The organism is Streptococcus sp. HMSC056C01 (assembly GCF_001811305.1).
Lineage (GTDB): Bacteria > Bacillota > Bacilli > Lactobacillales > Streptococcaceae > Streptococcus.
On sequence record NZ_KV804201.1, the window covers coordinates 1 to 40,967 of the forward strand.

The following is a 40,967-nucleotide window of genomic DNA, read 5'->3' on the forward strand; positions in this document are numbered from 1 at the left end:
AGAGTTTCTTTTCTTCTTCCACTAGTTCTGGATGGACCTCAAGCAGTTCATGGAGACAGATCATTCCTTCTTGGTCCCAATCCTCTTTCTCCCACAGGTGGAGATAATAATCTTTTCTACATTTATGAACAATTCCTTTTACCTTCTCATAGTACTTCTCAAGCATTTGCTTTCCCCCTTTCTCTGCTTGTAGTATAGCAGAGAAAGGGGGAAAGAGGGGCTTTGGTTTCTGTCTTGTGTTTTTTCAAGTCCAAAGTGTATCAGGAAGTATGAATACTGACATGTGAGAGTAAAAAGGCAAAGATTTGAATCCTTGTCTTTTAGCTTATAAATGTATTAGCGAAAGAGATCTACAATGGTATCCCATACAGTCTGAGCCTTTTCTTTAATTTTAGCATCTGAAATAGCTTTTCCTGCTTCATCGACCAGATTTTGTGCTCGTCCACGAATATCTGCTAATATATCATCCGACTGCGTACTAGTATCACTTGTAGTTTGTTTAGGTGTATTTTCTGGTGCAATACCATTCATTTTATAAGCATTTTCAACTGTAAAGGTGCTACCTGACGTATATGGTAGGATTGTTTCCGCCATACTTCTAAAAATGTGAGCAGCACCATTCGAAGTCGAACCTGCTAGATAATGATTTTCATCGGTAGTAGGGAAACCAAGCCAATGGCTAATCACTAAATCAGGGGTATAGCCAATCACCCATTGATCACTGGTATATTCTGGGTTAAAGGCTGCCTCTGTTGTTCCTGTTTTTCCAGCCATGACATAATCATCTGGAGACGAACTGACCCCTGTACCATTTGTAAAAGTACCTAACATCATACTGGTCATTTTATCAGCTACCGATTTGTCAACCACTCGTTTTTGAGTATTTTTATGACTAGCAATCACTTGACCACTAGCATTTTCAATACGGGTGATAAAGTGAGCATCCGGCATGAGTCCTTCATTTGCAAACACTGCGTAGGCTTGGGCCATCTGAAGAGGGTTAGTTTCTACGCCACCACCTAAAGCTACTCCAAGCACACGATCTACATCGCTCATGTTGAGACCAAACTTTTCACCCGCTTCAAAGGCTTTATCAATTCCAAGTTCTTTAACAGTAGCTACTGCAGGTAAATTTAGAGATTTAGCCAAAGCTTGATACATGGGTACTTCTCGTGATGTCTTGATTCCTGCGTAGTTGTCTACTTTATAATCACCATATTGCATGGTATGATTATCCAACTCCTTATTAAGAGACCAACCCGCTTCAACCGCTGGCGTGTACACTATCAAGGGTTTAATAGTCGACCCTGGACTTCTTTTTGATTGGGTTGCATAGTTAAAATTCCTGAAACCTGTCTTATCATCCCCTGCCACTCGACCAACAACTCCTCGAACTCCACCCGTTTTTGGCTCCAAAGCGACACTACCAGACTCTGCATGTGTCCCATCTTCAGCTGTCGGAAAGAGCGAAGTATTTTGATAGATAACCTGCATATTTGCTTGGTAATTTTGATCTAGCTCCGTATAAATTCGATAACCGTTATTAACGATTTCTTCCTCTGTTAGATTATACTTTTCAATAGCTTCATTAACAACTGCATCAAAATAAGAAGGATAACGGTAGTCTGATATTTTCCCTTCATAACTATCTTTCAATTGAGAAGCCATATCAACACTTGCTGCTTCTGCTTCCTTATTTTTATCAAGGTAGCCGGCAGCCACCATATTTTGTAAGACAGTATCTCTTCGATTAGTTGAATGCTCAATGAAATTCAGAGGATTGTACAATTCTGGGCCTTTAAGCATGCCTGCTAAAGTGGCAGCTTCATCAAGAGTTAATTCCGATGCCGAAACTCCAAAGTACTTTTTACTAGCATCCTCAACACCCCAAACTCCATTACCGAAGTAGGCATTGTTCAAATACATGGTTAGAATTTCTTTTTTACTGTATTTTTTGGTTAATTCTAAAGCAAGAAAGAATTCTTTAGCCTTTCTCTGAACAGTTTGGTCTTGTGAAAGATAAGCATTTTTCGCTAACTGTTGAGTAATTGTAGAACCACCACCCGAGCGACCAGCTGTTAGGATAGCCAGGAAAAAGCGACCATAGTTAATTCCACTATTTTTATAGAAGCTTCTATCTTCTGTCGCAATAACAGCATTCTGCAAATCTTCACTAATTTCCGAAAGTTCAACATAGGTCCCTTTTTGGCCTGACAAGGCACCAGCCTCATTCTCTTCTCTGTCAAAAATTACCGTTCGTGTTTTCAAAGCATTCTGCAAGTCTGTAACATTTGTCGATTTAGCCAAGGCAAATAGATAGACCCCAACAAACAAGCTTGCACTTAGTCCAAGAATTAGAAAGATTTTGGTCAAATGATAGCGACGCCAAAATTTTCGAATGGGTCCGACTTGCCCAACTTTCTTTCGCCCACCTCTTGACCGTCTTAAATTAGTCGTGGTATTTTCTTCATTATTAACTTCATCGATTTCTATTTCTTCCATTTCAGCTTCTTCTTTTTTAAATAAAGAAAGAAATTTTTCAAATAATGTATCTAATTTCATGCGTTTATTTTATCATCTTCCCCATAGGATGACAAGAATTTAGCTAGTTTCTCTATCCAAATAATCTTTTTTTTGTTACAATATCTGTATGAAATTTACCTTTGTTATTCCTGACTCTCTTCCTGAAATGACTGTCAAAGTCTTCTTGGAAGAACAACTACTCATTCCGAGAAAAATACGGCATTTCTTGAGAATTAAAAAGCACATTCTCATCAATCAAGAAGAAGTCCACTGGCATCAAACTGTCAAATCCGGAGATGAATGTCAACTGATCTTCGACGAGGAGGATTATCCTACAAAAGAAATTGTTTGGGGGAATTCTAATCTTGTCCAAGAAGTCTACCAAGATCAACATTTGATTATCGTTAACAAACCTGAAGGTATGAAAACTCACGGGAATCAACCAGATGAGATTGCTCTTCTCAACCATGTCACCGCCTATGTAGGCCAGACTTGCTATGTCGTTCATAGACTAGACAAAGAAACAAGTGGACTCGTACTATTTGCTAAAAATCCATTTATATTGCCCATCCTCAATCGATTATTGGAGAAAAAAGAAATCTCCCGCGAATACTGGGCTCTGGTTGAGGGAAAAATAGGAACTAAAGAGCTTGTTTTTCGAGACAAAATCGGTCGCGATCGTCACGATCGTAGAAAAAGAGTTGTGGATCAAAAAAATGGTCAATACGCCGAAACCCAAGTAACTCGATTGAAACAATTTCAAAACAAAACTAGCCTCATTCGTTGTCGATTAAAAACAGGACGTACTCATCAGATTCGAGTTCATCTATCTCACCACGGTCATCCAATCCTTGGAGACCCTCTCTACAATCCACATTCAAAAACTAAAAGACTAATGCTTCATGCATTTAAACTTTCCTTTGTCCATCCTCTGACCTTAAACAAATTAAGCTTTACTGCGCTATCAGACACATTTGAAAGAGAATTAAACCAAAATGGATGACACTATCATCCATTTTTTCTTATAGATACCAAAAAAAGCAAGACCAGTTGGCCTTGCTTTTATCGACTCAAGAATTATTTAGCGATTTTAGCGAAGTATTCAAGAGTACGTACAAGTTGTGCAGTGTATGACATTTCGTTGTCGTACCATGAAACAACTTTAACCAATTGTTTACCGTCAACATCAAGAACTTTAGTTTGAGTTGCGTCAAACAATGAACCGTAAGACATACCTACAACATCTGAAGATACGATTGGATCTTCTGTGTAACCGTATGATTCATTGGCTACTGCTTTCATAGCTGCATTCACTTCATCAACAGTTACATTCTTTTCAAGAACAACTACCAATTCAGTTACTGAACCAGTTGGTGTAGGAACGCGTTGTGCAGCTCCGTCAAGTTTACCGTTCAATTCTGGGATTACAAGACCAATAGCTTTAGCAGCACCAGTTGAGTTAGGTACGATGTTAGCAGCACCAGCGCGAGCACGACGGAGGTCACCTTTACGGTGTGGTCCGTCAAGAATCATTTGGTCACCAGTGTAAGCGTGGATAGTAGTCATCAATCCTTCAACAACACCGAAGTTATCTTGAAGAGCTTTAGCCATTGGAGCCAAGCAGTTTGTAGTACATGAAGCACCTGAGATAACTGTTTCAGTACCGTCAAGAACGTCGTGGTTAGTGTTAAATACAACTGTTTTAACATCTGATCCACCAGGAGCAGTGATAACAACTTTTTTAGCTCCACCTGGGTGCAAGTGTTTTTCAGCAGCTGCTTTAGTAGCAAAGAAACCAGTTGCTTCAAGAACGATTTCTACACCGTCGTTAGCCCAGTCAATTTGTTCTGGATCACGTTCAGCAGAAACTTTAACGAATTTACCGTTAACTTCAAATCCACCTTCTTTAACTTCCACAGTTCCGTCGAAACGACCTTGAGTTGTGTCGTATTTCAACAAGTGTGCAAGCATAACTGGATCTGTAAGGTCGTTGATGCGAGTAACTTCAACACCTTCTACGTTTTGGATACGGCGGAAAGCAAGACGACCGATACGTCCGAAACCGTTAATACCAACTTTAACTACCATTAGTGATTTCCTCCTTATGAAAATCATGAAAATTTTATTGTGAAAAGAGTAACTTGAATCACTACAAATCACCTTTCAACATACCTATTATATAACTATTTGAGTTTAATTGCAAGCGCTGGCCTTGTTTTTCTGATAAGCTTTGGCAATATTTTCATTTCTTTACTTAGCCTTGCAGCCTACTCCAATTCTATGCATTTCTTAATAAAAACATATTCTCTAAGCATAAAAAACCGAGGTTTACCCTCGGTTTGGCTGATAATCAATTATTTACGGCGTCCTGGTCTTTCTTTGTAACCATAGTAAGCATCTTCGATGATTTCTTGCATATGGTCAACCATTGGAAGACGTGGGTTTGCAGGTGAACATTGGTCTTCATAAGCAAGGAAGGCCAACTCACGTGAATGTTCTTTCCATTCTTTTTCGTCAACACCTTGTGCTTTGAAGTTCATTTGGATACCTACGCGCTCACCGAGTTCGTAAACAGCTTTTGCAAAAGATTCAACCCCTTCTTCTGGTGTAGAAGCTGGAAGTCCAAGCATACGAGCGATATCTTGATATTTCTCGTCTGCACGGTAGTAGTTGTACTTAGGCCATGTAGCTGTCTTAGCTGGGCGAGTACCGTTGTAACGGATAACGTATGGAAGCAAGATTGCATTTGTACGACCATGGATTGTGTGGAATTGCGCACCAATCTTATGGGCCATTGAGTGAGAAATACCTAGGAAGGCATTGGCAAAGGCCATACCAGCGATTGTTGAAGCGTTATGCATTTTCTCACGTGAGTGGAAGTCTGCATTCTTAACTGAGCTTTCAAGGTTTTCGAATACAAGTTTGATGGCTTGAAGAGCAAGTCCGTCAGTATAGTCGCTAGCCATTTGCGATACGTATGCTTCAGTTGCGTGAGTCAATACGTCCATACCAGTATCAGCAGCAACAAATCCAGGCACTGTCAATACCAAGGCAGGGTCTACGATTGCCACAGTTGGTGTCAATGAGTAGTCAGCGATTGGGTATTTACGGTTGTTTGCTTTATCAGAGATAACGGCAAATGGAGTTACTTCAGATCCTGTCCCAGATGTAGTTGGGATAGCGATGAATTTAGTCTTCTTACCAAGCAATGGGAATTTGAAAGCACGTTTACGGATATCCATGAATTTTTGGACAAGGTCACGGAAGTCCACTTCTGGTTGCTCATAGAAGAGCCACATTACTTTAGCAGCATCCATTGGTGAACCACCACCAAGAGCGATGATTGTATCTGGTTTGAAAGCACGCATGATCTCAGTACCACGTTCAACTGTAGTGATATCTGGATCTGGTTCTACATCTGCAAAGATTTGGTAAACAACCTTATTGCGACGAAGGTCAAGTTGTTCGATGATACGATCAAGGAAGCCAAGCTCTACCATAGCGTGGTCAGTAACGATCATGACACGCTCAACATCACGACATTTTTGAAGGTATTGAATTGAATCACGTTCAAAGTATGTTTTTGAAGGAAGTTTCATCCATTGCATGTTATTTCTCCGTCTTCCGACTTTTTTGATATTCAAGAGGTTAATGGCGCTAACGTTATCCCCAACTGAGTTACGTCCGTAAGAACCACATCCGAGTGTCAATGATGGCAAGAAGGCATTATAAACATCCCCGATACCACCGAAAGTAGAAGGTGAGTTACAGATAACACGAATAGCTTTAACAGCTTTACCAAATTCTTTAGTCAATTCTTCATCAGCTGTATGGATGGCTGCTGAGTGTCCAAGACCGTTAAATTCAACCATTTGACGAGCTTTAGCAATACCATCTTCACGGCTTTCAGATTTCAAAACTGCGATAACTGGCGACAATTTTTCACGAGTCAATGGCTCGTTTTCACCAACTTCTTTACATTCTGCGGCAAGAATGTTTGTTCCTTCAGGAACAGTAAATCCTGCTTGTTCTGCAATCCAAGTTGCTGGTTTCCCAACGATGTCAGCGTTCAATTTTGCACCAGCACAGTTTTTGCTGTTTGCTTTCACGCCGAAGCAGAACTCTTCAAGAAGAGCTTTTTCTTTTTTGTTTACAAAGTAAGTGTGATAAGATTTGAACTCTGCTACAAATTCATCGTAAATTTCTTTATCAATGATAACAGCTTGTTCAGATGCACAGACCATACCATTGTCAAATGATTTAGACATTACGATATCGTGAGCAGCTTGGCGGATGTTAGCTGATTTTTCAACATAAGCTGGAACGTTTCCGGCACCTACCCCAAGAGCTGGTTTACCACATGAGTATGCAGCTTTAACCATGGCATTACCACCTGTTGCAAGGATTGTTGCAATACCTTCGTGGTTCATCAATGCACTAGTTGCTTCCATAGATGGTTCAGTAATCCACTGTACACAGTTTTCAGGAGCACCTGCTTTAATCGCTGCATCACGAACGATTTGAGCTGCGTGAGCTGATGATTCTTGAGCTGATGGGTGGAATGCAAAGACAATAGGATTACGAGTCTTCAATGAAATCAACGCTTTAAAGATTGCTGTTGAAGTTGGGTTAGTTGTTGGAGTGATACCACAAACAACACCAACTGGTTCAGCGATAAGAGTCAATCCTGTTACATCATCTTCTTCGATAACACCAACTGTTTTAGTGTGGCGCATGTTATTTACCACGTGCTCACAAGCAAATAGGTTTTTAGTTGCTTTATCTTCAAATACTCCACGTCCTGTTTCTTCAAAGGCATGTAAAGCCAATTCTCCGTGAGCATCAAGTGCAGCAACTGAAGCTTTTGCTACGATATAATCGACTTGATCTTGATCAAGTTTACGCATTTCTTCAAGGGCAACTAAAGCTTTTTGCACCAAACCATCGACATGCTTTTCGGCAGCGAGTTTCTTTTCTTCTGGTGTTACAGTTTTTTTATCAGCCATATTTTCCTCCATAGCTTTCAAGGATCACAAGTCCTTTGTTAATTTTTTCACAAGTTTATTATAACTCTTTTTTAAACGTTTGTAAACAGTTTCATAGACATTTCACAAACTTTTTTTATTTGTTTGTGAAAACAATTTCAAATATACCCACACATGCACTTTTTCACTTAAAGTTTGTGAATTATTCCATAAAAGTTTTATTTTTCACAAACTTAGTTGCAAAACAGTCTTGTAAGCCGTTTTTATTTCCATGTAAGCGCTTTCTGATATTCTGGAAGAATACCTCCTTCTAGGAGGAGGTTATTGTGCTTGTTGAAATAAACCTTGTTTGAAGTCCCCTTCATAGACTACTTCTTGTTCGGTAGTCAGTTTTCCTTTTCCTTCAGCTTGGCCATTTACAAAGTCTCCCTCATATACCCAACCTGCTTTAGCTTGGTAGGTACCTTTACCATTGAAGGCGCCATTGCTAAATTCTCCAGTATAGGTATCACCGTTCGAGAAGGTAACAGTGCCCTGACCATTCATCTTACCACGAACTAGGCTCCCGTCATAAATAATAGCATCGTTATCAAGCTTAAGAACGCCCTGTTTTGGAAGATTGGTCAGAAATACAAGACCTGCACAGACAACAATGACGATAACTGTCGCAATTTCTAAACGGGGACGTGTTAAATAGACACTATATTTTTCATAGAGTTTTTTTAAATTTTCCATGTTCACTCTCATTTTCTAAGCGACTTAACCAAGCCTGGCAACCAGCTAAAACTCGGTCATAAGTTTCTTCAAAATCACCTGTATACCAGGGATCTGGAACGCTTTCAGATGCAAAAGGCTGTATCTTGTATTGTTGATCCTGTGGACACATCTGATGCAAATCAGCGAGATTAGACTCATCCATCCCAATGATATAGTCAAAATACTCAAAATCTTTTTTAGAAATTTGTTGGGAAGTTTTTGAAGTATCATAAGGAACGCCATGACTTCGAAAGATTCCTTGCGTTCCTTTGTGGATTGGATTACCGTGTTCCCAGGAAGAAGTCGCTCGACTTTGAATCTCATATTTATCGGTCAGGGATTTCATCACAAATTCCGCCATAGGGCTACGGCAAATATTACCAAGACAGACAAAGACAACTTTTTTCATCATTGTTCCTCTCATTTATAGAAAAACGGGAATGCATTCCACCCCGTTTTATTCTTCAATAGCACTGCCTTCTTCGATAACTGCACCTTCAGGTGTGACAGCTTCTTTGACTGGCAAAACTGTTCTAATTGCACCTAATTCGAAAGTCAAGTATACTCCGTCTACATCAAGTACAATCGTTTTGTTTTCAGTATCAACTTCGTCGACTGTACCGTAGAGACCACCGATAGTGATTACTTCGTAGCCTTTTTGAAGTTTGTTGAGGCTCTCCATACGTTTTTCAGCTTGTTTTTTTTGAGAACGTTGCATGAAGAACATCAAGCCGAACATCAAAACAAGCATAATCAAGAATGTTAAATTCCCACCCATTATTTTTTCTCCTTTGTAATTCAGATAAAACTACTATATCAAATTTCACTTGTTTTTACAAGATTGCACCTTGATTTTAGGTCAATAAAAAACCAGAGCAAATGCCCTGATTTTTCTTATTTCAAGTTGTTTACAAGTTCTACTAAGTTTTCAACTGTAAATCCATATTCTGCTAAAACTTTTGGTGCTGGGGCAGACGCTCCAAAGGTATCAATACCGAGAACCGCTCCATCAAGACCAACGTATTTGTACCAGTTTTGAGTTGCTCCCATTTCAACTGCTACACGGCGACGAACTGCATTTGGTAAAATCTCTTCTTTATATGCTGCATCTTGTGCATCAAATACATCTGTAGATGGCATGCTGACTACGCGAACTTTTCCACCTTGACTTGCCAATTCTTTAGCAGCTGCAACAGCCAGATTAACCTCTGAACCAGTCGCAATCAAAATTGTATCAAAGTCTGCTGCATTTTCATATACAACATAAGCACCTTTCGCAACCTTGTCAAAGTCTGTTCCTTCTTCAACAGTCAAGTTTTGACGAGTCAAGACAAGAACAGTTGGTGTTTTCTCGCTCTTCACTGCTTGATACCAAGCTGCTTGAGTTTCACGCGCATCTGCTGGGCGGAAAACATTAAGGTTTGGAATCGCACGAAGACCTGCCAGGTGCTCAATCGGTTCATGAGTTGGTCCATCTTCACCAACTGCGATTGAATCGTGAGTGAAGACATAAGTCACTGGAAGACCTTGTAAGGCTGACAAACGAACTGCTGCTTTAAGATAGTCTGAGAATACGAAGAAAGTTCCACCATAAACTCGAAGTCCACCGTGAAGAGCCATTCCGTTCAAGACAGTACCCATTGCAAATTCACGAACACCAAACTGAATGTTACGATTTAAGCGATTTGCATCATCTTGAAGTCCGTCAGTTTTGATGTAAGTCATGTTTGAATGAGCGAGGTCTGCTGATCCACCAAGGAAGGTTGGCAATTTAGCAGCTACTACATTCAAAGCATCCTGACTTGAGTTACGAGTTGCTTGAGAGAAGCCATTTTCTAAAGCTGGGAAGTCTTCTGGAGTCAATTCAACTGGATCGCGCCCTTCGATAATTGCTTCCACTTCTGCAGCCAGTTCTGGGTGAGCTTCTTTATAATCTGCGACTAGTTTTGTCCAGGCTTCATAAGCTGATACACCACGGTCTGCAACATTTTCTTTGAAATCAGCATAAACTTCTGCTGGGATTTCAAACGGTTCGTAGTTCCAACCAAGGGCTTGACGAGTTGCTGCAGTTTCGTCTGCACCAAGAGGAGCACCGTGTACCGCATTAGTCCCTTGTTTGTTTGGAGAACCATATCCAATAACAGTTTTCACTTCGATCAAAGATGGTTTGCCTGAAGCCTTAGCTTCTTCAATAGCAGCATGAATAGCTTCTAAATCTGTTCCATCTTCTACCAAGGCTGTATGCCAACCGTAGGCATTGTAACGATCGCGAACACTTTCTGTGAATGAATCTTTTGTCTCACCATCCAAGTTGATATCATTTGAATCATAAAGAACAACCAACTTGTCAAGCTTTTGCAAGCCTGCATAAGAAGCAGCTTCGCTTGAGACACCTTCCATCAAGTCACCATCTCCACAGATAACGTAAGTGTAGTGATCAAAGATGTTATAACCTTCACGGTTGTACTTAGCTGCAAGGAAACGTTCTGCTTGTGCAAAACCTGTCGCAGTCGCAATCCCTTGTCCTAGAGGACCTGTTGTTGCATCAACCCCTGCAGTATGCCCAAATTCTGGGTGACCTGGAGTTTTAGAGCCCCACTGACGGAAGTTCTTTACTTCATCCATGCTCACATCTTCAAAACCAGAAAGGTGGAGAAGGGCGTAGAGGAGCATTGACCCGTGACCAGCTGAAAGAATAAAACGGTCGCGGTTAATCCAGTTTGGTTGAGCTGGATTGATACGAAGTTCTTTAGTGAATAGGCTGTAGGCCATCGGTGCAGCTCCCATAACCACCCCTGGGTGACCTGAGTTCGCTTTATTGATAGCGTCAATACCTAGAAAACGAATCGCATTAACAGATAGATTTGACATAGAATTTCCTTTCTCTTTGAGGTGATAGGTCTATCACATATTCTATTTGTACTATTATATGAAAATTATCCGTATCGTGCAACATACGGATAACCTCCAGAAAAAATTTTTATATTAAAGCAAGGCTTTGAATTGGATATTTGAGTCTTGTTCGAAGCAGTCGTCAAAACCACGTGGGTGATGGTATTCTATTAAGTGTTGGTCTTGAGGATAAGTGTATTTACCACCAACTTCCCAGATAAATGGATGGAAATCGTATTGCAAGCGATCTTTTCTCATTTTCCAAAGTTCTAGGATTTCATTCGTAGAAGCCATGAAGTTAGACCAGATATCATAGTGAACTGGGATAATGACTTTTGCACGAAGATTTTCTGCCATGCGAAGAAGGTCGATAGAAGTCATTTTATCTTGGATACCTACTGGGTTTTCACCATAGTTATTCAAAGCAACATCAATTTTGAAGTCTTTACCATGTTTCGCAAAGTAGTTTGAGAAGTGAGAATCCGCACCATGATAGATGGTTCCACCTGGTGTTTCAAAGACATAGTTAACAGCCTTTTGAGCCATTTCTTCATCTGTAACAGCCAACCCAGCAAGTTCACCACCTGTTTCGTCAGCTCCATTTACCGGTAGAGTTACCAAGCAAGTACGGTCAAATGATTCTACTGCATGAATCTTCATGTCTTTTAGTTCGATAGTATCACCTGGCTTCACAACGATGATTCGTTCTTTTGGAACACCCCAGCCTTCCCAGATTCGACCACAATGGTAAGGACCGATAAACTTAACATGCTCTAACTTAGGATTGTTGAGAATCGCTGCAGCTGTGTATGGGTCGATATGGTCACTGTGGAAGTGTGAAACCAAGTAGTAATCTAGTTCGTTAATTGCAAATGGATCGATAACCATTGGCTGAACACGTAAGTTTGGTTGCAATTTACGAACACCTGCCATATTTGCCATTTGGTGCCCACGAACCATATCTTTCACTTTTTTGGTTGATTTTCCACGGTTTGACCAAAGGTCCATGACAACGTTAGCACCACCTGGTGTCTTAATCCAAGTACCACAGTTGCCTAGCCACCACATGGCAAAGTTGCCTTCAGGAACGACTTCTTCTTCGATTTCTTCGTTCAACCATGTTCCCCACTCTGGGAAAGTAGCTAAAATCCATGATTCTCTTGTAATTTCTTTTACGTTTGGCATTTGAAATCCTCCATATTTTGTTCAAGTATTTATTTCATACTTAGTATAACACCGACCGATATATTAAAAAAGACCAAGAAAAACACAGGCTTGTGTTCATCATTGGACTGTGATGTTTATGATTCATCTAAAAAAGCTTGGATGACTAATTCTTGGTTGATTAAAAGTTGAATTTCTTCTTGTAATTTTGCCGCTGCATGTTTATCAGATATATAGGTGCCGATAATGGTTGATAGATTTTCCTTGAAGGTTCGACCGTCTTTTCTGAGGACCTTATTCTTCATAAAGTCTGTTATGCGTAAAATATCTTCTGCCTCAAGTATAGGATTTACCTTTAAAACCGGGAAATGACTCTCAAGTTCATCGTTGGTTGTGATTAGTAAATCAACCTGAGTAATATCCTCTACGCTTTTGAACTGCTCAGTTGTAAAGACTGCCCCTATCTGTTCATTTGGAAGATAGAATCGACATTGTTTAAGTAAGAGTTTAGAAACGCCCACTCCCTCATCACATACAATATAAATCTTCTTGGTATTGTTTTGAATCGATGGAGTATACTTTAAAAAACCTCCAACATGAATGGTCAAATAGGCAATCTCATCATCCGTCAATCGAATCTGCCAAGCCTCTTCTAACACTTCTGCACATTTTTTTGTAATTACGAAAAGTTCACTATACTTAGAACGAATCTGACGCGTTAAGGGATTTTTTGAGAAAATACCATAGTTCTTTCTGAATAATAGCGCCTTACAATGAATCACAAGATTCCTCAACAAGTCTTCTTTCTGTTCAATTTCCATTCTGGTTTGGGATTCAAAATACCAAATAAACTCTTCTAAAGCCATCCTCAGATGTTGAAAATCTTTACTTTCTGCATGGATGTCTCGATCTTTTCGATAGGATAACAAAAGAATGGCCAACAGAGATCTATCTAATTCTGAAAACGAGATTCCAAATGTTTCAAACAAGCGTTCTCCTAGTTTCTTGGATACCTGGTATTCTATTCTCTTTCGAATCAATGAAAACTCTTGCTCAATTTCTTGGTGTTTGTCCTGATTACGAGTAACGGTATCACATCCAAGTAGAAGATAGGGGAGGACCTGTAACATAAAAGTGACTTCGTGATGGTTTATTTTTTTCCCCAAATCCTGCTCAACCAATGGAACCTGTTTTTTGAGAAATTGATTGACCTCATCGGAAAGAAGCATCTCACCGTCTAATCGTTCCTTGATTTTTTCCTCTAAAATAGCAACAAAGGCTGGATTTTCCTCCATAAAGATATGATAGAGAAGGGATTGAAGATACTGGATTTTATTAAGAGGATGTGCATTTAGATAGTAACCTCGAGATTTACTAACTTGAAGCGTTACTTGATACTGCTCTAGTGTCAGCTGGTAACGAATAGTATTTAAATCATTTAGGACCGTATTTCGAGAGACTTCTGTTAATTCCATGAGTTTTTCAAGCGTGATTCTCTCTTTAGAAATACCAATCAGAAGGAGCATCAGCTGCATCCGCTCGTTTGCACTCATGATGTAATCATAAGAATCAACCTCGTCTAATAATTGACGACATGCTTCTCTTTGTTCATCGGTCAAGTAAATACCAATCCGAGGCAGACTGATGATATGCAAATTCTCATCGTCCAAAGCATCATTGATTTTATCAATGTGATAGTAGATTTTTCTTCGAGATTGAGCTAGATCTTTTGAAATCGTCATAATCGTTTTGGACGTTTCTTGATCCATCAAATATTGAAGCAAGTCACAGCTCGCCTTATCTAATACCATAATTCATACTCCTCTATTTGTCAATCGCTTCCAAAACAACTTTATAATGGTATCACATTCGTACAGACTTTGCAATTATATGCTGTAAACTCTTAACAGTGGATACTTACAACTACAAAAGCGAGGCTTGGATCGAAAGGTCCTAGCCTCTTTTCAATTCAATTTCTTATTTCTTTTGACCGTAATAAGCATTTGGTCCATGTTTACGTTGGTAGTGTTTTTCTAGGATGTACTGAGGAGCAGGTTCAACCCTTGGATTGATTTGCTCTGTGAAGCGATTCATCTTAGATACTTCCTCTAGTACAACAGAGTGATAGACAGCATTCTCTGGATTTTTGCCCCAGGTGAATGGACCGTGATTACGTACGATAATCCCTGGTACTTCAACAGGGTTGAGACCACGACGTTCAAACTCTTCTACGATAACCAGGCCAGTATCTTTTTCATAGGCAACTTCTACTTCATCCTTAGTCAAACTACGAGCGCAAGGGATTGAACCGTAGAAATAATCCGCATGGGTTGTTCCATAGAAAGGAATATCACGACCTGCCTGAGCCCAACCAACGGCTTCAGTCGAATGGGTATGGACCACACTAGCAATCTCTGGCCAAGCCTTATATAACTGCACATGAGTTGGAAGATCAGAAGATGGTCTTAAATCTCCTTCTAGAACCTTGCCATCCAGGTCAGTTACCACCATATTTTCAGGTGTCAATTCGTCATAATCTACACCTGATGGTTTGATAACAATGACACCGAGTTCGCGATTGACTTCCGATACATTGCCCCAGGTAAATTTAACAAGTCCATGTTTTGGCAATGATTGATTGGCATCACAGACTCGTTTACGCATATCATTGATTACTTGATTCATCTTACATCAGACCTGCTTTCTTAATAAGTGGGTAGAGAAAGGCTTGGGCCTCTTGAATGGCTGCGCGTGTTTCTTCTACAGTTTCACAATTTTCAGACCACATTTCGATTAGGAAAGGTCCATTATAATTGGTTTGCTTTAAAATATCGAAAGCTTCTTCCCATTTGACACAACCTTGCCCAAAAGGTACATCTCGAAATTGGCCCTTTGAACTTTCTGTCACTGCATAAGTATCCTTGAGATGGAGAGCTGCAATAGCATGGTGGCCGAGATAAAATTCACTGTAGACATCATTATGCCAGGCAGACACATTCCCAATATCTGGATAGACAAAGAGGTAGGGAGAGTCAATTTCTTTCTCTATAGCCAAGTATTTTTCGATGCTATTGATGAAAGGATCATCCATAATTTCGATGGCAAGTACCACCTGAGCTTCTTCTGCCCAGTCACAAGCTTTTCTCAAATTTTTAATAAAACGTTGGCGTGTCTGGGGTGACTTTTCCTCATAGTAAACGTCGTAACCAGCTAATTGAATCGTACGAACTCCCAAATCTTGAGCTAATTCGATACATTTTTTCATGAGTTCCAGAGATTTTTCCTCTAGAACTGGATTATTTGATCCCAATGGGTAACGACGATGGCCTGAAAAACAGATAGAGGGAATACGAACACCAGTTTCATAGATCGCTTTGACAACTTCCAAGCGTTCTTCCTTGCTCCAGTCAAGTCTTGCTAAGCGCTCATCACGTTCGTCAATAGACATCTCGACAAAATCAAAGCCTAACTCCTTGGCAAAATTTAAACGTTCTAGCCAGGTAAAGTGAGTCGGGGTTGCCTTTTCATAAATTCCAATTGGACGTGCCATGGCTTACCCCCAAATTCGTTTGATTTCATCCTTGAAGGCACGCGCTGCTCCTGCTGGATCCGCAGCCTCTGTAATTCCACGACCTGCGATAAAGGTAAAGACATCAACGCCTTCAAAGAGTTTGAGAGTATCTACATCTAGACCACCTGTTACAGAAACACGGAAGCCCATGTCAATGAGTTTTTTAACCTTATTAAGGTCTTTTTCACCCCAAGTTTCACCAGCAAGAAGGGCATCACGAGATTGGTGATAGATAGCTTGTGAGATACCTGCATCTAGCCAAAGCTGAGCTTGTTCAAAAGTCCAATCACCATACAGCTCGATCTGGATTTCGCCACGGTCTCCACGTTCAGCCTTGATAGCCTTTAGAGCAGCTTCCATGGTAGGGATGGTTGCACAACAGATACAAGTCATCCAATCTGCTCCACGAACGGCATTATTTTTGGCAACTGTTCCACCAGCATCGGCACATTTTGTATCTGCCACAATAATCTTATCTGGGAAAAGGCTACGCAAGACTTCAACCAATTCACTTCCAACTTGAAGCAAGCAAACAGTTCCAGCTTCGATAATATCTACTTCCTGACCAACAGAAACAGCTGCTTTAATCGCTCCTTGCAAGTCTGAATGGTCTAATGCAACTTGTAAATTAGGTATTCTTTTTGTCATTTCTTTATTCCTCTTTCTAACTTTCTAAATCCAATCCTTCAAGATAAGGGCTATCCTTAGATTCTTCGATCATCGCCAAGACATCTTCTTTAGTCTGGCAAGCCTGTAAACGTGCAATAGAATCTTCTAATTCAAATAAGGCAATGATTTGTGGAATGGCTACACTTGTGTGAATTTTTGAACTTGTTGCCGCTAGTGCCAACAAAACAGAGACCTCTTTCCCATCTGAAAATACAACAGGATTTTGTAAGGTAATCAATGAAAAGGCATCTCTTTGCACTCCAGCTTCAGGTCTAGCGTGGGGCATAGCCATACCTGGCATTAAGATATAGTAAGGGCCATACTCTTCAGTTGATTCGATAATAGCATCGTAATACTCTGGTAAAATTGCTCCACTTTCAATCAAGGGATCTACTGCTACCTTGACTGCTTCCTTCCAATCGTTAGCCTCTAACCCTAGTCGGATCGAGTCATTGTCAATTAAAGCTTGTTTTAAATTCATATCTGCCTCCTTTATTTAAAGAGGGAGAAGGACAGAAACGATAACTCTCAGTTTCTGTCCAGCCCCCTCCAACCTTTTACTGTAGTGCTTGACTGAGTTTTTCAGTGATTTCTTTATCATCCATCAAGTTGTCAAGTCCAATTAACTTCCCATTAGTCCGACCTTCCAATTCTTGGATCAAATGAAGAGAAGCGATTACGATGTCATAGCCTGCTGCTAAGCCTTTTGCTTCACCAACACTGCATGAATTGACTGTAAAGTCTGTTTGATTAAGCTTACGGAGGGCATTTTCAACCTTCATCTTGATAACCATAGATGAACCCATTCCATTTCCGCACGCTGCTAATACTTTAACCATTTTATTTTCTCCTTTTCTAGAAACTATGCTTCTTCTTGAACTTCACCGTTGTAGTATTTTTCTTTATCTTTTGCTTTGGCAAATTGAAGTTGAGGAATAACAAGCAAGAAGAGACACACAAGTACATAACCAACAATACCGAGGTATTTAAAGATATAGCCAAATCCGAGCCATGGGAATTCAAAGTCGATATTTCCATGGTAACCACCGTAAGATGCTAAGTCGAGAAGGGCTACACATAGAGCTCCTAGGGCAACTTGAAGGACACCTGAGATGAAGGATAGGATAACGGCTGCTTTCCATCCGCCACGCTTATCAGCATAGACCGCGATGGCTGCATTATCAAAGAACACTGGTACAAACCCTGTAATAATAAGGACAGGGTTTTTAAAGACGATGAGCAAGACAATTGTAATCAATTGACCAATCAAACCAAAGGCAAATCCAGACAAGACAGCGTTTGGAGAACCAAATCCATAAGAAGCTGCAACGTCAACTGCTGGGAATGAACCTGGCAACAATTTGTTTGAAATACCTTGGAAGGCATTTGTCAACTCAGATACGAACATGCGGACACCTTGCATCAAAACGAACAAGTAAACTGAGAAGGTGAAGGCTGTTTGGATAATGTACATAAAGAAATCTTGTTTTGCAGGATTGAATAGAGTTCCTGAAGTGATGACTTCTTTATTAGACATAATGTCTGGACCCAAGATTAACAGAATGGCTCCGAAGAATACGAGCATCAAGGTAGCAGATGCAACAACTGTATCGTGGAAGATTGAGAGAAACTTAGGCAATTTAAGATTGTCTAGACTTTCTTCTTTCTTACCAAAGCGTCCTGCCACTTTATCTACAAACCAGATTGCAAATTGTTGTTGGTGACCAATCGCAAATCCGCCACCACCAGTCAGACGTTGAGTTGCCTCAACAGTCATATTTGAACTAACTGACCAGTAAAGGCCACAGATGATACCGATTGCTGCTGTACCATAAGCATTGCGCAATTGTGGAACTAAGAATAGAACCATAAGAGATACAGTCGCAGCTTGTTGTACCATGATGTGACCAGTAATAAAGAGGGTTCTTACTTTCGTAATCTTGCGAAGAGCTACAAGCAAGATATTCACTCCAAATCCAATCAAGAGAGCTGTAGTTGCAGTTCCAACGAAATCTGGAAACTCTGCTGCAATTTTGTTGTTTGCTGCAGCAAGTCCAAAGTAAGGGTCGATAACCGCTGCACCAATTTGGAATTTGTAGTTAAGGGCTGCCAAGATTGGACGGAAAGTTGTAACCAAACCACCAGCACCCACGTTGAGCAACATATAGCCTACTGTTGCTTTAACGAAACCTGAGAAAACATCATGAGCAGGTTTTTTCAAAAGTGCATATCCTATCAACACCAATATACCTACGAAAAATGCGGGATTCTGCAAAATATTGCTAGAAAACCAATTTAGAACACTTGAAATGACTTCCATAATTGTTCTCCTTTTGAATTGTTTTTGTAAGTTTATTATATAATGTGAAAACGGAAACAAAAAGACCAAGAATTACACAGCGGACTGTTCACTCTTGGACTGTATGATTTATGATATTTTACGGCTTATCTTATTTTCTCGTAGCTAGATAAAAGGGAAGAATTGTTTCATAAGATTCCAGTAGGACTTCTAGGATTTCTTCTTCAGATGAATTTTCGGCCACTGGAACATCTATCTTCACCAAAACTTTTCGGACTTCCTGATGGGATAGTTTTTCTCTTAAAATTTGACGATTTTCCTCAGTAGCCTCCATCTTGTGACTTTCTCCATTTGAGTAGACTAGATAGTAAATTCCGTCTAATACTGGAACTTCTAGGACCTTGGCCTGCTTGTCTAAAGTTTTATCATCCTTCTTACGTTCTATAAAACTCACTTCTAGTGAAACTCCAAAATCAGAAGGGCTTCCATATAAACGAAGAGCCAACATAGGCTCTGTCACTTCTCCCTCACGCTGTAGATAGGCCCAGAAATGCGGTCGCAAACGTTGGGCTTGATTCATCCACTGACTCGTCCCTTGGAGATCCCATTCTGGATGTCTTTCTTGAAAAGCCTTGGCTAAGTGTGTAAAGGCCTTTCTGGCCTTCTGCCCCTTGCTCCTCAAATAAAGCATTTTTTCAGCTTCTTGACCTGCCCTCTCGGGTTTTTGATACTGTAAACCAGAGTAAGCTAGATATTCTCTCATTGTATTCAACATAGGATCAACCTCCCTTAGCTAGCAAAAAATCAGGATGCCCCTGATTTTGCTTTGATTATTCTGTATCAACCACAACGTAACGATTTGGCTCATCACCTTCTGAATAACTAGTGACACCCTCCATACGTGAAATAATACGATGGATGATTTTACGTTCGCTGCTAGACATTGGATCAGTCACCTGACTACGCCCCTCTTCTAGGACACGTGTAGCTAACTTCTGTGCATAACTTTGCAAGACTTCTGCACGGTGTTCTACATAATCATTAACATTGATGGTAATATAGAAGGTTCTTGAATAGCGATTATAGAGATAATTCTGTGCTAAAAGTTGGAGAGATTTCAAGACCTTCCCGTGGTAACCGATAATACGGCCCGGTTCATTGGTATCAATTTGCATATTGATAGAACGACGATTTGAAGTGCTTGAGATTGCTCCCTCAACATCCATATCATCAATAATACCTTGAACATAGTTGGTCACTTCTTCGACCACCTGGTCAATATCATAGGTCGGTTCAATCTTCAAACCTAGATTTTCTAAATCATCATTCTGCTCGACTTCTTCCTGCTCTTTAGATTCTTCTGGCAGTAAATCTTTTAAAATGGCAATATGACCAGTCTCCTCTAAAATTGTACTAGCCTCTTTCTCATTTTTTAGAATTTCGGCCTTAACCTCTTCAGAGATCCCTTGTCCTTCTTCCTCGATTTTCTTGATTGCTTCAACAACATGACCTAAGTCTACTGTTGCCTCACTAACAGTCTTAACGGGTTCGTTCTTAGCATTAACTTCCTTTGGAACTCCCTTGACTGCTTGCTGATTTGCCTTCACAACAGTTGTCTCACTAATTGCTTCGATATCAACTTGCGCTGGTTTCTTCCCAAAAAGGCCAAAGAAACCTTTTTTCTCCCTTGAGACAACCTTAATATGCGCCTTCATTCTAGGAATCCCCAATTCCTTCAATCCCGTTTGGATTGCTTCCTCAACAGTTGAACCTGTAAATAATACCATTACAAGATTCCTCCTTACTTTTTCTTTTTCTGTGCTTTCTTGAGAGCTTTCTCTTCTTGATTTCTAAATCCTTCTTAGCCTGTACTCCCGCCTCACGCTCTGCAATAATCTTGAATGGATTGTTGAGCAGATAGGTTTGGAGCACCTGATAAGCATTGGATACCGCCCAGTATAAGGCAACCCCACTTGGTGAATACATGGCAAAGAAGAAAATCATGACTGGCATTGCATACATCATTCCTGTCATGGCGCCATTTTTCTCAACCATGGCCTTATTGGATAACCAGGTGCTAAGGAAAGTAAAGATAGCTGCCAGAATAGGCAAAACAAAAGTCGTATCAACACCACCAAGGTTAATCCATAAGAAATGACCCGTTTTTAGAAATTCTACCCTACTCAAAGCTTGGAACAAGGCCAACAAGACTGGCATTTGGATTAAGATTGGCCAAAGAGAAGCTGACTGTTTGACACCATGTTGCTTGAACAACTGACGCATTTCTTGGTCCAACTTGGTACGGCTCTCCATATCCCGTCCCGGATAACGTTCTCGCAACTCCTTAACCAGTGGTTGTACTTCTTGCATCTTTCTAGATGCCACCATTTGTATCTGAAAGACTGGTAGAAGAATCGTTCTAATCAGAAGGGTAAATAATATAATCCCCAGACCAATACTTGTATCAAATGATAAAAAGCGAATGATTTCAGCAAAAAAATAAACAAATTTACTCCAAAAACCTGTTGATTCAGCTGTAATCTCACTCGTCGTACCACTAGCCGTGCAGGCGCTCATCACAAATAAAGCAAGCACCATTAAGCTAGTCAACTGTAATTTCTTTTTCACTCCCATTTCCTTCCTGGTAAATCTTTGATAACTTTAATACGTGAAGTAGATTTTTCTCCATTTCCGCGTAGTCCAAGATTTCAACACCTTTTCGAGCAATCACAACAAAATCTACATTTTCAACCAGCTGATTTTTATGTTCAATCAGAATATGTCGAATTCTTCTCTTGATCTGATTCCTCGTGACAGCGTTTCCCAATTTTTTGCTGACAGACAGACCAACTCGAAAATGCTGCTCATTATTTTCTAATCGATAAATAACAAATTTACGATTAGCAAAACTCTCCCCTTTTTTAAATATTGCACTAAAATCTTTCTCTTTTTTTACACGAAAGCGTTTTTTCAAAATTCAACTCCATCTATTAAAACTACTACTATTATACCATAATTTTTCAAAAAGCCAATCATAGCAAGGTTTTAGCCCATTTTACAGAATGAAAAAACTAGTTTTATCCTTTAAATCATATTATTTTTTGACAAATTTACAAATTTGAACATGCTACTTTCTCTTGAGATAAAACAAAAGTCACCCTTTGGAGTGACTTTTGTAGGAGATTATTATGAAAAAGTTAGGATTTTAATTAAATAAAGTTAGGAGGTCTTTATTTAATAATAGTAGTATACAGGTCTATCCTTAAACCCAACTTAAACAGATTCAATTTCTTTTTAATTTTTAAAACTATGGATTGGAGCTGGGATTTGTCCTCCACGTGCAATGAAATCAACAGACGATGCACCGTTGACTTTCATGACTGGAGCTGTTCCTAAAAGGCCACCAAACTCAATCATGTCGCCTTCTTTTCCTTTTGGAATAATACGTACAGCAGTTGTTTTCATATTGATGACTCCGATAGCAGCTTCATCCGCAATCATTGCCGCAATCGTTTCTGCTGGTGTATCCTCAGGAATGGCAATCATATCCAAACCAACTGAACAGATAGCTGTCATAGCTTCTAATTTTTCCAAATTAAGGGAGCCGTTTTGCACTGCAGCAATCATCCCCTCGTCCTCAGAAACTGGGATAAAAGCACCTGACAATCCACCAACTTGGTTGCAAGCCATAACTCCGCCTTTTTTAACTTGATCATTCAAGAGAGCCAAGGCAGCAGTCGTTCCATGAGTCCCAACTGTCTCTAGCCCCATTTCTTCAAGAACACGAGCTACAGAATCACCCACTGCTGGAGTTGGAGCTAAACTCAAATCGACAATCCCAAAATCAACTCCGAGGCGCTCACTAGCCATTTGACCAACCAATTGACCAATACGGGTAATCTTGAATGCTGTCTTTTTAACAGTTTCAGCAACAACATCAAAGCTCTGACCACGAACCTTTTCCAAGGCACGTTTAACAACACCTGGACCAGAAACACCGACATTGATGATGACATCTGCTTCACCAACCCCATGAAAAGCGCCTGCCATAAAAGGATTGTCCTCTACCGCGTTGGCAAATACAACCAATTTAGCCGCCCCCATATCAGATAAAGAAGCTGTTTCCTTGATAATGCGTCCCATATCCGCTACTGCGGTCATATTGATACCCGATTTAGTCGAACCAATATTTACTGATGAACACACCTTATCCGTTTCTGCCAAAGCACGAGGAATGGAGTTGATAAGGATTTCATCACCTTTTTGATAACCCTTTTGTACCAAGGCTGAAAAACCACCAATGAAGTCAACACCAATTTTTTTCGCAGCTTTATCCAGTGCTTTAGCTAAGACTACATAATCCGTCGCATCGGTAGCAGCACCAATCAAGGAAATTGGAGTTACTGACACACGTTTATTCACAATAGGAATTCCTAACTCAGCCGCAATTTCATCTCCAACAGCCACTAAATTAGCTGCTTTTGTAGTAATCTTTTCATATATTTTGTCCGCAGCACGATTGATATCTGGATCGATACAGTCCAAAAGGGAAATCCCCATGGTAATGGTTCTAATGTCGAAGTTTTGCTCCTCAATCATTGCGATTGTTTCGGTAACTTGTCTAATATCCATAAATACCTCCTAGATATTGTACATAGCATCAAAAATAGCCGCACTTTGAATATTGATTTTGACATTCAAAGTCTGACCAAAAACCTCAAATTCGTTTCTAAGATGTGTAAAATCTTGTTTTTCATCACTAGATACCACAGCCATCATAGTAAAGAATTCGTCCAAGACTGTTTGTGAGATATCATCAATATTTAAGCCTAATTCAGCAATTTTTGTCGCAACACCTGCAACAATTCCAGATTTATCTTTACCAACAACAGTAATAATAGCTTTCATGATTAAACTCCATTTCTAACACAGAACGATATCATTTTGGACAAAAATAAAATGAAAAAGGAGGATAGAGTAACTAAATCACTTAATAGTGAATAATTATCCAAGTTGAAACCCTAAAAAAATCTCTTAGTTGATCTTGTACCAGGCTAATATTTTTTACCAAGTCGCTAGTTTAGAACTTAAAACTGATAATTTATTGGCACATAACCTCTTTATAGAATATTTTTGAGAAAATGAACATTGTTGATTTTCTTTTTCAATAGTATAGCATATTTCTTACTAAAATACTCAAAAACGCCTGCTTACGAAATTGTTCTTTAGTAAAAAACAATTTCGTAAACAAGCGTCTACCTTATCATCTTATGATGAGTGTTCCCGCTAGGACATAAGTCCTAGCGGTAGACCAGAGCTAGACTAAGAGCACAAGACCCCATCATCATAACACTCAACAAAATTGATGATTTTATACTAATTCGATGATCGCCATTGGCGCTGCATCACCACGACGTGGTTCAGTTTTAAGGATACGAGTGTATCCACCGTTACGCTCAGCATAACGAGGTGCGATTTCTGAGAACAATTTTTGAAGTGCTGTAGTAGAAGTGTACTTATCAGTTGCTTCATCATAGTTTTCAGATGCGATTTCATTACGTACGAAAGCAGCTGCTTGACGACGTGCATGCAAATCACCACGTTTACCTAGAGTAATCATTTTTTCAACAGTTTTACGGATTTCTTTAGCACGAGCTTCAGTTGTCACGATTGATTCGTTGATCAAAAGGTCAGTTGTCAAATCGCGAAGCATTGCTTTACGTTGTGAGCTAGTGCGTCCTAGTTTACGGTAAGCCATTTATTCCTCCTTTATTTATCTTTTAATCCAAGACCCAAATCAATGAGTTTGACTTTCACTTCTTCCAAACTCTTGCGTCCAAGATTTCTTACTTTCATCATCTCTGCTTCAGATTTTTCTGTCAAATCATGCACAGTGTTGATACCGGCACGTTTCAAACAGTTGTATGAACGCACAGACAAGTCAAGTTCCTCAATCGTACGTTCCAAGATACGGTCGTCCGATTCAGTATCAGCTTCTTTCATCACTTCTGCTGACTTAGCAATCTCTGTAAGATTTGTAAACAAATCAAGGTGCTCTGTCAAGATACGTGCTGAAAGCCCTAATGCATCTTCTGGAATAATTGTTCCATTAGTCAAGATTTCAAGGGTTAATTTGTCGAAACCATCATTGCTACCTACACGAGCAGGTTCAACTTGATAGTTGACTTTTGTAACTGGTGTATAAATAGAATCTACAGCAAGTGTTCCAACTGGTGCATTATCTTTTTTATTTTCATCAGCAGGTACATATCCACGACCACTGTTAACAGTCATTGTCGCTTTTAGAGAAGAACCTTCACCGATTGTAAAGAGATAATGATCTGGATTTACAATTTCAATGTCGCTATCTGTCAAGATATCTCCAGCTGTAATTTCAGCAGGACCTTGCACATCTAGTTCAATGATCTTTTCGTCTTTAACGTAAGATTTTACTGCAATACCTTTGATGTTCAGAATGATTTGCATCACGTCTTCGCGAACACCCGGAACTGTATCAAATTCATGCAATACACCTTCGATATTGATAGATGTTACAGCAGCCCCTGGAAGAGAAGCTAGAAGTACACGACGAAGAGAGTTACCAAGTGTTGTACCGTAACCACGTTCAAGCGGTTCGATTACAAACTTGCCATAATCTTTATTTTCATCAATTTTTGTTATATTTGGTTTTTCAAACTCGATCATTTAGTTACTCCCTCTTAAACGAAAAGCAGTGTAAGGTTATGATTATACACGGCGACGTTTTGGAGGACGAGCACCATTGTGTGGCACTGGAGTCACATCACGAATTGCTGTTACTTCAAGACCAGCGGCAGCAAGAGCACGAATAGCTGACTCACGACCAGAACCTGGACCTTTAACAGTAACTTCAACTGACTTAAGACCGTGTTCTTGTGCAGATTTAGCAGCAGCTTCAGAAGCCATTTGAGCAGCAAATGGTGTAGATTTACGAGAACCTTTGAAACCAAGAGCACCAGCTGATGACCAAGCAATTGCATTACCATGCACATCAGTAATCATAACAATAGTGTTATTAAATGTAGCGTGAATATGAGCAATACCAGATTCGATATTCTTTTTCACACGACGTTTACGTGTTGGTTTAGCCAAGACTTTTACCTCCTATATTATTTTTTCTTACCAGCAATCGCAACAGCTTTACCTTTACGAGTGCGAGCGTTGTTTTTAGTGTTTTGTCCACGGACAGGAAGTCCACGACGGTGACGGATACCACGGTATGAACCGATTTCCATCAAACGTTTGATGTTCAAGTTAACTTCACGACGAAGGTCACCTTCAACTTTGATTGCATCCACTTCACGACGGATAGCATCTTCTTGATCTGGTGTAAGATCGCGAACACGTACATCTTCTGAAATTCCAGCAGCTGCCAAGATTTTCTTAGATGTTGGAAGTCCGATACCGTACACATAAGTCAATGAAATTACTACGCGTTTGTCATTTGGAATGTCAACTCCAGCAATACGAGCCATGTTTTCTCCTTTCTATCTTATCCTTGACGTTGTTTGTGTTTTGGATTTGCTGGGCAAATTACCATAACACGACCATTACGACGAATAACTTTACAGTATTCGCAAATTGGTTTGACCGATGGTCTTACTTTCATTTCTTATCCCTCCAAGTTTTTCGATTATTTAAAGCGGTAAGTGATACGTCCACGTGTCAAGTCATATGGACTCATTTCGACAGTAACACGATCTCCCGCTAAAATACGAATATAGTTTTTACGAATTTTACCAGAAACTGTTGCTAAAATCTGATGTCCATTTTCAAGTTCAACCGTAAACATTGCATTCGGCATAGTATCAACTACTTTACCTTCAACTTCAATCACATCGTCTTTTGCCACGCAAAAGTACCTCCATAAATTTCGATTTGATGCCTCTAGACACAGAGACAACAATTATAAGTCAGACTAATTCAGTATAACATTTGTAGAGACATTTTGCAAGCATGAAAAACGCTTTTATTTCAAATTTGTCAATACTTTTTCGATATCTGTAAATACATCATTGATATCTTGATTACCTTCGATATCATGTACCAAACCTTTAGCACGATAGTGGGCAATAATCGGTTCACCTTGGGCAATATTGACATCCAAACGACGTTTTACTGTTTCAGGTTTATCATCTTCACGTTGGTAATAGTCTTCTTCTTTGTAGTCAACTGGTGGGTTGAAAACTTTGTGGAAAGTTTCGCCAGTTTCACGGTGAATGATACGACCACTCAAACGCTCCAAAAGACAATCTGGATTTACTTCGATGTTAATAACACCTTCAAGTTCAATCCCTAATTCAGCTAAAGTTTTATCCAAGGCATGAGCTTGTTCAATTGTACGTGGGTACCCGTCCAACAAGAAACCAGTTTCTTTAATGTCATCTTGTGAGAGACGCTCTTTTACGATACCGTTTGTGACTTCATCTGGAACTAACTCGCCTTTGTCGATATAAGACTTAGCTAAGACACCCATTTCAGTTTGGTTAGCCATTGCCGCACGGAACATATCACCTGTTGAGATATGAGCAACATGGAATTGTTCAACAATTCTTGCTGCTTGTGTACCCTTACCTGCACCAGGTAAGCCCATAATCAAAAGATTCATGATTCAAACTCCTTTTTTATTTTTAAATAGAAGCAAAAATTCATTTCAACTCCTATTTAAAAACAAAATAGAAGAGAGGAGATAAAAATCTGACAAGGTCTTTGATTTTTAAACTCCACTCTCTGAGCAATAGTGAATTTTCTTTTCTATTACAATTATTCTGTTGTATTCATGAAACCAACATACTTACGTTTCAATAAATAACCTTCTAATTGTTTAATTCCTTCAATACCTGTTGAGATAATGATCAAAAGACTTGTTCCCCCAAAAGCAACTACTTCTGAAAGACCGAATAAATCCTTAGCTACAATAGGTAAAATAGAAATAACACCTAAGAAGAGGGAACCGACTGTTGCGAGACGACGAAGAAGTTTTGACATATACTCTTCTGTCCCTTTACCAGGACGGACACCGTGGATATAAGCACCGCTCTTTTGCAAATTTTCTGCTGCCTTCTCTGGATTAATCTGTACAAATGTATAGAAGAATGTAAAGAGGATAATCAACAGAGCGTACAAAGCGATACCTGTAGGGGCTGTTGTAGATAGCAACTCCTGAGCACTACGTACCCAGGCCCAATCAAGACCAGATGCACTTACAAATTGTAAAATTGCCGCTGGTGCTGCTGTAATTGAGCTAGCAAAGATAACTGGAATAACTCCTGCAGGGTTAATCTTCAATGGAAGATAGGAACTTGACGGTGCTCCTTGTGCTACCTTAGTATACTGAATTGGTATCTTATATTCAGCTTGTTGAACATAAGTTGTAAAGTAAACAATCAATAAGACTGCTACAATTAAGATAGCAACAAAAATGAGGGATGAAGTCAAGCGACTGCTTGGTACATTGACAAAGTAGTCAACATAGATACCCTTGATCATATCAGGAATTGAAGCAACAATCCCCGCAAAGATAATCATGGAAACACCATTTCCATAACCCTTATCAGTAATTTGCTCTCCCAACCAAGTTACAATCATACTACCCGCTGTTAGGATTGCTCCAATCACAAGGAAAACTTGTGGTGTTAAAGGAACAGTCAAAAGTTTGGCTCCAGATAAAGCATTAAAACCAGCAGTAATTCCGATAGATTGCACGAATGCAAGAACAAGGGCAATATATCGAGTTGCCTGGTTCAACTTTCTACGACCAACTTCCCCTTGTTTGCCCCACTCTACAAACTTCGGTAATAAATCCATTTGTAAGAGTTGGACAACGATAGAAGCAGTAATGTATGGACTAACACCAAGTGCAAAAACTGAAAAGTTTTTCATGGCATTACCAGACACCAAACTTAACATATTTAGAAAAGATAGACCACTCAAAGCATTCAAGCTATTGGCATTCACCCATGGAACCGTAATGCTAGTCCCGATACGGAAGACAAAGACGATAAAAATTGTAAAAAGAATTTTTGATCGAACTTGCTTGACTTTGAAGGCTTCTCTCAATAATTTAAAAAACATAGGTCACCTCTCTTAGATGACTTCTACTGAACCACCTTTAGCAGTGATAGCTTCTTCAGCTGATTTAGAGAATTTAGCTGCTTTTACAGACAATTTCTTAGTCAACTCACCGTTACCAAGAATTTTGATACCTGATTTTTCAGCTTTAACAATTCCTGATTCGATAAGAACAACTGGAGTTACTTCTGCACCATCTTCAAAGACGTTCAATTGGTCAAGGTTAACAATTGCGTATTCTTTAGCGTTGATGTTAGTGAATCCACGTTTTGGAAGACGACGGAACAATGGAGTTTGTCCACCTTCAAAACCAAGACGTACTCCGCCACCGCTACGAGCTTTTTGACCTTTTTGACCACGACCAGATGTTTTACCGTTACCTGATGAAGTACCACGACCAACACGGTTACGAGTTTTACGAGAACCTTCTGCAGGTTTCAATTCATGAAGTTTCATTATATATTTTCTCCTCTTTTGTAAAATGCTAGCGCCGATAAGAGAGAAAAGGTTGTCTCTCCTATCAACTCGCCTATACCTTTGTCATCAAAGATGACTATATCTAGTTTTAGGGGATGGTATACTGCACATCCCCTAAAATTTAATTAGTTTACTTCTTCAACTGTTACCAAGTGAGATACTGCAGTGATCATACCACGTACTGCTGGGTTATCTTCTTTAATAACAGAGCTGTTCAATTTGCCAAGTCCAAGTGCTACAACAGTTTTACGTTGTGATGGAATGCGTCCGATTGGAGACTTAGTCAAAGTAATTTTAATTTGAGCCATTTTATCCCCTTTCTTATGCCAAATCAGAAACTGAAATACCACGAAGGGCAGCAACTTCTTCAGCGCGTTTCAATTGTTTCAAACCTTCAACAGTTGCGCGAACAATGTTGATTGGAGTATTTGAGCCAAGAGATTTAGATGTAACATCAGCTACACCTGCCAACTCGATAACGGCACGAACAGCACCACCAGCGGCAACCCCAGAACCTTCTACAGCAGGTTTCAACAATACTTTAGCTCCACCGAATTCTGAAATAACTTCGTGTGGGATTGTTGTTCCAACCATAGGAACTTCGATCAAGTTTTTCTTAGCATCTTCTACTGCTTTGCGGATTGCTTCTGGAACTTCTTGAGCTTTACCAGTACCAAATCCTACGCGACCATTGTGGTCACCAACGACTACAAGAGCTGCAAAACGAAGACGACGTCCACCTTTAACAACTTTAGTAACACGGTTAACAGCAACTACGCGTTCTTCTAATTCAACTGCATTGTCTTTAAATGCCATTTTCTAGTGTCCTCCTATTAGAATTTCAATCCGTTTTCACGAGCTGCATCAGCCAAAGCTTTCACACGTCCGTGATATAGATATCCACCGCGGTCGAACACCACTTCTGAAATACCTTTAGCGTTTGCACGTTCTGCAACGAGTTTACCGACAGCAACGGCTTGTTCAGTTTTTGTTCCTTTTGAAACTTCTTTGTCAAGAGTTGAAGCACTTGCGAGCGTTACACCCGCTACGTCATCAATAACTTGAGCGTAGATGCCTGTATTAGAACGGAATACGTTCAAACGTGGGCGATCAGCAGTTCCAGAGAGTTTTCCGCGAACGCGACGGTGGCGTTTTTGGCGGAGTTTGTTTTTATCTGGTTTAGAAATCACAGTTTTCACCTCTTTAGTTTTAAATCGTGTGCTATGCACAAAGTTGGAAATGATATTGGTGGCTGAAAATCAACCACTCAATATTATTTACCTGTTTTACCTTCTTTAAGACGAACATATTCGCCAACGTAACGGATACCTTTACCTTTGTAAGGTTCTGGTGAACGAAGGCTACGTACGTAAGCAGCTGTTTGACCAACTACTTCTTTTGAAATTCCGCTAACAACGATTGTTGTTGGGTTTGGAAGTTCAAAAGTAATTCCTTCTGGAGCTTCAACTTCGTCTGGATGTGATTTACCAACAGCCAAAACAAGTTTTGATCCTTGAAGTTGTGCACGGTAACCAACCCCACGCATTTCAAGTTGTTTCTTGAATCCTTCTGATACACCAATAACCATGTTGTTCAAAAGAGCACGAGTAGTTCCGTGGATAGTTTTCATTTCTTTTGAATCGTTTGGACGGTGAAGAGTTACTTCAGTACCTTCCACACGAATTTCAATATCTTTTGAGAACTCACGAGTAAGTTCTCCTTTAGGTCCTTTTACAGTTACAACGTTGTCATTGTTAGTGATTTCAACACCAGCAGGCAACACGATAACTTTATTACCAATACGTGACATGTTTTTATTCTCCTGTTAAATTGTCAGGCCTTGTCGACCAGTTTTCACGGGGTTAAATCGATTTCTCGATTTAAAGGAACATTTAGGTTTCAACTTCAAAGTGAATCTAGGCATCGTCTCGCAGACATAACTTTGGGTTAGGCAAGAGACGATAACGACGAGTCACAAAGAAATTGGGAGCTAAATATTACCAAACGTAAGCGATAACTTCTCCACCAACGTTCTTTTGGCGTGCTTCTTTATCAGTAAGCAAACCTTCAGAAGTTGAAAGGATAGCAATTCCAAGACCGTTAAGTACTTTTGGAAGGTCTTCACGTTTTTTGTAGACACGAAGTCCTGGTTTAGAAACACGTTTCAAGTTTGTGATAACTTTTTCACCGTTTGGTCCGTATTTAAGGAATACACGGATGATGCCTTGTTTGTCATCTTCGATGATTTCTACGTTCTTAACAAAACCTTCGCGTTTAAGGATTTCTGCAATCCCTTTTTTGATGTTTGATGCAGGTACTTCAAGTACTTCGTGTTTTGCTTGGTTAGCGTTACGAATACGAGTTAGGAAGTCTGCGATTGGGTCAGTCATAACCATTTTATTTTTCTCCTCTTACTAGTAGTTTGCAAGTTGCACTTGCTAGTTAATGATTGAGCTGGGCTCAGATAGTATTGACACATTCAAACAAGATAACTCTCATTTGAACACGAGCTACAACCTGGGCAAAAAAGATAGATTTGTCTTGGAGCATCACTCCTGCACCAAATCTCCTATTTTTGCTATGGTTGTTACGCTCTTTGTATCATGATATTACCAAGATGCTTTTGTTACACCAGGGATTTGACCTTTATATGCCAATTCACGGAAGCAAACACGGCAAAGTTTAAACTTGCGGTAAACTGAGTGTGGACGTCCACAACGTTCACAGCGAGTGTATGCTTGAGTAGAGAACTTCGCTGGGCGTTTGTTCTTAGCAATCATAGATTTTTTAGCCATTAGTTATACCTCCTATATTATTTTGCAAAAGGCATTCCAAGGCCTGTAAGCAATGCACGTGACTCTTCGTCAGTGTTAGCAGTAGTTACGATAACGATGTCAAGACCACGAGTTTTGTCAACGTCATCAAAGTTGATTTCTGGGAAGATCAATTGTTCTTTCACACCAAGTGTGTAGTTTCCGCGTCCATCAAATGATTTTGTTGGAACACCGTGGAAGTCACGCACACGTGGAAGTGAAACTGAAACCAATTTATCCAAGAATTCGTACATACGTTCACCACGAAGGGTAACTTTTGCACCGATCGCAACACCTTCACGAAGACGGAAGCCGGCGATTGATTTTTTAGCTTTAGTGATAAGTGGTTTTTGACCTGAGATAAGCGCCAATTCTTCAGCAGCTTTTTCAAGGCTTTTAGCGTTTGATACAGCTTCACCAACACCCATGTTCAAAACGATCTTATCTACTTTAGGCACAGCCATCACTGATGAGTAGTTGAATTGTTCTGTCAAAGCAGGAACTACTTCATTAAGATATTTTTCTTTTAAACGATTTGCCATTATACTTCTCCTTTCCTTCGTGATTAATCAAGCACTTCGCCTGATTTTTTGTTGTAGCGAACTTTTTTACCGTCTACAAATTTGTAACCAACACGACCAGCTACACCGTTTTTGTCCAAAACTTGAACGTTTGATACGTGGATAGCTGCTTCCTTCTCGATGATACCACCTTGAGGAAGTTCGTTAGTTGGACGTTGGTGTTTCTTAACGATGTTAACACCTTCAACGATAACTTTGTTTACTTTTGGAAGGGCAGTAAGGACAACAGCTTCTGTTCCCTTATCTTTACCAGCGATTACGCGAACTTTGTCGCCTTTTTTTACAAACATTTTTTTCTCCTTTTATTCTTACGCCCAATGGGCACCCTGGCTAAGCCAGGGGACTGTGTTTGTTTGTTTTTGCTCTGTGAAAATTAAAGTACTTCTGGAGCAAGTGACACGATCTTCATGAAGCCACCTTCACGCAATTCACGTGCAACTGGGCCAAAGATACGTGTTCCGCGAGGAGTTTTATCTTCACGGATAATAACTGCTGCGTTTTCGTCAAATTTGATGTATGAACCATCAGCACGACGAGCACCTGATTTAGTACGAACGATAACTGCTTTAACAACGTCACCTTTTTTAACCGCACCACCAGGAGTAGCTTGTTTTACAGATGCCACAATAACATCACCGATGTTCGCAAATTTACGTTTAGAACCACCAAGAACTTTGATAGTCAAGATTTCGCGTGCACCGCTGTTGTCTGCGACTTTCAAACGAGTTTCTGTTTGAATCATTTCAGTTTTCTCCTTTCAGGTTTGATTAGATGATAACCGCTTCTTCAACGACTTCTACAAGACGGAAACGTTTTGTAGCTGAAAGCGGACGAGTTTCCATGATACGAACGATATCGCCTTCTTTGGCAACATTGTTTTCATCATGTGCTTTGTATTTTTTAGAGTAGTTAATACGTTTACCATAGACTGGGTGGTTACGTTTTGTTTCAACTACAACTGTGATTGTCTTGTCCATTTTGTCAGATACAACACGTCCAACAAGAACTTTACGATTATTGCGTTCCATTGAAATTTCTCCTTCCCTAGTCTATTATTTCGCTTCAGATTGAACTGTTTTGATACGAGCGATTTGTTTTTTAACTTCTTTCAAGCGAGCTGTTTGTTCTAATTGACCAGTAGCAGCTTGGAAACGAAGTTCAAACAATTCTTTTTTCAATTCGTTTTCGCGCTTCGCGAGTTCTTCTTGAGAAAGACCACGAAGTTCTTTAACAAATTCTTTTACTTCATTAAGTTTCATGCCTTCTCCTTATTCTGCTTCACGTTTTACGAATTTACATTTAACTGGCAATTTGTGGCTAGCAAGACGAAGCGCTTCGCGAGCGATCTCTTCAGATACACCAGCAACTTCAAACATTACTTTACCACGTTTAACTGGTGCTACCCAACCTTCAGGTGCCCCTTTACCAGATCCCATACGAACCCCGATAGCTTTAGCTGTGTATGATTTGTGTGGGAAGATTTTAATCCAAACTTTACCACCACGTTTCATGTAACGAGTCATGGCGATACGAGCAGCTTCGATTTGGCGGTTAGTGATCCAGTGGCTAGTTGTAGCTTGAAGACCGTATTCACCGAATGCTACTTCTTTTCCACCTTTAGCTTCACCGCGCATTTTACCACGGAATTCACGACGGTGTTTAACACGTTTAGGTACTAACATTGGTTATTTACCTCCTTTAGTGTTTTTACGAGCTGGAAGAACTTCACCACGGTAGATCCATACTTTAACACCAAGTTTACCGTATGTAGTGTCTGCTTCTTCCCAAGCATAATCAATATCTGCACGAAGTGTGTGAAGTGGAACAGTTCCTTCAGAGTATCCTTCAGCACGGGCGATATCTGCACCGTTCAAACGACCTGATACTTGAGTTTTGATTCCTTTAGCTCCAGCACGCATAGCACGTTGGATTGCTTGTTTTTGTGCACGACGGAAAGCAACACGTTGCTCCAATTGACGAGCAATTCCTTCACCTACAAGGTGAGCATCCAAATCAGGTTGTTTGATTTCGATGATGTTGATGTGTACTTGTTTTCCAGTCAATTTGTTAAGTTTAGCACGGAGTGCATCAACGTTAGCGCCACCTTTACCGATAACCATACCTGGTTTAGCAGTGTGAAGTGAAACGTTAACTTTGTTTACTGCGCGTTCAATTTCAATAGTTGAAACTGCTGCGTCAGCAAGTTCTTTTTGAACGAATTTACGGATTGCAAGATCTTCATGAAGGTAATCCGCGTATTCTTTTTCAGCATACCATTTGGCATCCCAATCACGGATGATGCCGACACGCATACCAATTGGATGTACTTTTTGACCCACGATTTTACCTCCTTATTTTTCTGCAACAGCTACAGTGATGTGAGCTGTACGTTTGTTGATTGGTGAAGCTGAACCTTTCGCACGTGGACGGAAACGTTTCATAGTTGGTCCTTCGTTTGCGAATGCTTCAGATACTACCAAGTTAGCTTTATCCAAACCAAAGTTGTTTTCAGCGTTAGCTACAGCTGAGTTCAAAACTTTCAAGATGATTTCAGCAGCTTTGTTTGGAGTGAATGTCAAAATTGCGATTGCATCGGCTACGCTTTTACCACGGATGTTATCAAGAACAAGACGTGATTTACGAGGTGAAACACGTACTGTGCGAGCCATTGCTTTAGCTGAAGTAATTTCTGCCATTTATGTTCTCCTTATTTTCTACGTGTCTTCTTGTCGTCTGCGGCGTGACCTTTGTAAGTACGAGTTGGTGCAAATTCACCAAGTTTGTGACCTACCATGTCTTCTTGGATGTAAACAGGTACGTGTTTACGTCCATCATAAACTGCGATTGTGTAACCAATGAAACTTGGGAAGATCGTTGAACGACGTGACCAAGTTTTGATAACTTTTTTCTTTTCGTCGTTAGCTTGAGCTTCAACTTTTTTCATCAAATGCTCATCGACGAAAGGTCCTTTTTTAAGACTGCGTCCCATTTTTATATTTTCTCCTTTAAATTTTGTACCACAGCGGCTTGCGCTCACAAGGAGCGCTACCGAGCTGGCGGAATTTCCTAGTTGCTTAAGCGACTAGTTTTAAATTATTTCTCGTTGCGACGACGAACGATAAGTTTGTCAGATTTCGCTTTCTTGTTACGAGTTTTAAGACCAAGAGCAGGTTTGCCCCATGGAGTAGATGGTGCTTTACGACCAACTGGTGCTTTACCTTCACCACCACCGTGTGGGTGGTCGTTAGGGTTCATTACAGAACCACGAACTGTTGGGCGGATACCTTTCCAACGGCTACGTCCTGCTTTACCAAGGTTTACAAGTCCATGTTGTTCGTTTCCGACAACACCAACTGTAGCACGACAAGTTCCAAGAATCATACGAACTTCGCCTGATTGAAGACGAACAAGAACGTATTTACCTTCTTGTCCCAATACTTGAGCAGAAGCTCCAGCAGCACGAACCAATTCACCACCACGACCTGGTTTCAACTCAATGTTGTGGACCAAAGTACCAACTGGGATGTTAGCAAGTGGAAGAGCGTTACCTACTTTGATATCTGCTTCAGGACCTGAAACGATACGTTGTCCAACTTCAAGACCTTTTGGAGCGATGATGTATGCTTTCACACCGTCAGTGTAGTGTACAAGAGCGATGTTTGCAGAACGGTTTGGATCGTACTCGATAGTTTTAACAACTGCTTCAACGTTATCTTTGTTACGTTTAAAGTCAACCAAACGGTAGAAACGTTTGTGCCCACCACCTTGGTGACGAACTGTGATACGACCGTTGTTGTTACGACCAGCCTTATTCTTCAAAGCAACAAGCAAAGTTTTTTCTGGTGTGCTTGTTGTGATTTCAGCGAAATCCAAAGAAGTCATATTACGGCGACCGTTTGTTGTTGGTTTATAAACACGAATTCCCACGATATTTCCTCCTTAGATTATTCAGCTTCAGCAGCAAACAACTCGATTGCTTTTGAATCAGCTGTAAGAGTGATGATAGCTTTTTTAGTTTTGTTAGTAAAACCAGTGTAACGTCCAACACGTTTAGCTTTAGGTTTTACGTTGATTGTGTTAACATTTGCAACTTTAACACCTTCGAAAGCAGCTTCAACAGCTTGCTTGATCAAAAGTTTGTGAGCGCGAGTGTCAACTTCAAATACATATTTTCCTGCTTCAAGTTGAGCCATTGAGCTTTCAGTGATAACAGGTTTTTTGATAACATCATACAAATTCATTATGCAAGAACCTCCTCGATTTTAGAGATAGCTGCTTGAGTAACAAGAAGTTTGTCACTATTTGCGATGTCAAGAACACTTGCAGTTGTAGCAGTCGCAACTTTCACGTTTGGAAGGTTACGAGCTGAAAGAGCTGCGAATTCGTTTCCTTCTTCAAGAATAACAAGGACTTTAGAATCGATGCTCAAAGCTGCAAGAACTTTTGCAAATTCAGCAGTTTTTGGAGCTGTAAATTCAAGAGAATCAACGGCTACAAATTTGTTTTCAGCAACTTTTTCTGAGTAAACAGATTTAAGTGCAAGGCGACGAACTTTTTGAGGAAGTTTGTACGCATAGCTACGTGGAGTTGGTCCGAAGACAATTCCACCACCACGCCATTGTGGAGAGCGGATAGAACCTTGACGAGCACGTCCAGTTCCTTTTTGACGCCATGGTTTGCGTCCGCCACCTGAAACGGCTGAACGGTTTTTAACAGCGTGAGTTCCTTGACGAAGGCTAGCACGTTGGCTGATGATGACATCAAACACAACAGATTGGTTTGGTTCGATACCAAAGATTGCATCGTTAAGAACAACTTCGCCCGCTTGTTTACCAGTTTGGTCGAATAATGTTACATTTGCCATTTTGACTGTATTCCCCTTTCCTTATTATTTACCAGCTTTAACTGCTGATTTGATAGTGATAAGAGATTTCTTAGCACCTGGTACGTTACCTTTGATAAGGATAACGTTCTTTTCTGGAACAACTTGTACAACTTCAAGGTTTTGAATTGTTACACGGTCGCCACCCATACGTCCTGCAAGGTTTTTACCTTTGAATACGCGGTTAGGTGCAACAGGTCCCATAGAACCTGGACGACGGTGGTAACGAGAACCGTGAGCCATAGGTCCACGTGATTGTCCGTGGCGTTTGATAACACCTTGGAAACCTTTACCTTTAGAAGTACCAGTTACGTCAACAACATCTCCAGCTGCGAAAGTTTCAACTGTGATTTCAGCACCAACTTCCAAGCCTTCAACGTTTTTGAATTCACGAATGAAGCGCTTAGGAGCCGTGTTAGCTTTTGCTACATGTCCTTTAGCAGGTTTGTTGCTCAATACTTCGCGTTTGTCATCGAAACCGACTTGGATAGCGTTGTATCCGTCTGTTTCAACAGTTTTAACTTGAAGAACAACGTTTGGAGTTGCTTCAATAACTGTTACAGGGATCAATTCGCCAGCTTCAGTGAAGATTTGAGTCATTCCCACTTTTTTCCCTAAGATTCCTTTTGTCATGAGAAAATAGTTCCTTTTCTATATTTTTTATTCAAAAAGTTTTTAACGAGCGTTTTTTATGCTCAAGTTATCAAGCTTTAAATTAAAGTTTGATTTCTACGTTTACACCACTTGGAAGATCCAATTTCATCAAAGCGTCAACTGTTTTTTGAGTTGGGTTAACGATATCGATCAAACGTTTGTGTGTACGCATTTCAAATTGTTCGCGAGAGTCTTTGTATTTGTGAGTCGCACGAATGATTGTGTAGAGGCTACGCTCAGTTGGAAGTGGGATTGGACCCGCAACTTGTGCACCTGTACGAGTAGCTGATTCTACGATTTTTGCAGCCGCTGTGTCAAGCGTACGGTGTTCGTAAGCTTTCAAACGGATACGGATTTTTTTGTTTGCCATCTTTTTCTCCTTTTCGTCTATTTAAGATAATAGGCTAGCTCCACAAGAAAACCGACGCGCGTTGCGTGGCAATGCAACCGAGCGTGTCGCAACCTCTTGCATCAAAGCTAAAGCTGTAATTTACAGCACCATAATAGAATAACACAAAGCCCCTGCGATTGCAAGGGATTTGACAGGTTTTTTTAAATTTTTTAGATGAAACTGTTTTCTTATTCCATTTTAATAAATTTTCATATTTAAGTGCTAGATTATCTGTCTTTTCTTCTATACAATGTTAGTTTTAATTTGAAATTTATCATCTGATTGATCTACCAAGATATCAGCTCTTGACTCGGTTTCTTTATAGTATTGTAGATACTGCTCTCGTCTCATCTGCTGACTAGCCAATATAATGGATGCATCACCATTTCTCACAGTCGTATCTCGAGCTAGTCGTCTCTTTAATTCAGTCTCCTCATCCGTGTAGAAACAAATGGTTTTGTCAAAGAGTTCCTTGGGTAGAAAACCGACAGACATCCCTTCGACAATCAAAATCGTTTTTTCTCCAGATAAGATCTCACTAGCTTTCCAAGGTTCTTCTATTGTCAAGACATCCATACCCGCCTGCAGGGCGAGAATATCTCTCTGCAAACTTGCCAGTTCATGCGCTACTGGCAAACAGGCTGTCACCTTTTGGTCTGGCGCTTGCTTTGGTACTACCAGATGACGTTCAGATGTGATATAGGGATCTGTTTCTAGTAAATTTACCTTTTCAGCATCCAGTACTTGGTATAAGTCTTGAGCAAAAGTTGATTTTCCTGAAGCTCCATGGCCGTAGATACCCAGCGTTTTTACTTTTCCAGTTTCTATCTCTGAGACCAGTTGTTCTATTAAGTCTTTTTTCTTCATTCTCTCTTCACCTGTTCATAGCTTCCTTTTCCATCGTTAAGCTTGTCCCAAATGACTACCTTTCCACTTTGAAGAGACTTTTGCACATCGATAATCCGTTGGTTGGAAGAGCCACGGAACTGCAACATAAGGTTGCGTTTGCTCTTATCATAGCGGCCATCGACTAGGATATCAATCAGGGATAAAAGTTCTAGTTTATCAGGCGTCTCCAACATCATTTCTTCCCAGGTGTATCCTGTCCAAGACCAGATGTCTTTTTCTGGCAATTCCTTTCGAATGCGTTTTACAAGGGGCAAAAGAATACCTGTATTGAGGAATGGCTCTCCTCCTAGCAAAGTCAATCCTTGAACATAGGGCTGGGCTAAGTCTGCCATGATTTGTTCTTCCAATTCTGGCGTATAAGGAATTCCTGCATTAAAAGACCAGGTAGCTACATTGTAGCAACCTTCACAGTGAAACATACAGCCTGCTACATAGAGAGAATTGCGCACCCCTTCTCCATCCACAAAGTTAAAAGCCTTATAGTCAATGATACGCCCTTGACTAAGCTCCTCACTCTTCCACTCGCCTGGTTTTGGTGTATTCCATGTCATGCTTTCTACTCCAACTCTATCCAGTAGCGCTCCGTTCCATTTCGAACATCCTCCAACTCTCCACCATTAGCTAAGATAACAGCTCGGCTTGCTGGATTTTCTGTGCTACAAGTCACCAGAGCCCGATGGATATTCTTTTCCTTGGCAATTTGTAAACCTTGGCGGAGGGACTCTTTGGCGTAGCCCTTACCTCTTTCGGAAGGGCGGATAGAATAACCAATATGTCCACCTTCCTCCAACAAATAGTCATTGAGACGCAATCGAAGGTTGAGGAATCCAACTGCTTTACCATCTTTTGCAAAAGCAACTAACTGAATATCAGGCACCCACCCTTCAGGCAAATTAATCCCCATTTCATGATTCTGATTACTTTCCAACCACTCTTCATAAACAAAATTCTCAACATCCCAAAATCCGCCATCGTGGGCTGATTGAGTCTGTTCAAACTCTTCCATCATCTCTAAAACTGCTTCTTTATCTGCCAATCTTGGTCTGCGTAATTCCATCCTTTTACCTCCTACTAAGAGAAAAGCGAGAGCTGACTCTTACTTTTTCTTGTTCTTATTTAAAAATTGTTCTCTAAGGCTAGCTACTCGGTCTTTTTTATTGACTCCACCCTTTGAATGCTTTTCGTGGAATCGTTGAACCAAGGCCTTACCCCTTATCGTCTAACTGATATTTTCCCATGCTATCTCTTTCTAATTTGTTACTTCATGCCCTGCTGTTTTAATAGTAGAACC

54 protein-coding genes and 1 pseudogene are annotated in these 40,967 nt (G+C 40.2%); 1 reads left to right on the forward strand and 54 read right to left on the reverse strand.

Annotated features, from left to right (window positions below; all coding sequences use genetic code 11):
* Positions 1-166: pseudogene (locus HMPREF2795_RS10905) on the reverse strand (sigma-70 family RNA polymerase sigma factor); the annotation flags it as partial.
* Between the two features lie 170 nt (positions 167-336).
* A complete protein-coding gene (pbp2a, locus tag HMPREF2795_RS05220) occupies positions 337-2,562 on the reverse strand; it encodes a penicillin-binding protein PBP2A (RefSeq protein WP_075228405.1) in 2,226 nt (741 codons plus the stop codon).
* Positions 2,563-2,650: 88 nt separating this feature from the next.
* Here pbp2a and HMPREF2795_RS05225 point away from each other — a divergent pair, with 88 nt between their 5' ends.
* Positions 2,651-3,526, forward strand: coding sequence for an RluA family pseudouridine synthase (locus HMPREF2795_RS05225; RefSeq protein WP_148131281.1), 876 nt, complete (start codon positions 2,651-2,653; stop codon positions 3,524-3,526).
* A 74-nt stretch (positions 3,527-3,600) separates the two neighbouring features.
* Here the strand turns inward: HMPREF2795_RS05225 and gap are convergent, their stop codons facing one another.
* The 52 genes from gap to HMPREF2795_RS05480 form a co-directional block, all read right to left on the reverse strand.
* Positions 3,601-4,611: a type I glyceraldehyde-3-phosphate dehydrogenase gene (gene gap / locus HMPREF2795_RS05230; RefSeq protein WP_045762475.1), complete on the reverse strand. Its 1,011-nt coding sequence runs from the start codon at positions 4,609-4,611 to the stop codon at positions 3,601-3,603.
* Between the two features lie 266 nt (positions 4,612-4,877).
* Entirely contained in the window at positions 4,878-7,529 is a 2,652-nt protein-coding gene (adhE, locus tag HMPREF2795_RS05235; protein WP_075228406.1) for a bifunctional acetaldehyde-CoA/alcohol dehydrogenase, read from the reverse strand.
* A 300-nt stretch (positions 7,530-7,829) separates the two neighbouring features.
* The gene (locus tag HMPREF2795_RS05240; protein WP_049504892.1) at positions 7,830-8,243 is read right to left on the reverse strand and encodes an MORN repeat-containing protein; all 414 of its coding nucleotides are present in this window, start codon (positions 8,241-8,243) and stop codon (positions 7,830-7,832) included.
* The gene (locus HMPREF2795_RS05245) at positions 8,218-8,673 is read right to left on the reverse strand and encodes a low molecular weight protein-tyrosine-phosphatase (RefSeq protein WP_075228440.1); all 456 of its coding nucleotides are present in this window, start codon (positions 8,671-8,673) and stop codon (positions 8,218-8,220) included. Before HMPREF2795_RS05245 ends, HMPREF2795_RS05240 begins: the two co-directional genes overlap by 26 nt.
* 48 nt (positions 8,674-8,721) lie before the next feature.
* Positions 8,722-9,042, reverse strand: coding sequence for a preprotein translocase subunit YajC (gene yajC, locus HMPREF2795_RS05250; protein WP_000509386.1), 321 nt, complete (start codon positions 9,040-9,042; stop codon positions 8,722-8,724).
* Positions 9,043-9,158: 116 nt separating this feature from the next.
* Positions 9,159-11,135 (reverse strand): transketolase, encoded by a 1,977-nt coding sequence (gene tkt / locus HMPREF2795_RS05255; protein WP_075228407.1) that lies wholly within the window; start codon positions 11,133-11,135, stop codon positions 9,159-9,161.
* A 114-nt stretch (positions 11,136-11,249) separates the two neighbouring features.
* Positions 11,250-12,341 (reverse strand): L-ascorbate 6-phosphate lactonase, encoded by a 1,092-nt coding sequence (gene ulaG / locus HMPREF2795_RS05260; RefSeq protein WP_006153413.1) that lies wholly within the window; start codon positions 12,339-12,341, stop codon positions 11,250-11,252.
* A 116-nt stretch (positions 12,342-12,457) separates the two neighbouring features.
* Positions 12,458-14,131: a BglG family transcription antiterminator gene (locus HMPREF2795_RS05265; protein ID WP_075228408.1), complete on the reverse strand. Its 1,674-nt coding sequence runs from the start codon at positions 14,129-14,131 to the stop codon at positions 12,458-12,460.
* A 166-nt stretch (positions 14,132-14,297) separates the two neighbouring features.
* Positions 14,298-15,005, reverse strand: a complete 708-nt coding sequence (locus HMPREF2795_RS05270; RefSeq protein WP_075228409.1) for an L-ribulose-5-phosphate 4-epimerase — start codon at positions 15,003-15,005, stop codon at positions 14,298-14,300.
* Position 15,006: 1 nt separating this feature from the next.
* On the reverse strand, positions 15,007-15,870 hold the full coding sequence (locus HMPREF2795_RS05275; RefSeq protein WP_075228410.1) for an L-ribulose-5-phosphate 3-epimerase: 864 nt from the start codon (positions 15,868-15,870) through the stop codon (positions 15,007-15,009).
* A gap of 3 nt (positions 15,871-15,873) precedes the next feature.
* The gene (locus HMPREF2795_RS05280; RefSeq protein WP_049548839.1) at positions 15,874-16,539 is read right to left on the reverse strand and encodes a 3-keto-L-gulonate-6-phosphate decarboxylase UlaD; all 666 of its coding nucleotides are present in this window, start codon (positions 16,537-16,539) and stop codon (positions 15,874-15,876) included.
* A gap of 16 nt (positions 16,540-16,555) precedes the next feature.
* Positions 16,556-17,041, reverse strand: a complete 486-nt coding sequence (locus HMPREF2795_RS05285) for a PTS sugar transporter subunit IIA (protein ID WP_061863925.1) — start codon at positions 17,039-17,041, stop codon at positions 16,556-16,558.
* Positions 17,042-17,117: 76 nt separating this feature from the next.
* A complete protein-coding gene (locus HMPREF2795_RS05290; protein WP_000241466.1) occupies positions 17,118-17,399 on the reverse strand; it encodes a PTS sugar transporter subunit IIB in 282 nt (93 codons plus the stop codon).
* Between the two features lie 23 nt (positions 17,400-17,422).
* On the reverse strand, positions 17,423-18,880 hold the full coding sequence (locus HMPREF2795_RS05295) for a PTS ascorbate transporter subunit IIC (RefSeq protein ID WP_075228411.1): 1,458 nt from the start codon (positions 18,878-18,880) through the stop codon (positions 17,423-17,425).
* A 130-nt stretch (positions 18,881-19,010) separates the two neighbouring features.
* Positions 19,011-19,634: a ribonuclease P gene (locus tag HMPREF2795_RS05300; protein ID WP_075228412.1), complete on the reverse strand. Its 624-nt coding sequence runs from the start codon at positions 19,632-19,634 to the stop codon at positions 19,011-19,013.
* A gap of 55 nt (positions 19,635-19,689) precedes the next feature.
* Positions 19,690-20,646: an RNA-binding cell elongation regulator Jag/EloR gene (gene jag / locus HMPREF2795_RS05305; RefSeq protein WP_049504883.1), complete on the reverse strand. Its 957-nt coding sequence runs from the start codon at positions 20,644-20,646 to the stop codon at positions 19,690-19,692.
* Positions 20,618-21,487: a YidC/Oxa1 family membrane protein insertase gene (locus HMPREF2795_RS05310; protein WP_186822900.1), complete on the reverse strand. Its 870-nt coding sequence runs from the start codon at positions 21,485-21,487 to the stop codon at positions 20,618-20,620. The genes jag and HMPREF2795_RS05310 overlap by 29 nt, the downstream gene beginning before the upstream one ends.
* Positions 21,462-21,833 (reverse strand): ribonuclease P protein component, encoded by a 372-nt coding sequence (rnpA, locus tag HMPREF2795_RS05315; protein ID WP_045762469.1) that lies wholly within the window; start codon positions 21,831-21,833, stop codon positions 21,462-21,464. The genes HMPREF2795_RS05310 and rnpA overlap by 26 nt, the downstream gene beginning before the upstream one ends.
* A 320-nt stretch (positions 21,834-22,153) precedes the next feature.
* Positions 22,154-23,491, reverse strand: a complete 1,338-nt coding sequence (locus HMPREF2795_RS05320) for a PFL family protein (protein WP_045762468.1) — start codon at positions 23,489-23,491, stop codon at positions 22,154-22,156.
* 9 nt (positions 23,492-23,500) lie between these two features.
* Positions 23,501-23,767, reverse strand: coding sequence for an ACT domain-containing protein (locus tag HMPREF2795_RS05325; RefSeq protein ID WP_000644115.1), 267 nt, complete (start codon positions 23,765-23,767; stop codon positions 23,501-23,503).
* A 463-nt stretch (positions 23,768-24,230) separates the two neighbouring features.
* Entirely contained in the window at positions 24,231-24,617 is a 387-nt protein-coding gene (gene rplQ / locus HMPREF2795_RS05330) for a 50S ribosomal protein L17 (RefSeq protein WP_000331493.1), read from the reverse strand.
* An 11-nt stretch (positions 24,618-24,628) separates the two neighbouring features.
* Positions 24,629-25,564, reverse strand: a complete 936-nt coding sequence (locus tag HMPREF2795_RS05335) for a DNA-directed RNA polymerase subunit alpha (RefSeq protein ID WP_000568996.1) — start codon at positions 25,562-25,564, stop codon at positions 24,629-24,631.
* A 42-nt stretch (positions 25,565-25,606) separates the two neighbouring features.
* A complete protein-coding gene (rpsK, locus tag HMPREF2795_RS05340; RefSeq protein ID WP_001118385.1) occupies positions 25,607-25,990 on the reverse strand; it encodes a 30S ribosomal protein S11 in 384 nt (127 codons plus the stop codon).
* A gap of 17 nt (positions 25,991-26,007) precedes the next feature.
* Positions 26,008-26,373 (reverse strand): 30S ribosomal protein S13, encoded by a 366-nt coding sequence (gene rpsM, locus HMPREF2795_RS05345; RefSeq protein ID WP_000090783.1) that lies wholly within the window; start codon positions 26,371-26,373, stop codon positions 26,008-26,010.
* 17 nt (positions 26,374-26,390) lie between these two features.
* Entirely contained in the window at positions 26,391-26,507 is a 117-nt protein-coding gene (rpmJ, locus tag HMPREF2795_RS10295) for a 50S ribosomal protein L36 (RefSeq protein WP_001808836.1), read from the reverse strand.
* A gap of 24 nt (positions 26,508-26,531) precedes the next feature.
* Entirely contained in the window at positions 26,532-26,750 is a 219-nt protein-coding gene (infA, locus tag HMPREF2795_RS05350) for a translation initiation factor IF-1 (RefSeq protein ID WP_001029883.1), read from the reverse strand.
* 117 nt (positions 26,751-26,867) lie between these two features.
* Positions 26,868-27,506, reverse strand: a complete 639-nt coding sequence (locus tag HMPREF2795_RS05355; RefSeq protein ID WP_075228414.1) for an adenylate kinase — start codon at positions 27,504-27,506, stop codon at positions 26,868-26,870.
* A 155-nt stretch (positions 27,507-27,661) separates the two neighbouring features.
* Positions 27,662-28,972, reverse strand: a complete 1,311-nt coding sequence (gene secY, locus HMPREF2795_RS05360; protein WP_000465391.1) for a preprotein translocase subunit SecY — start codon at positions 28,970-28,972, stop codon at positions 27,662-27,664.
* Positions 28,973-28,984: 12 nt separating this feature from the next.
* Positions 28,985-29,425 carry a 50S ribosomal protein L15 gene (gene rplO / locus HMPREF2795_RS05365; protein WP_000766079.1) on the reverse strand — a complete coding sequence of 147 codons (441 nt, stop codon included), beginning with the start codon at positions 29,423-29,425 and terminating at the stop codon, positions 28,985-28,987.
* A gap of 146 nt (positions 29,426-29,571) precedes the next feature.
* Positions 29,572-29,754, reverse strand: a complete 183-nt coding sequence (gene rpmD, locus HMPREF2795_RS05370) for a 50S ribosomal protein L30 (RefSeq protein WP_000057243.1) — start codon at positions 29,752-29,754, stop codon at positions 29,572-29,574.
* Between the two features lie 13 nt (positions 29,755-29,767).
* The gene (rpsE, locus tag HMPREF2795_RS05375; protein WP_000874203.1) at positions 29,768-30,262 is read right to left on the reverse strand and encodes a 30S ribosomal protein S5; all 495 of its coding nucleotides are present in this window, start codon (positions 30,260-30,262) and stop codon (positions 29,768-29,770) included.
* 17 nt (positions 30,263-30,279) lie between these two features.
* On the reverse strand, positions 30,280-30,636 hold the full coding sequence (rplR, locus tag HMPREF2795_RS05380) for a 50S ribosomal protein L18 (RefSeq protein ID WP_000624044.1): 357 nt from the start codon (positions 30,634-30,636) through the stop codon (positions 30,280-30,282).
* A gap of 83 nt (positions 30,637-30,719) precedes the next feature.
* Complete coding sequence (gene rplF / locus HMPREF2795_RS05385; RefSeq protein WP_000086625.1) at positions 30,720-31,256, reverse strand: 50S ribosomal protein L6; 537 nt, start codon at positions 31,254-31,256, stop codon at positions 30,720-30,722.
* Between the two features lie 187 nt (positions 31,257-31,443).
* Positions 31,444-31,842, reverse strand: a complete 399-nt coding sequence (gene rpsH, locus HMPREF2795_RS05390) for a 30S ribosomal protein S8 (protein WP_000245504.1) — start codon at positions 31,840-31,842, stop codon at positions 31,444-31,446.
* Positions 31,843-32,055: 213 nt separating this feature from the next.
* The gene (locus tag HMPREF2795_RS05395) at positions 32,056-32,241 is read right to left on the reverse strand and encodes a type Z 30S ribosomal protein S14 (RefSeq protein WP_001085699.1); all 186 of its coding nucleotides are present in this window, start codon (positions 32,239-32,241) and stop codon (positions 32,056-32,058) included.
* 17 nt (positions 32,242-32,258) lie between these two features.
* Positions 32,259-32,801, reverse strand: coding sequence for a 50S ribosomal protein L5 (rplE, locus tag HMPREF2795_RS05400; RefSeq protein WP_000013542.1), 543 nt, complete (start codon positions 32,799-32,801; stop codon positions 32,259-32,261).
* Positions 32,802-32,824: 23 nt separating this feature from the next.
* On the reverse strand, positions 32,825-33,130 hold the full coding sequence (rplX, locus tag HMPREF2795_RS05405) for a 50S ribosomal protein L24 (RefSeq protein ID WP_000497691.1): 306 nt from the start codon (positions 33,128-33,130) through the stop codon (positions 32,825-32,827).
* 83 nt (positions 33,131-33,213) lie between these two features.
* Positions 33,214-33,582: a 50S ribosomal protein L14 gene (gene rplN, locus HMPREF2795_RS05410; RefSeq protein ID WP_000616548.1), complete on the reverse strand. Its 369-nt coding sequence runs from the start codon at positions 33,580-33,582 to the stop codon at positions 33,214-33,216.
* Positions 33,583-33,607: 25 nt separating this feature from the next.
* A complete protein-coding gene (gene rpsQ / locus HMPREF2795_RS05415) occupies positions 33,608-33,868 on the reverse strand; it encodes a 30S ribosomal protein S17 (protein WP_000440801.1) in 261 nt (86 codons plus the stop codon).
* Positions 33,869-33,892: 24 nt separating this feature from the next.
* Positions 33,893-34,099 (reverse strand): 50S ribosomal protein L29, encoded by a 207-nt coding sequence (gene rpmC, locus HMPREF2795_RS05420; RefSeq protein WP_000772918.1) that lies wholly within the window; start codon positions 34,097-34,099, stop codon positions 33,893-33,895.
* Positions 34,100-34,108: 9 nt separating this feature from the next.
* On the reverse strand, positions 34,109-34,522 hold the full coding sequence (rplP, locus tag HMPREF2795_RS05425) for a 50S ribosomal protein L16 (protein WP_000960948.1): 414 nt from the start codon (positions 34,520-34,522) through the stop codon (positions 34,109-34,111).
* Positions 34,523-34,525: 3 nt separating this feature from the next.
* On the reverse strand, positions 34,526-35,179 hold the full coding sequence (gene rpsC / locus HMPREF2795_RS05430) for a 30S ribosomal protein S3 (RefSeq protein WP_000529936.1): 654 nt from the start codon (positions 35,177-35,179) through the stop codon (positions 34,526-34,528).
* A 12-nt stretch (positions 35,180-35,191) separates the two neighbouring features.
* Positions 35,192-35,536, reverse strand: coding sequence for a 50S ribosomal protein L22 (gene rplV, locus HMPREF2795_RS05435; protein WP_000818137.1), 345 nt, complete (start codon positions 35,534-35,536; stop codon positions 35,192-35,194).
* Between the two features lie 11 nt (positions 35,537-35,547).
* The gene (gene rpsS, locus HMPREF2795_RS05440) at positions 35,548-35,829 is read right to left on the reverse strand and encodes a 30S ribosomal protein S19 (protein ID WP_000533766.1); all 282 of its coding nucleotides are present in this window, start codon (positions 35,827-35,829) and stop codon (positions 35,548-35,550) included.
* Positions 35,830-35,933: 104 nt separating this feature from the next.
* Entirely contained in the window at positions 35,934-36,767 is an 834-nt protein-coding gene (gene rplB, locus HMPREF2795_RS05445) for a 50S ribosomal protein L2 (protein WP_000512914.1), read from the reverse strand.
* Between the two features lie 17 nt (positions 36,768-36,784).
* Positions 36,785-37,081, reverse strand: a complete 297-nt coding sequence (locus HMPREF2795_RS05450) for a 50S ribosomal protein L23 (RefSeq protein ID WP_001055347.1) — start codon at positions 37,079-37,081, stop codon at positions 36,785-36,787.
* On the reverse strand, positions 37,081-37,704 hold the full coding sequence (rplD, locus tag HMPREF2795_RS05455; protein WP_000024549.1) for a 50S ribosomal protein L4: 624 nt from the start codon (positions 37,702-37,704) through the stop codon (positions 37,081-37,083). The genes HMPREF2795_RS05450 and rplD overlap by 1 nt, the downstream gene beginning before the upstream one ends.
* A 24-nt stretch (positions 37,705-37,728) precedes the next feature.
* Positions 37,729-38,355: a 50S ribosomal protein L3 gene (gene rplC, locus HMPREF2795_RS05460; RefSeq protein ID WP_000160197.1), complete on the reverse strand. Its 627-nt coding sequence runs from the start codon at positions 38,353-38,355 to the stop codon at positions 37,729-37,731.
* A gap of 82 nt (positions 38,356-38,437) precedes the next feature.
* Entirely contained in the window at positions 38,438-38,746 is a 309-nt protein-coding gene (gene rpsJ / locus HMPREF2795_RS05465; RefSeq protein ID WP_001284513.1) for a 30S ribosomal protein S10, read from the reverse strand.
* 264 nt (positions 38,747-39,010) lie between these two features.
* The gene (locus tag HMPREF2795_RS05470) at positions 39,011-39,634 is read right to left on the reverse strand and encodes a uridine kinase family protein (RefSeq protein WP_075228415.1); all 624 of its coding nucleotides are present in this window, start codon (positions 39,632-39,634) and stop codon (positions 39,011-39,013) included.
* Positions 39,631-40,227, reverse strand: coding sequence for an anaerobic ribonucleoside-triphosphate reductase activating protein (gene nrdG / locus HMPREF2795_RS05475; RefSeq protein WP_075228416.1), 597 nt, complete (start codon positions 40,225-40,227; stop codon positions 39,631-39,633). The genes HMPREF2795_RS05470 and nrdG overlap by 4 nt, the downstream gene beginning before the upstream one ends.
* Before the next feature lie 5 nt (positions 40,228-40,232).
* The gene (locus HMPREF2795_RS05480) at positions 40,233-40,733 is read right to left on the reverse strand and encodes a GNAT family N-acetyltransferase (RefSeq protein ID WP_075228417.1); all 501 of its coding nucleotides are present in this window, start codon (positions 40,731-40,733) and stop codon (positions 40,233-40,235) included.
* Between the last annotated feature and the right edge of the window lie 234 nt (positions 40,734-40,967).

Excerpts from the sequence above, each read along its gene's own strand:
- HMPREF2795_RS05270 (WP_075228409.1), bottom strand. The coding sequence starts at position 15,005 with ATGAATCAAGTAATCAATGATATGCGTAAACGAGTCTGTGATGCCAAT.
- tkt (WP_075228407.1), bottom strand. The coding sequence starts at position 11,135 with ATGTCAAATCTATCTGTTAATGCGATTCGTTTTCTAGGTATTGACGCT.
- rplV (WP_000818137.1), bottom strand. The coding sequence starts at position 35,536 with ATGGCAGAAATTACTTCAGCTAAAGCAATGGCTCGCACAGTACGTGTT.
- rpsM (WP_000090783.1), bottom strand. The coding sequence starts at position 26,373 with ATGGCTCGTATTGCTGGAGTTGACATTCCAAATGACAAACGCGTAGTA.
- rplP (WP_000960948.1), bottom strand. The coding sequence starts at position 34,522 with ATGTTAGTACCTAAACGTGTTAAACACCGTCGTGAATTCCGTGGTAAA.
- rplX (WP_000497691.1), bottom strand. The coding sequence starts at position 33,130 with ATGTTTGTAAAAAAAGGCGACAAAGTTCGCGTAATCGCTGGTAAAGAT.
- HMPREF2795_RS05245 (WP_075228440.1), bottom strand. The coding sequence starts at position 8,673 with ATGAAAAAAGTTGTCTTTGTCTGTCTTGGTAATATTTGCCGTAGCCCT.
- HMPREF2795_RS05295 (WP_075228411.1), bottom strand. The coding sequence starts at position 18,880 with ATGGAAGTCATTTCAAGTGTTCTAAATTGGTTTTCTAGCAATATTTTG.
- HMPREF2795_RS05335 (WP_000568996.1), bottom strand. The coding sequence starts at position 25,564 with ATGATCGAGTTTGAAAAACCAAATATAACAAAAATTGATGAAAATAAA.
- secY (WP_000465391.1), bottom strand. The coding sequence starts at position 28,972 with ATGTTTTTTAAATTATTGAGAGAAGCCTTCAAAGTCAAGCAAGTTCGA.
- HMPREF2795_RS05480 (WP_075228417.1), bottom strand. The coding sequence starts at position 40,733 with ATGGAATTACGCAGACCAAGATTGGCAGATAAAGAAGCAGTTTTAGAG.
- adhE (WP_075228406.1), bottom strand. The coding sequence starts at position 7,529 with ATGGCTGATAAAAAAACTGTAACACCAGAAGAAAAGAAACTCGCTGCC.
- rplO (WP_000766079.1), bottom strand. The coding sequence starts at position 29,425 with ATGAAACTTCATGAATTGAAACCTGCAGAAGGTTCTCGTAAAACTCGT.
- HMPREF2795_RS05300 (WP_075228412.1), bottom strand. The coding sequence starts at position 19,634 with ATGTTGAATACAATGAGAGAATATCTAGCTTACTCTGGTTTACAGTAT.
- rpmJ (WP_001808836.1), bottom strand. The coding sequence starts at position 26,507 with ATGAAAGTAAGACCATCGGTCAAACCAATTTGCGAATACTGTAAAGTT.
- HMPREF2795_RS05240 (WP_049504892.1), bottom strand. The coding sequence starts at position 8,243 with ATGGAAAATTTAAAAAAACTCTATGAAAAATATAGTGTCTATTTAACA.
- rpsQ (WP_000440801.1), bottom strand. The coding sequence starts at position 33,868 with ATGGAACGCAATAATCGTAAAGTTCTTGTTGGACGTGTTGTATCTGAC.
- pbp2a (WP_075228405.1), bottom strand. The coding sequence starts at position 2,562 with ATGAAATTAGATACATTATTTGAAAAATTTCTTTCTTTATTTAAAAAA.
- HMPREF2795_RS05225 (WP_148131281.1), top strand. The coding sequence starts at position 2,651 with ATGAAATTTACCTTTGTTATTCCTGACTCTCTTCCTGAAATGACTGTC.
- rpsJ (WP_001284513.1), bottom strand. The coding sequence starts at position 38,746 with ATGGCAAACAAAAAAATCCGTATCCGTTTGAAAGCTTACGAACACCGT.
- HMPREF2795_RS05450 (WP_001055347.1), bottom strand. The coding sequence starts at position 37,081 with ATGAATTTGTATGATGTTATCAAAAAACCTGTTATCACTGAAAGCTCA.
- nrdG (WP_075228416.1), bottom strand. The coding sequence starts at position 40,227 with ATGACATGGAATACACCAAAACCAGGCGAGTGGAAGAGTGAGGAGCTT.
- rplN (WP_000616548.1), bottom strand. The coding sequence starts at position 33,582 with ATGATTCAAACAGAAACTCGTTTGAAAGTCGCAGACAACAGCGGTGCA.
- HMPREF2795_RS05325 (WP_000644115.1), bottom strand. The coding sequence starts at position 23,767 with ATGAAAGCTATTATTACTGTTGTTGGTAAAGATAAATCTGGAATTGTT.
- ulaG (WP_006153413.1), bottom strand. The coding sequence starts at position 12,341 with ATGCCAAACGTAAAAGAAATTACAAGAGAATCATGGATTTTAGCTACT.
- rpsE (WP_000874203.1), bottom strand. The coding sequence starts at position 30,262 with ATGGCATTTAAAGACAATGCAGTTGAATTAGAAGAACGCGTAGTTGCT.
- HMPREF2795_RS05320 (WP_045762468.1), bottom strand. The coding sequence starts at position 23,491 with ATGGATATTAGACAAGTTACCGAAACAATCGCAATGATTGAGGAGCAA.
- rplQ (WP_000331493.1), bottom strand. The coding sequence starts at position 24,617 with ATGGCTTACCGTAAACTAGGACGCACTAGCTCACAACGTAAAGCAATG.
- rplE (WP_000013542.1), bottom strand. The coding sequence starts at position 32,801 with ATGGCAAATCGTTTAAAAGAAAAATATCTTAATGAAGTAGTTCCTGCT.
- rpsH (WP_000245504.1), bottom strand. The coding sequence starts at position 31,842 with ATGGTTATGACTGACCCAATCGCAGACTTCCTAACTCGTATTCGTAAC.
- HMPREF2795_RS05355 (WP_075228414.1), bottom strand. The coding sequence starts at position 27,506 with ATGAATCTTTTGATTATGGGCTTACCTGGTGCAGGTAAGGGTACACAA.
- HMPREF2795_RS05275 (WP_075228410.1), bottom strand. The coding sequence starts at position 15,870 with ATGGCACGTCCAATTGGAATTTATGAAAAGGCAACCCCGACTCACTTT.
- HMPREF2795_RS05265 (WP_075228408.1), bottom strand. The coding sequence starts at position 14,131 with ATGGTATTAGATAAGGCGAGCTGTGACTTGCTTCAATATTTGATGGAT.
- HMPREF2795_RS05290 (WP_000241466.1), bottom strand. The coding sequence starts at position 17,399 with ATGGTTAAAGTATTAGCAGCGTGCGGAAATGGAATGGGTTCATCTATG.
- rpmD (WP_000057243.1), bottom strand. The coding sequence starts at position 29,754 with ATGGCTCAAATTAAAATTACTTTGACTAAGTCTCCAATCGGACGCATT.
- jag (WP_049504883.1), bottom strand. The coding sequence starts at position 20,646 with ATGGTATTATTTACAGGTTCAACTGTTGAGGAAGCAATCCAAACGGGA.
- HMPREF2795_RS05285 (WP_061863925.1), bottom strand. The coding sequence starts at position 17,041 with ATGAATTTAAAACAAGCTTTAATTGACAATGACTCGATCCGACTAGGG.
- rpmC (WP_000772918.1), bottom strand. The coding sequence starts at position 34,099 with ATGAAACTTAATGAAGTAAAAGAATTTGTTAAAGAACTTCGTGGTCTT.
- rplF (WP_000086625.1), bottom strand. The coding sequence starts at position 31,256 with ATGTCACGTATTGGTAATAAAGTTATCGTGTTGCCTGCTGGTGTTGAA.
- HMPREF2795_RS05280 (WP_049548839.1), bottom strand. The coding sequence starts at position 16,539 with ATGACAAAAAGAATACCTAATTTACAAGTTGCATTAGACCATTCAGAC.
- HMPREF2795_RS05395 (WP_001085699.1), bottom strand. The coding sequence starts at position 32,241 with ATGGCTAAAAAATCTATGATTGCTAAGAACAAACGCCCAGCGAAGTTC.
- gap (WP_045762475.1), bottom strand. The coding sequence starts at position 4,611 with ATGGTAGTTAAAGTTGGTATTAACGGTTTCGGACGTATCGGTCGTCTT.
- rplC (WP_000160197.1), bottom strand. The coding sequence starts at position 38,355 with ATGACAAAAGGAATCTTAGGGAAAAAAGTGGGAATGACTCAAATCTTC.
- yajC (WP_000509386.1), bottom strand. The coding sequence starts at position 9,042 with ATGGGTGGGAATTTAACATTCTTGATTATGCTTGTTTTGATGTTCGGC.
- rpsS (WP_000533766.1), bottom strand. The coding sequence starts at position 35,829 with ATGGGACGCAGTCTTAAAAAAGGACCTTTCGTCGATGAGCATTTGATG.
- rplD (WP_000024549.1), bottom strand. The coding sequence starts at position 37,704 with ATGGCAAATGTAACATTATTCGACCAAACTGGTAAACAAGCGGGCGAA.
- HMPREF2795_RS05470 (WP_075228415.1), bottom strand. The coding sequence starts at position 39,634 with ATGAAGAAAAAAGACTTAATAGAACAACTGGTCTCAGAGATAGAAACT.